44 protein-coding genes and 1 other RNA gene (1 of these 45 running past the window's edge) are annotated in these 57671 nt (G+C 71.0%); 23 read left to right on the forward strand and 22 right to left on the reverse strand.

The features are described from left to right. The 10 genes from ACFYR3_RS35755 to ACFYR3_RS35800 form a co-directional block, all read right to left on the reverse strand. Nucleotides 1-606: hypothetical protein (locus tag ACFYR3_RS35755; RefSeq protein ID WP_389286127.1), on the reverse strand; the 606-nt coding region annotated here is incomplete at its 3' end. A 19-nt stretch (nucleotides 607-625) separates the two neighbouring features. Next, the gene (locus tag ACFYR3_RS35760; protein ID WP_356781053.1) at nucleotides 626-1246 is read right to left on the reverse strand and encodes a hypothetical protein; all 621 of its coding nucleotides are present in this window, start codon (nucleotides 1244-1246) and stop codon (nucleotides 626-628) included. A 93-nt stretch (nucleotides 1247-1339) separates the two neighbouring features. Beyond that, nucleotides 1340-2680 carry a hypothetical protein gene (locus ACFYR3_RS35765; RefSeq protein WP_389286129.1) on the reverse strand — a complete coding sequence of 447 codons (1341 nt, stop codon included), beginning with the start codon at nucleotides 2678-2680 and terminating at the stop codon, nucleotides 1340-1342. Beyond that, nucleotides 2677-2994 (reverse strand): hypothetical protein, encoded by a 318-nt coding sequence (locus tag ACFYR3_RS35770; RefSeq protein ID WP_355848746.1) that lies wholly within the window; start codon nucleotides 2992-2994, stop codon nucleotides 2677-2679. The genes ACFYR3_RS35765 and ACFYR3_RS35770 overlap by 4 nt, the downstream gene beginning before the upstream one ends. A 43-nt stretch (nucleotides 2995-3037) precedes the next feature. After that, nucleotides 3038-4033: a hypothetical protein gene (locus ACFYR3_RS35775; RefSeq protein WP_389286175.1), complete on the reverse strand. Its 996-nt coding sequence runs from the start codon at nucleotides 4031-4033 to the stop codon at nucleotides 3038-3040. A 44-nt stretch (nucleotides 4034-4077) separates the two neighbouring features. Further along, nucleotides 4078-4734: a hypothetical protein gene (locus ACFYR3_RS35780; protein ID WP_389286131.1), complete on the reverse strand. Its 657-nt coding sequence runs from the start codon at nucleotides 4732-4734 to the stop codon at nucleotides 4078-4080. 316 nt (nucleotides 4735-5050) lie between these two features. Further along, complete coding sequence (locus tag ACFYR3_RS35785) at nucleotides 5051-6466, reverse strand: acyltransferase (protein ID WP_355848737.1); 1416 nt, start codon at nucleotides 6464-6466, stop codon at nucleotides 5051-5053. Beyond that, nucleotides 6463-8697: a glycosyltransferase gene (locus ACFYR3_RS35790; protein ID WP_389286177.1), complete on the reverse strand. Its 2235-nt coding sequence runs from the start codon at nucleotides 8695-8697 to the stop codon at nucleotides 6463-6465. The genes ACFYR3_RS35785 and ACFYR3_RS35790 overlap by 4 nt, the downstream gene beginning before the upstream one ends. A 112-nt stretch (nucleotides 8698-8809) precedes the next feature. After that, complete coding sequence (locus tag ACFYR3_RS35795; protein ID WP_355848734.1) at nucleotides 8810-9748, reverse strand: hypothetical protein; 939 nt, start codon at nucleotides 9746-9748, stop codon at nucleotides 8810-8812. Between the two features lie 401 nt (nucleotides 9749-10149). Further along, a complete protein-coding gene (locus tag ACFYR3_RS35800) occupies nucleotides 10150-11142 on the reverse strand; it encodes a LysR family transcriptional regulator (RefSeq protein ID WP_356781059.1) in 993 nt (330 codons plus the stop codon). 83 nt (nucleotides 11143-11225) lie between these two features. Between ACFYR3_RS35800 and ACFYR3_RS35805 the strand changes: the two genes are divergently transcribed. The 6 genes from ACFYR3_RS35805 (at nucleotide 11226) to ACFYR3_RS35830 (ending at nucleotide 19406) form a co-directional block, all read left to right on the forward strand. Beyond that, the gene (locus tag ACFYR3_RS35805) at nucleotides 11226-12599 is read left to right on the forward strand and encodes an MFS transporter (RefSeq protein ID WP_389286134.1); all 1374 of its coding nucleotides are present in this window, start codon (nucleotides 11226-11228) and stop codon (nucleotides 12597-12599) included. 448 nt (nucleotides 12600-13047) lie between these two features. Further along, a complete protein-coding gene (locus ACFYR3_RS35810; RefSeq protein WP_389286136.1) occupies nucleotides 13048-14343 on the forward strand; it encodes an ABC transporter substrate-binding protein in 1296 nt (431 codons plus the stop codon). Further along, nucleotides 14340-15308: a carbohydrate ABC transporter permease gene (locus ACFYR3_RS35815; RefSeq protein ID WP_389286138.1), complete on the forward strand. Its 969-nt coding sequence runs from the start codon at nucleotides 14340-14342 to the stop codon at nucleotides 15306-15308. The genes ACFYR3_RS35810 and ACFYR3_RS35815 overlap by 4 nt, the downstream gene beginning before the upstream one ends. After that, nucleotides 15305-16126: a carbohydrate ABC transporter permease gene (locus ACFYR3_RS35820; RefSeq protein ID WP_356781063.1), complete on the forward strand. Its 822-nt coding sequence runs from the start codon at nucleotides 15305-15307 to the stop codon at nucleotides 16124-16126. The genes ACFYR3_RS35815 and ACFYR3_RS35820 overlap by 4 nt, the downstream gene beginning before the upstream one ends. Before the next feature lie 11 nt (nucleotides 16127-16137). Beyond that, nucleotides 16138-18393 (forward strand): alpha-xylosidase, encoded by a 2256-nt coding sequence (yicI, locus tag ACFYR3_RS35825; RefSeq protein WP_355848716.1) that lies wholly within the window; start codon nucleotides 16138-16140, stop codon nucleotides 18391-18393. Next, nucleotides 18393-19406 (forward strand): LacI family DNA-binding transcriptional regulator, encoded by a 1014-nt coding sequence (locus ACFYR3_RS35830; RefSeq protein WP_355848713.1) that lies wholly within the window; start codon nucleotides 18393-18395, stop codon nucleotides 19404-19406. The genes yicI and ACFYR3_RS35830 overlap by 1 nt, the downstream gene beginning before the upstream one ends. A 96-nt stretch (nucleotides 19407-19502) precedes the next feature. On the opposite strand, the gene ssrA is transcribed toward ACFYR3_RS35830, so the two are convergent. The 5 genes from ssrA to ftsE form a co-directional block, all read right to left on the reverse strand. Next, nucleotides 19503-19891, reverse strand: a transfer-messenger RNA (tmRNA) gene (gene ssrA / locus ACFYR3_RS35835). 154 nt (nucleotides 19892-20045) lie between these two features. Next, nucleotides 20046-20579, reverse strand: coding sequence for an SsrA-binding protein SmpB (gene smpB / locus ACFYR3_RS35840; RefSeq protein WP_389286179.1), 534 nt, complete (start codon nucleotides 20577-20579; stop codon nucleotides 20046-20048). Between the two features lie 81 nt (nucleotides 20580-20660). Next, nucleotides 20661-21827: a S41 family peptidase gene (locus ACFYR3_RS35845; protein WP_355848708.1), complete on the reverse strand. Its 1167-nt coding sequence runs from the start codon at nucleotides 21825-21827 to the stop codon at nucleotides 20661-20663. 67 nt (nucleotides 21828-21894) lie between these two features. After that, nucleotides 21895-22815 carry a permease-like cell division protein FtsX gene (ftsX, locus tag ACFYR3_RS35850; RefSeq protein ID WP_355848705.1) on the reverse strand — a complete coding sequence of 307 codons (921 nt, stop codon included), beginning with the start codon at nucleotides 22813-22815 and terminating at the stop codon, nucleotides 21895-21897. A gap of 33 nt (nucleotides 22816-22848) precedes the next feature. Then, the gene (gene ftsE / locus ACFYR3_RS35855; protein WP_328555238.1) at nucleotides 22849-23538 is read right to left on the reverse strand and encodes a cell division ATP-binding protein FtsE; all 690 of its coding nucleotides are present in this window, start codon (nucleotides 23536-23538) and stop codon (nucleotides 22849-22851) included. A gap of 301 nt (nucleotides 23539-23839) precedes the next feature. On the opposite strand from ftsE, the gene ACFYR3_RS35860 reads away from it, so the two are divergent. Continuing rightward, nucleotides 23840-24031, forward strand: a complete 192-nt coding sequence (locus ACFYR3_RS35860; protein ID WP_095854342.1) for a hypothetical protein — start codon at nucleotides 23840-23842, stop codon at nucleotides 24029-24031. Between the two features lie 96 nt (nucleotides 24032-24127). On the opposite strand, the gene ACFYR3_RS35865 is transcribed toward ACFYR3_RS35860, so the two are convergent. The 4 genes from ACFYR3_RS35865 to ACFYR3_RS35880 form a co-directional block, all read right to left on the reverse strand. Beyond that, the gene (locus tag ACFYR3_RS35865) at nucleotides 24128-24703 is read right to left on the reverse strand and encodes a hypothetical protein (RefSeq protein ID WP_355848701.1); all 576 of its coding nucleotides are present in this window, start codon (nucleotides 24701-24703) and stop codon (nucleotides 24128-24130) included. 336 nt (nucleotides 24704-25039) lie between these two features. Further along, nucleotides 25040-26146: a peptide chain release factor 2 gene (gene prfB, locus ACFYR3_RS35870; RefSeq protein WP_355848698.1), complete on the reverse strand. Its 1107-nt coding sequence runs from the start codon at nucleotides 26144-26146 to the stop codon at nucleotides 25040-25042. Between the two features lie 79 nt (nucleotides 26147-26225). Beyond that, nucleotides 26226-27470: a serine/threonine-protein kinase gene (locus tag ACFYR3_RS35875; RefSeq protein WP_355848696.1), complete on the reverse strand. Its 1245-nt coding sequence runs from the start codon at nucleotides 27468-27470 to the stop codon at nucleotides 26226-26228. Between the two features lie 105 nt (nucleotides 27471-27575). Then, nucleotides 27576-29243 carry a serine/threonine-protein kinase gene (locus ACFYR3_RS35880; protein ID WP_355848693.1) on the reverse strand — a complete coding sequence of 556 codons (1668 nt, stop codon included), beginning with the start codon at nucleotides 29241-29243 and terminating at the stop codon, nucleotides 27576-27578. Between the two features lie 497 nt (nucleotides 29244-29740). On the opposite strand from ACFYR3_RS35880, the gene ACFYR3_RS35885 reads away from it, so the two are divergent. The 9 genes from ACFYR3_RS35885 to ACFYR3_RS35925 all read left to right on the forward strand — a co-directional run bounded on the left by ACFYR3_RS35885 (nucleotide 29741) and on the right by ACFYR3_RS35925 (nucleotide 48192). After that, the gene (locus tag ACFYR3_RS35885; RefSeq protein ID WP_389286143.1) at nucleotides 29741-33685 is read left to right on the forward strand and encodes an FHA domain-containing protein; all 3945 of its coding nucleotides are present in this window, start codon (nucleotides 29741-29743) and stop codon (nucleotides 33683-33685) included. A gap of 609 nt (nucleotides 33686-34294) precedes the next feature. Further along, nucleotides 34295-35710: an extracellular solute-binding protein gene (locus tag ACFYR3_RS35890; protein ID WP_355854934.1), complete on the forward strand. Its 1416-nt coding sequence runs from the start codon at nucleotides 34295-34297 to the stop codon at nucleotides 35708-35710. Nucleotides 35711-35717: 7 nt separating this feature from the next. After that, nucleotides 35718-37058, forward strand: coding sequence for a carbohydrate ABC transporter permease (locus ACFYR3_RS35895; protein WP_389286145.1), 1341 nt, complete (start codon nucleotides 35718-35720; stop codon nucleotides 37056-37058). Between the two features lie 88 nt (nucleotides 37059-37146). Beyond that, a complete protein-coding gene (locus ACFYR3_RS35900) occupies nucleotides 37147-38058 on the forward strand; it encodes a carbohydrate ABC transporter permease (protein ID WP_389286147.1) in 912 nt (303 codons plus the stop codon). A 151-nt stretch (nucleotides 38059-38209) separates the two neighbouring features. Further along, the gene (locus ACFYR3_RS35905) at nucleotides 38210-40516 is read left to right on the forward strand and encodes a CDP-glycerol glycerophosphotransferase family protein (RefSeq protein WP_389286149.1); all 2307 of its coding nucleotides are present in this window, start codon (nucleotides 38210-38212) and stop codon (nucleotides 40514-40516) included. 143 nt (nucleotides 40517-40659) lie between these two features. Then, complete coding sequence (locus ACFYR3_RS35910) at nucleotides 40660-42819, forward strand: bifunctional glycosyltransferase family 2 protein/CDP-glycerol:glycerophosphate glycerophosphotransferase (protein WP_355854922.1); 2160 nt, start codon at nucleotides 40660-40662, stop codon at nucleotides 42817-42819. 1 nt (nucleotide 42820) lies between these two features. Continuing rightward, entirely contained in the window at nucleotides 42821-45043 is a 2223-nt protein-coding gene (locus tag ACFYR3_RS35915; protein ID WP_389286152.1) for a CDP-glycerol glycerophosphotransferase family protein, read from the forward strand. A 56-nt stretch (nucleotides 45044-45099) separates the two neighbouring features. Beyond that, nucleotides 45100-46422 carry a hypothetical protein gene (locus ACFYR3_RS35920; protein ID WP_389286181.1) on the forward strand — a complete coding sequence of 441 codons (1323 nt, stop codon included), beginning with the start codon at nucleotides 45100-45102 and terminating at the stop codon, nucleotides 46420-46422. An 84-nt stretch (nucleotides 46423-46506) separates the two neighbouring features. Next, on the forward strand, nucleotides 46507-48192 hold the full coding sequence (locus ACFYR3_RS35925; protein ID WP_355854916.1) for a hypothetical protein: 1686 nt from the start codon (nucleotides 46507-46509) through the stop codon (nucleotides 48190-48192). A gap of 33 nt (nucleotides 48193-48225) precedes the next feature. On the opposite strand, the gene ACFYR3_RS35930 is transcribed toward ACFYR3_RS35925, so the two are convergent. After that, on the reverse strand, nucleotides 48226-48639 hold the full coding sequence (locus ACFYR3_RS35930; RefSeq protein ID WP_355854913.1) for an organic hydroperoxide resistance protein: 414 nt from the start codon (nucleotides 48637-48639) through the stop codon (nucleotides 48226-48228). Nucleotides 48640-48764: 125 nt separating this feature from the next. On the opposite strand from ACFYR3_RS35930, the gene ACFYR3_RS35935 reads away from it, so the two are divergent. After that, complete coding sequence (locus ACFYR3_RS35935; protein WP_389286154.1) at nucleotides 48765-49262, forward strand: MarR family winged helix-turn-helix transcriptional regulator; 498 nt, start codon at nucleotides 48765-48767, stop codon at nucleotides 49260-49262. Here ACFYR3_RS35935 and ACFYR3_RS35940 read toward each other — a convergent pair. Next, nucleotides 49156-50745 carry a hypothetical protein gene (locus ACFYR3_RS35940; protein ID WP_389286156.1) on the reverse strand — a complete coding sequence of 530 codons (1590 nt, stop codon included), beginning with the start codon at nucleotides 50743-50745 and terminating at the stop codon, nucleotides 49156-49158. The genes ACFYR3_RS35935 and ACFYR3_RS35940 overlap by 107 nt on opposite strands. 93 nt (nucleotides 50746-50838) lie before the next feature. Here ACFYR3_RS35940 and ACFYR3_RS35945 point away from each other — a divergent pair, with 93 nt between their 5' ends. The 5 genes from ACFYR3_RS35945 (at nucleotide 50839) to ACFYR3_RS35965 (ending at nucleotide 56621) form a co-directional block, all read left to right on the forward strand. After that, the gene (locus tag ACFYR3_RS35945; protein ID WP_389286158.1) at nucleotides 50839-52119 is read left to right on the forward strand and encodes a glycosyltransferase 87 family protein; all 1281 of its coding nucleotides are present in this window, start codon (nucleotides 50839-50841) and stop codon (nucleotides 52117-52119) included. Between the two features lie 44 nt (nucleotides 52120-52163). Then, nucleotides 52164-53759: a glycosyltransferase family 2 protein gene (locus ACFYR3_RS35950; protein ID WP_355854943.1), complete on the forward strand. Its 1596-nt coding sequence runs from the start codon at nucleotides 52164-52166 to the stop codon at nucleotides 53757-53759. A 119-nt stretch (nucleotides 53760-53878) separates the two neighbouring features. After that, a complete protein-coding gene (gene galE / locus ACFYR3_RS35955) occupies nucleotides 53879-54871 on the forward strand; it encodes a UDP-glucose 4-epimerase GalE (protein WP_355854901.1) in 993 nt (330 codons plus the stop codon). Between the two features lie 90 nt (nucleotides 54872-54961). Beyond that, a complete protein-coding gene (locus ACFYR3_RS35960; RefSeq protein ID WP_355854898.1) occupies nucleotides 54962-55906 on the forward strand; it encodes an ADP-ribosylglycohydrolase family protein in 945 nt (314 codons plus the stop codon). A gap of 46 nt (nucleotides 55907-55952) precedes the next feature. Next, on the forward strand, nucleotides 55953-56621 hold the full coding sequence (locus ACFYR3_RS35965) for a class I SAM-dependent methyltransferase (RefSeq protein ID WP_389286161.1): 669 nt from the start codon (nucleotides 55953-55955) through the stop codon (nucleotides 56619-56621). 154 nt (nucleotides 56622-56775) lie between these two features. On the opposite strand, the gene ACFYR3_RS35970 is transcribed toward ACFYR3_RS35965, so the two are convergent. Then, entirely contained in the window at nucleotides 56776-57432 is a 657-nt protein-coding gene (locus tag ACFYR3_RS35970; protein WP_389286163.1) for a TetR/AcrR family transcriptional regulator, read from the reverse strand. A gap of 174 nt (nucleotides 57433-57606) precedes the next feature. Between ACFYR3_RS35970 and ACFYR3_RS35975 the strand changes: the two genes are divergently transcribed. Continuing rightward, nucleotides 57607-57671, forward strand: the 5' portion of a protein-coding gene (locus tag ACFYR3_RS35975) for an ABC transporter permease (protein ID WP_355854889.1). The gene runs 856 nt beyond the window's last position; only the first 65 of its 921 coding nucleotides appear in the window; the start codon lies at nucleotides 57607-57609; its stop codon lies off the right edge, out of view.

A 57671-nucleotide genomic window follows, 5' to 3' on the forward strand; every position in this document is an offset into this window, starting at 1 on the left:
GCGGGCGCCGCACACCCTCGAACCCCTGCCCCACACCACCATCAGCCCTCGGCGAGAAATCGGACCTCGGAAACATCGGCCGGTGGATCCGGGCTGAGGGAGACCGCCAGCGGCTCTGGGGGCAAGAACGGTTTCGCTGAACGTGGCCGGCCCACAGGGAAGTTCGACATATTCGATGCAGGCCTGCGGATCGAGTTGGCTCACCGCACGGGCAGCCGTCACGGCTCGCGGTGACACCGCCGTCGCCCGCCAGGAGACGGTGAGGAACGACAGCAGCGGCCGGCCAATACTGCTCGTGGCCGCCTCATCGACGTCATCGCGATGCAATCCGATCGAGCAATGGACAGTTCCGGCTTCCCTCAGAGCACCGAGCAGTTGCTGCCCCTGCGCGAACCGAGCGATGAACTGTTGCCGGGCCACCTCGTCGGGAGCCGCCAGAAGAACGGGCGCGAGGGCGGTGCACAGAGCATCGGCACCTGGGGAGTCGGGTGCTGGGAGCAGCGCGTCGAGGGGCAGAGCGGTGAAGCCCGCAGGTTCCGCGAACCAGACATCGGCGGCGGGGTCTTCGGCGGATTCCGCGACGGTGAAGTGGGGGGCGGTGGTCATCGTGTCCTGCCGAAGCGAGTCAGTACGTACGCGGGTGCGGGTGCACCACGTCGGGAACGTGGGCGCCGGAACGTCGGGCACGTTCGAGGGCGGCCGGGCTTGCGTTCCAGTCGGTCGGCTCGATACCCCGCCGGCCCGTGGCCGTGCGCTGATAGAGCAGATGCAGCCTCTTGGGTGCCTCGCCCTTGCGGCCGGCGGCCGCGATGACGGCGATGAAGCGGGGGTCACCGGCGAACCAGAGCGGTTCGATCTGTGCCTTCAGCTCCGGTTTCGTACGAGCGGTGCCGAAGCGTCGCATCCACCAGAAGGTACGCATGCCGGAAAGGAAGAGCAGAGGGATCTGTTCCTCCGGCTCCTCAGGATTGGGCAACTCCAGCCACATCTCGTCCTCTTGAACCCGCGGATGCTTGTTCCGTCCTCGGGGAACGCCGGTGAGGAGTTGCCAGGGGTACTGCCAGAGAACGCGTTGGATGTAGATGGAGGGGCGGATGTAGGCGAGTTGGAGGACGGCTCGGAAAGTTGCATAGACGAGAAGAAGGAGGAACAGCCAACCGAGCCAAGGTGGTGTTGCCACGATGAGGAAGAGACTCCCAATCCAGACTGCGAGCCAGCCGATCAGACGTCCCGCAGTCGTGGTCATGTGCTGAATCCAGGCCCGCCTGGTCGGCGGATGAGCCCAAGCAGTGGGGTACGAGGTCGGATCCATAGGATGAGTTCTTCTCTCTGCTCCGGCTCAGAAGACGTGGCGAGCAAAACTGACAAGGCCACCAACGTCGAGGCCGAGTCGCGCTCCGTCGATACTCGCCACGGAGCCGTCCTTGATCCCGTCGTCGTCAGTGTCTACGGCGGTCATGACCAAACCGAACCCTGCCGTGCCCACACCAATAGAGGCCGAGGTGACTTCGATCGCCTTAGAAATATGGGCGGCTCGGGCACCCCGGATAGTGAAGCCGAGCACTGCGTTGTCCAGGTCTGCAATGGACTTCGCATGCTCCATGGTTTCACTGCCGAATCGAGCCGCCCGCTGGATGAACGTCAAGGTTTCTCCCGCTTCGCCAGTCGCTCGCACAGCGATTGCGGCTCCCTTGCCTGCCGCTCCGACACCGGGAAGCACGCCTAGCGCGTCGCCACCGACAGTGACGAAATTGCTCCAGAAGTCGGTGTCGAACTCACCCTTGGTGAATCCGTCCCAGAGTGATTCACGCAACGTTGGGTCGCCGAAAACCCGCATCGCCAATGCCGTCCCGCTCAATACTGCAGTGGCGAGCAACAGCACAGCTGCCGCCGTCCCACCCGACACCACGAACAACGCAACCAGGCCGATCACGGCACCCACCGTGCTCAAAATGTCCGGCAGATTCTCGGTCAGCCAGTCGAGTGCTGAGTCGAAGCAGCCCGGCTCGTGTGGGGCCAGTTTCTTCGTGGCGTCGCGGATCTTGGCCGCTCGATGCTGAGCCTGGTGCTCGTGTTCGTCCGCGAGTTCGCGCGCCTTGCCGCGGATCTGGCGGAGGGCGTCCTCGGCGTCCTCCCGCGCCGTGTTCGCCTTGGTCAGTGCCTTCTGCGCCTCGTCGTGTCCGGCACCCTTCCCATGCAGGTCAGGGCTGTCACCCGCCTTCGTGGCGTGGCCCTTCGCCCGGTCCACCGCGGCCTGCGCGTCCTTCGCGTCCTGTTCGAGTCGCTTCGCCCGCCGCTGGAATTCGTCGAGTTCGCCTTCCCAGCGGCCGAGTTGTCCGGCCGCCTTGCGGATGGAGTGGGCGGCGTTCTTCAGATTCAGGGGGAGCGGACCGCCGTCCAGCTGCTCGCGGAAGGCGACTGCCGCGTCGCCCTTCCAGTAGCTGCCGTCCATCAACTTGGTGACGAGCTCATGCGTCTCTTCGAGGACCTTCGCGCACCCCGTGAGCTTCTTGCGCAGGCTGCTCACGGTCTCCGTGCTGCCCGGCACCGGATTGAACCCGAGATGCGGGTAGTCGGGGTTGGGGATGTGCGGGGCCGACTTCAGGCCCTGTGGCTTGTCGCGGTCGGCGAGGGACCGCGGGTCGAGTGCGGCTCCTGTGTCCGCGGGCTGGTACGTCACCTCGCACCGCCGCCCCTGCCGTCCCCGGCCTTCCTCAGGGCTTGTTCCAGGGCCTTGTCCACCTCGCGGTAGCTGTCCCTGCTCTTTCCGATGATCTTGGCCAGGTCCTCGGTCTGCTCACCGATCTGGTCGGCTCCGTACTTCCAGTTGTCCTGGAAGTCCTCGCAGGCACAGTCGAGATCGTCCGTGCCGAGACCGGTGACCGTGGCGTCCTCCAACGCCCTGCGCAGGCCTTTCAACGACTCGGTCGACGCCCTGAGCATTTTCATGAAGTGCGACAGCTCATCGCCGTCGACGGCCAACCGCTCCGCCACGCGCCCTGCCTCTTCCGAACTCAGTGAGTCCGGAGGGCCGGACTCAGCGGTTGATGGACTGGATCTCTTGGACGATGACGTCCTGATCCGCGCCGAAGGTGCCGGCCGGCAGGTCCCGTGCGTCGGTCACGCCGGTACCGGTCCAGTGGATCTTCCAGGTGATGGTCGCCCGTAGCTTGTACGAGCCCTCGCCGGAGGAACGGAGGTACCTCACCCCACAGGGAGGCGTCTGCTTGGCCTTGCCCTTCGCGAACGCCTCACCGATGTGATCGCCGGATATCTCGCAGACGCCCGACGCGGGATACGTCTCCGCATCCGCCGTACCCGGCTCGATCCTCAGCGAGACCGGCTCCGCCGTCGTCGTCGCCGTCACGTTCAGCAGGGGGACCGACGCCGTCACCGACACCGGCCTGAACTTCGCCGTGTCCAGCCACGCCCACGTCGGCAGATTCACCTTCGTCGTACCCGCGGGAGCCAGGTCCACCTTCGTCGACGGCACACGTATCTCCGCATACGCCAACTCCGCCAACATCTCCGGAGTGATCGCCTCCGGAACATCCGCCGGCGGAGCGGCACCCTTGTCGACCCAGAAGATCGGCTTGTCGCACTTGAGCGCAGCCGGGTCGCCTTCACGACCCTCAGTCACGTACGAGTCCCACCAATAACCCTTGTCGGCCTTGGCCTTGTTGAAATCCTTGTACTCACCGCCGTTGACGTACTTGTTCCGCTGCTCCAAGTCCCACTCGGACCCAGTCGACTCGGCATTCCAGATCGGCTCCAAGTACTTCTGCAGCTGATCCGGCGTGTACTTCGGGGCGTAATAACAAGCAGGAGGAGTCCAGTTGCCTGACGCAGCCGTCACCGGACCGACAGAGCCACCCGACCCGTTCTTCGAACGGTCGAACACGACAGCACCCGCCGTGGCGGACAGGGTGCCCGTGCCGTCGGAATCGCCAGACACCTTGCCACTGGAAGGAGGCGTCTGAGCGCCGCCGCCAATCTTGTTGTCGGCCACAGCGGGCGCGGCACTCAGGCAGATCGACCCGATCAGTGCGGAGGAGACCAGAACTCGTGAACCTGCGCTCAGGGCTGGCACTTTGCGCTCCCCCTCTGGGAAATAAGCTTCTCAATGACCCAGACACCCTTGTCGTTCTTGTGCAACTGGGTGTTGTAGAGCACGTAGCTGTTCTTCGTGACGGTAGTTTTGTCGACCTTCTTCGGCTTCAGGTACATGTCGTACCCCTTGGCCTGGTCCTCGCAGTACACGAGCGACGCGCTGTCAGATCCATTCACGTTCACTGCCGCGTCGTAGTAGCGATAGGCCCCAGTCGTACGAGCCTTGGCCTTGACGTATGCCTCGATGAACTTCTGGGTTTCCGCGGCGGCTTCACCCTCGTAGTAGAAGAGATATGCCTTGTCGAGGGCGTCTTGGTTGACGATGGCCAGATCGACGGCCTTGATGGACTGCTCGCTGTCCGCCAGCACCGCATCCTTGTCCTTGTCACCCGTCTTGGGCCACTCGAAGGTGTACGTGAGATCCGACGGCAACTCGATCTTCGGTCGCCCCGCAGATTGCGTCGCGCCGGCGCCCGGCGCAGCCGACGTCGCACCCCCCGTGTCCGCTCCGGCGATCTTGTCGTTGGCCTTCGGCTTGTCGCCACCCCCGCCGCACGCGGTCAGAAGCAGCGCGGCTGTCGCTCCGGCAGCGGCTGTGGCAAGCAGGCGGGGACGGCGGTTCACGGCAGACTCCTGTGTGGCGTGGGGTGCGGAAGGGCAGCAACACGCTATCGGGGGCCCGTGCGACGACACCAGAAAGTATGGCGCCAAGCGGGTAACAGGAGCTGGATATAGAGGTCCATAACGTGACCAACTGGCCGTCGAGAACCTTCGATTGAGTGACATCGAGGGACGGGGGACGAGGCGCAGCGCCAAGGCGACCGCCGAAAGCCACGGACCGGAGGGAGTCCCGGACCAAAGGAGGTCCCCGGGCCGGAAGAGGTCCACGGACCAAAGGAGGGCCCCGCCCCGGGAAGCACCCCCGTCGCTCAGCCTTCGCTCAGGCCTTCCCCCGACGCCCCCGTGCCGAGCGGCCGTTGGGCTTTCGGCTGTCGGCGCCGTTCGGCCAGAGTCGGGGGCTTCGCTTTGCCGCGATGTCCTCGATCCAGCCGAAGGCCATGATGGTCAGACCGATCAACGGCCACACCAGGACGAACATCCAGAGCATGTACGTCGTGTCGAGGGCCGACACCGCGCGGTCGCTCTGCATGAAGGGGAGGTTGTACGCCTGGTCCAGGATCGGGACCGTGGCCATGATGAGCATGTTGTGCCAGAGGTAGATCGTGACCGCGCGGTTGTTGGACAGCGTGATCAGCTTGTCCCACTTGGCGAGGCGGCCCGGCAGTTGCTGCCAGGACGGGCTGTACTGGAGCAGGATCACCACGAAACCGAAGGACCACATCGCGTCGGCCAGCGGGATGTCGTTCAAGTCCCAGCCGTCGGGGCCCAGATGACCCGAGGCCCACCACAGGGCGAAGGCCATCGTCAGGGCCGAGCACGAGACGGCGATGTAGCGCGGGACCTTCGCCAGCATCCCCTCGTGGTGGGCGAAGCCCAGGACCCAGCAGCCGCCGTAGACGGCGAAGTCGGTGATGGCGTTGCCCGCTTCGCCGGGGATGGTGACCAGCCCGGTGCCGACCACCGCCGTCAGGGCGATGGGAGCCAGCAGGGTCGCCCACGGCACGCGGCGGAACGCCCACAGCAGGAGCGGGGACGCGACCACGAACCACAGGTAGGCGCGCAGGTACCAGAGCACGCCCGCGCCCTGAACCGCCCAGGTGTCCTCCAGCAGGCCCGACTGGGAGCCGATGTGCCAGGGGAACGGCGGTGCGCCGATCGGGACGATGTAGTTGAGCAGGTCGATCAGGCCCCAGGTGCCACCGTGGTCGGGGTCCTTCACGGGGTTCCAGCCGCCCGCGAACATCATGGTCAGCGCCACCGCGCTGAAGGCCCAGAGCGGGGGCAGCAGACGCCTCAGGCGTCCCCGGATCACGCTCAGCGGCGGCCGGCTCAGCGAGCGCGCCATCAGGGAGCCCGCCAGCGCGAACATCACGCCCATGGAGGGGAAGAGGACCGTCAGCCACGCCCAGCCGAACAGGTGGTACACGACCACGCGGACCAGGGCGATGGAGCGGAGCAGGTCCAGGTAGCGGTCACGGCCGGGGCGGCGCGGAGCGGACTGCTGTCCGGAATCCGGGCCCGGTGCCGTCTCCGGTACCGGGACCGGGACCGGATCAGGGCGCGAGTCCGGGACCAGGACCGGATCAAGGCGCGAGGCCGAGTCCGGGCCCGCCTCCGGCTGTGGGCGCAGCCAGTCGTCCGACGGCGCTCCCGGGTACGGACGCGGATCCGGGACCGCCGCCTTCGGGGTGCCCAGCGGCGGAGTCGCCCCCACCGGGTACTCGTGCGTGGTCATCCGACCGGCCTCCGTTCGTTCCCGCTGTGTGACACCCGCGGCTGCGGGACCGATCCCGGCGCCCCCACCACGCCCGTGCGGCGCAGCTTCTGCCAGCGCAGCCGGCCGCCGGTGAGGGCGGTGATCCAGGACTGCAGCAGGACGACGTACATCAACTGCCGGTAGAGGATCTGCTGGAGGGGGAGGGAGATCAGATGGGTCATGCGTTCCTTGTCCAGGCGGAACGCGTACGCCGCGCACACCACCTGGATGGCCAGGACGCCGAGCCAGGCGATGACCGTCTTCTGGGTCGGGCCGAAGACGACGCCGTACAGGAGGAAGACGTCGATCAGGGGCGCGAGGAGCGGGGCCAGGACCATGAAGAGTGACACCAGAGGCAGGCCGACCCGGCCGAAGCGGCCCGACGGACCCCGTTCCAGCAGGGCCCCGCGGTGCTTCCAGATCGCCTGCATGGTGCCGTACGACCAGCGGTAGCGCTGGGACCAGAGCTGCTGGACGGACTCCGGGGCCTCGGTCCAGGCCCGCGCCCTCTCCGCGTAGACGACGCGCCAGCCGTCGCGGTGGAGGGCCATCGTGATGTCGGTGTCCTCGGCGAGCGTGTCGTCGCTCATGCCGCCGACGCGCTCCAGGGCCGATCGGCGGAAGGCTCCCACCGCGCCCGGGATCGTCGGCATACAGCGCAGGATGTCGTACATACGACGGTCCAGGTTGAAGCCCATCACGTACTCGATGTGCTGCCAGGCGCCGATGAGGGAGTCGCGGTTGCCGACCTTGGCGTTGCCCGCGACCGCCCCGACCCGCGGGTCGGCGAAGGGCTGGACGAGCTCGCGGACGGTCGCCGGTTCGAAGACGGTGTCGCCGTCCATCATCACGATGATGTCGTGGCTCGCGTTCGCCAGGCCCCTGTTGAGGGCCGCGGGCTTGCCGGCGTTCTGCTGGCGTACCACGCGTACGTTCCGCAGGTGCATGTCCTCGACGATGCGGGCGGTGCCGTCACTCGATCCGTCGTCGATGACGATGATCTCGACGGGGTGCTCGCTCGTCATGAGGGAGTTGACGGTGTTCTCGATGCACTTGGCCTCGTTGTACGCCGGGACCAGCACCGACACCGGGTCGGTGACCGATGCCGGGCCCCAGCGGAAGTCCTTGCGCCGGACCCGGCGGGCGTGTGCGGCCGAGAGCAGGAGCATCATGCCGAAGCGGGTGAACACCAGCACGCCGATGATCGCGATGCAGACGATCAGGACGTCGGTGGTCTTCTCCGCGGCCTGGACCAGGAAGATCCAGGCCTTGCCCTTCCACAGGTCGAGGCCGGTCACCGGGGTGTGCGCGCTCGGCGCGTTGAGTGCCTCGGTGAGGTTCTCGAAGTCGTAGCCCTGCGCCTGGAGTTCGGGCACGAACTTGTCCAGCGCCAGCACGGTCTGGTGGCGGTCGCCGCCCGAGTCGTGCATCAGGACGATGGCGCCCTTGCCGCCCTTGGGCGTCGCCCGGCGGATGATCTCGTCGACGCCCGGCTTCTGCCAGTCCTCACTGTCGGTGTTGTTCACGACGGTGATGTAGCCGCGGGTGCCGACGTACTGCGTCACCGGCCAGGACTTGTCGTCCATGGCGTCGGCGAACGAGGAGTACGGGGGACGGAAGAGCGAGGTGCGGATGCCCGCCGCGCCCTCCAGTGCCAGCTGGCTCTGGGACAGCTCCCAGTCGATCCGGCTCTTGGACTGGTACGACAGGTCGGGGTGGTTGAACGTGTGCAGGCCGACCTCGTGGCCCTCCCGCACCATGCGCGCGACGAGATCCGGGTAGCGCGAGGCCATGGTGCCGGTGACGAAGAAGACCGCGTGGGCGTGGTGCGCCTTGAGGACGTCCAGGACCTTGGGGGTCCAGGTGGGGTCCGGGCCGTCGTCGAAGGTGAGGACCAGACGGTGGTCCGGGACGCTCAGGCTGGTCGTACGGCCGCTGCGGGTGTCGATGACCGGGCCGCCGTCGAGGATCTTCTCCGGCACCTTGTCGGTGGCCGCCTCGGGCCGGATGCGGTGGTCGGCAAGGATCTCGCTGTGCACATAGCCGCGCAGCATCAGCATCGCCATCAGGGCGACCAGGATGGTCGTGGGCAGCAGAAAACGCATGGGCAGGCGTCGGCGCCGGGCGTTGCGGTCCTGCTTCGGGGCGGTACCGGACTCATGACCCGGCGCAGTGGGCGCTGGACCGCGACGGCTGGTGCGGGACATCAGAGGAGGTTCTCCGGGGACGAGGGGGAGAGGGAGTTCGGGGAACCGAGGAGGTGGCTCGGCTGCCCGGACTCCCGACGGTTCTGCCCGGCGGGTGTCCGCCGGAGAGGGCCGCTCATTGGGTGGTTGCCCCCGCTCCGGTGTCCCCTCCGGTGCCCGCGGTCTCCGTGGGAGCCGGCGTGCTGCCGGGGGTGGTCGCCGGGGTGGAGGCCGTGGGCGGGTCGACCACCGGGGAGGACGGCTTGGGGTCGGGGTCCGGGGCCTTGGTGGTGACGCCGGGCTTCGGCTTCTTGGTCGCCGACGTGGTGGGCTTGGGGTCGCTGGACGCGCCCGGGGCGGTGGCGTCGGCCGAAGCGCTGGGGGTGACGGCCGAGCCGGGTGAGGTCGTCGTGCCGTCGCCGGTCGTCGCCACGGCGCCGGGCAACCTGGCGCTGCCCGTGCCGGACGGATTCACCGACTGTGAGGGCAGCGGCGAGGTGTCGACCTGGCCGACGGGCTGGTCCTCCTCCTGGCCCGGCACCGGGAGCCAGGGCGCGTTCGAGTTGCCCGACAGGAGCGTGGCGACGATCACGACGGCGTAGACCGCGCATGCCACGGCGACGAGCATGCCGAGCCGGCGGAAGCGGCGGCTGCGGCGGCCGGACTCGTCGACGAAGACGGGGCCGTCCGAAGCCTCCGGGGTCGTCGGGGCGTCCTTGGCCTGCTGGACGAGCCAGTCGTCCAGTTCGCGGCCCGCGCCGTCGAGTTGGATGGTGACCTCGTGCGGGTCGTGGCTGTTCGCCGGATCGTCGGGGTGCTCCCGGGAAGCGGGCGCCGGACGGTCGAAGTCCGGCGTCGACCCGGGGAGCAGCTCGGTCTCCGGACCGTCGGCGAAGAAGGGCCGCGTCTCCGTGGTACGGGCGAGGGTGGGTGCTGCCTGCGCCGGGCGGTCGAGGCCGAACCACGCCCCGGACTCACGCTCGGACGGCGATCCCGCCTCGGGCCAACGGCCGGAGAACGCGTCGGAACCACGGCCGGAGAACGCGTCGCTCTCCGTCGCGCGACCGACGAGCAACTCGGTCTCCGGCTCCGGGGTTCGCTCGGAACGTCCGCCGACTGCTCGCTCGGCGCGTTTCCCACGCTCAGGACTGATGCCAACTCCCATATTCGGCCACGAAACCGGTTTGCCGGCCTCCCGCCCGGCGATCGGCTCCTCGGCTTCTCGCCCAGGTGACGGTTCGACTGGGCGCCCGTCCCGCTGATCGACGTTTCGTCCAGCTGGTTGGGCGTCTTTCCGCCAGTTCTCCACGCGCACGTGCATCCCCCCACGGGACTGCTCACGGGTGCGCGACGACTCCGGGCAAATACTGTCTATGTCGTCCGGGCCGAGCCCCCACTCGACCCGAGCGCCCCCCAATATCACACTGCGCCCGGACCCAGAATGTAGCGCACAGGTGGGACTCGTGCGGTTACGTCTCATGTATGTCTCATGAAAATGAGAGCATCGGTGGCTGGAATCCACCCTTCCTGGGGACTCAGGAGCCACTTCTCTTCGCTCGCGAGTTCGGCAGCGGCTCGTACGAGCGCATCGATCCCCGGATGAACGAGCCCCTTGCGCCACACGAGTGACACGGGTGACAGGGGAACAGGGTCGATCAGGGGCCTCGACACCGTCCCGGTCATGGCCGGAAACTCCACCACGGCGAGGACGGGATTCCGCCTCTTCGCCATGATCCGCCGGAATTCCTCGGCTCCGACAGCCACCGGTGCGGGTGACGCGAGTCTGATCCCCCGTCCCTCGAACAGGTGATGCGCGAGGTCGGTCCACTCCAGCGTCCTGGGGTTTCCCGCTCCCGCGTACACGGTCTCGCCCGCGAGCGCGGACAGCGGCACCGCGTCCAGCGCGGCGAGGTGATGGTCCTCGGGCAGGACGACGGCCATCGGCTCGTAGCGCACGATCCGCTGCTCCAGCCGGGCCCGCACGGCCGGGTCGAGTCCCGCGAACCGACCGAAGGACGCGTCCAGGCGGCCGGCGAGCAGGTCCGCCGCCGCGCCGGTGAGCCCGCTCTCGTAACGGGCCATCAGTTCGCTGCCGGGGGCGAGGTCGCGGGCCCGGTCGAGGATGCGGCTGGAGACCAGGCCGGGGGAATTGACATCGACGAGCAGCGGTCTCTCCTCGCCGCCGCGCCGTACGAAGGCGTCGAGCAGCGCGTCGTGCGCCTCCAGCACGCGGCGCGCGTACGGCAGCAGCCGCTCGGCTTCCACGGTCGGCGTCACCTGCCGGGTCGTCCGCACGAACAGCTCCGTCCCGAGCTCCCGCTCCAGCCGGCGTATGTCGCGGCTCAGGGACTGCTGGGCGACATACATCCGGGCGGCGGCGCGGGTGAAGTGCAACTCCTCGGCGACGGCGAGGAACGCGCGCAGCAGACGGGGGTCCAGATGACCGGGAAAGGGGCGTTGACCAGGCATCACGCGAACCTACAACCCAGGTGCGTCAATCGCGACCGAGTAAGTGTTGGACCGCTTGCGGGGCGCCGGGCGACGGTTCACCCATGTCGCCGCTCACCCCCTACCGCCGTCTCTTCGCGCATCCCGGCACCCGTGCCTTCACCCTCGGAAACCTCGTCGCACGGCTGCCCATGGGCATGTTCAGCGTCAGCGCGGTCATCATGATCGCGAGTTCGCGGGGCTCGTACGCGCTCGCCGGCGCCGTCACGGCGACGGGTCTCGCGGCGACGGCGGTGGTCGCTCCCTGGACCGCGCGGCTCGTCGACCGGCACGGGCAGGCCCGGGTGGCCGTGCCCGCCACGGCGTTCGCGCTGCTCGGCGGGATCGGACTGGTGGTGTGCGTGCGTCTCGGCGCGCCCGACTGGACCCTCTTCGCCGCGTACGCCGCCACCGCCACGACCCCCAACACGGGCGGGATGTCCCGGGCGCGCTGGGCCCACCTCCTCAAGGGGGACGCGGCGGCGCTGCACACCGCGAACTCGCTCGAGCAGGCCGTGGACGAGCTGTGCTTCATGCTGGGCCCGGTGCTCGCGGCCCTTCTGTGCGGGACGGTCTCCCCGGAGGCGGGCACGCTCGTGGGGTCCGCGCTGCTGATGACGGGCGTGCTGCTCTTCACCGCGCAGCGTTCGACACAGCCGCCGCCCCAGCCGCGCGCGACGTCCGCCTCGCCCGCTCTCGCACCCGGAATGCCCCCGCTGCTCCTCTCCTTCCTCGCCACCGGCGCGGTGTTCGGCGCGATGGAGGTGGTGACGATCGCGTTCGCGGACGAGCGGGGGCACCGGTCCGCCGCGGGCGCGGTACTGGCCCTCCAGGCGGCGGGGTCGTGCGTGGCGGGCCTGCTCTACGGTGCGATGAAGAGGGGCACGCCCTCCGCCTCCCCCGAGCAGTCGACCCCGGGCACCCGGGCAGCGGCCTCCCCCGAGCCCGCGAACCCGCTCGACGACCGCACGGCGTCCGGACACTTGCCGGAGCACTCGGCCCCGCTCGACGCCGACACCGAGGCGCTCTCCGCGCGGCGGTACGCGGTGTGCGTCGGCGCCATGGCGGTGCTGCTGACGCTGCCCCTCCTGGCCGTCCGGCTCACCGGCTCGCTCCCGGTTCTCGCGGGTGCGCTGCTCGTGGCCGGCATGGCGACCGCCCCGACGATGGTCACCGGTATGACGCTGGTCCAGCGGCGCACGCCCGAGGGCCGGCTGAACGAGGGCATGACCCTCGCGGTGACCGGCCTGCTGGGCGGGATCGCCGGCGGCTCGGCGGGCGGCGGATGGGTGGTGGAGCACATGTCACCGGCCGCGGGTTACGCGGTGCCGGTCGCGGCGGCGACGGTCGCGCTCGTCATCGCCGCGCTGGGCGCGAGGACGGATGCGGTACGGCGCCGGGAGCCCCGCCGTGAACTCCGCCCGGCGAACACCCCGTAGTCCGACACCGCAGACACCCCGCGGTCCGACACCGCAGACACCCCGCGGTCCGACCCGCCGAACCCGTCACCGTCGACCCCGGGAAACACACCACCGTCCGACCCGTCACACACCCACCGCCCCACCCGGCAGACATCGCGCACCTCAACCCGCCGGACCCGTCACCGCCGAACCCAGAAACACCCCGCCGCCCGACCCGGCGGGGCCCGCCGGCCCCGGGGCCCCGGCAAAAACTCCACCGCCGGCCCGGCAGACTCCTCACCGCCTGCCCGCGGAGCACCCCCGTCCGGCCCGTCGAACCCCCGCCCCAATTCCGGCTCAGCCCATTGACGCGCTCCCGGCCCGCACATACCTTCCCCCGTCGAAGCGCTTCGACGTCACGCATCGAAACGATTCGACGAGTGTTGCGTGGCGGCCGATACCCATCCAACTCCTCTGGAGGCAGTGGATGTTGACGACACGAAGGCGTGTGGCGGCGGCAGTGGCGGTGGCCTTGGCGGGCGCCCTGATGGCGACGTCCTGCGGCGGCTCGGACAGTGGTTCCTCGGACGGCAAGACACTGAGGCTGTGGCACTACGAAGGGCCGGACAGCGCGATGGGGGTGGCCTGGAAGGAGGCCATCAAGGAATTCGAAGCGCAACACCCGGGCGTGAAGGTGAAGTTCGAGGAGAAGGGCTTCGAGCAGATCCAGAAGACGGCGCCCATGGTCCTCAACTCGAACGACGCCCCCGACATCATGGAGTACAACAAGGGCAACGCGACCGCCGGACTCCTGTCCAAGCAGGGGCTCCTCACCGACCTCACCGCCGAAGTGACCAAGCACGGCTGGGACAAGAAGATCAGCGGCGGGGTGCGGACCATCAGCCAGTACGACACCGACGGGGTCATGGGCTCCGGCAAGTGGTACGGCGTGCCCGACTACGCCGAGTACACGATGGTGTTCTACAACAAGGACCTCTTCAAGAAGTACGGCATCGCCCAGCCCACCACCCTGGCCGAACTCACTTCCGCGATGGACACGTTCGTCGCGAAGGGCATCACCCCGCTCGCCGACGCGGGCGCCGAGTACGTGGCCCAGCAGTACCTCTACCAACTGGCCCTGTCCAAGGCCGACCGCTCCTGGGTCGACACCTACGAGCTCTACAAGGGCAAGGCGGACTTCCACGACGCGGCCTGGACGTACGCCGCGACCACGTTCGCCGACTGGGTGAAGAAGGGCTACATCGGCAAGAAGTCCAGCGGGCTCAAGGCCGAGGACGCGGGCGTCTCCTTCATCCAGGGCAAGAGCCCGATCCTGTTCTCCGGCAGCTGGTGGTACGGCCGCTTCAAGACGGAGAACAAGTTCGACTGGGGCACCTTCCTGTGGCCCGGGAGCAACCTCACCCTCGGCTCCGGCGGCAACATCTGGGTCGTCCCCAAGGGCGCGAAGAACAAGGACCTCGCCTACGACTTCATCGACATCACCCTGTCGAAGAAGATCCAGAACCTGCTGGGCAACCAGGGCGGGGTCCCGCTGGCCGCCGATCCCGCCGCCATCACCGACCCCCGGGCCAAGACGCTGATCGGCGACTTCAACACCCTCTCCGGGAAGGACGGCCTCGCCTTCTATCCGGACTGGCCCGTCGCAGGCTTCTACGACGTCCTCGTCTCGGAGACACAGAAGCTGATCACCGGGAGCGAGAAACCGGACGACTACCTGTCCGCGCTGCAGAAGGCGTACGACAAGGGCGTACCGAAGACATGACGGTCACCGTCGAGCGGGGCGGCCGGGCCGTCCGCGGCCACCACGGCGCCGCGACGCGCCCGCGCCGTCCCCGCACCTCCTACGCCCTCTTCCTGCTTCCGGGGTTCGTCGCCTTCCTCGTGGTCGTCGTCGGCCCCTTCCTGATGAACACCGGTGTGAGCTTCACCGACTGGCAGGGGGTCGGCAGTCCCACCTGGTCGGGTCTCGCCAACTACCGCGAGTTGATGGGCGATTCCGAGTTCTGGGCTTCCTTCCGGCACAGCCTGTTCATGGTCGTCGCGATGGCCGTCGTGCCGACCGCCCTCGGACTCGTCCTCGCCGCCGCCCTGTTCGACTTCGTCGCCAAGCACTTCGGGACGCGGACGGCAACCGTGCTGCGCGCCTGCTTCTACCTTCCCCAGGTGCTGCCGATCGCCGTCGCCGGCATCGTGTGGAGCTGGATCCTCGCGCCGGACAACGGCTCGCTGAACGAACTGCTCAAGGCCGTCGGCCTCGGCTCCTGGCAGCAGGACTGGCTGGGCGACCCCGATCTCGCGCTCTACAGCGTCATGGGCGTGATGGTGTGGGTGCAGATCGGCTTCCCGCTCGTCGTCTTCATGGCGGGGCTGCAACGCGTGGACCCGCAGCTGTACGAGGCCGCCGAGCTGGACGGCGCGGGCTGGTGGAGGCGGTTCCGGCACATCACGCTGCCGCAGATCCGCCCGGAGGTCTCGGTCGTCCTCCTGTGGTGCACGATCGCCGCGCTGAAGGTGTTCGGGGCGGTGTACGTCCTGACGAAGGGCGGTCCGGGCGGCGCCACCGACGTGCCGTCGTACTTCTCGTTCACTACCTTCTTCGAGAAGACGCAGGTCGGCTACGGCGCCGCGATCTCCACCGTTCTGACCTTGATCATCCTGGCCCTGGCGCTGATCGGACTGAGGTTCCAGACGCGCGCCGAGGACGCCGAGGAAGGGGTCCGCGTATGACAGCCCTCCGTCGCTACCCGGTTCTCGTGGCCCTCGTCATCGGCGCGCTGTTCATGGTGCTGCCCTTCGCCGTCGTCGCGGTCAACGCGGTCAAGTCGCCCGCCGAGTACTCCGCGCACGGGCCGCTCAGCCTCCCCCACGGCCTCTATCTGGACGGCCTCAAGGACTTCTGGCAGCGCGTCGACTTCGGGCGGAAGCTCCTCAACTCGGTGCTGATCTCCGGCTCGGTGGCGGTCGGGGCCGCGGTCCTGTCGGTCCTGAACGCGTACGCGATCGGCATCGGCCGGATCAGGGGCCGCACCTGGGTGCTCGCCTTCTTCGTCCTCGCGAACACGCTGCCGCAGGAGGCGCTGGTCTACCCGGTCTACTACCTGAGCAAGCAGGCCGGCCTCTACGACACCAGGCTCAGCGTGATCATCGTGTTCACGGTGATCCAGGCGGCGTTCGGCACCTACCTCCTCTCGTCCGTCCTCGGGCGGTTCCCGCGCGAGATCATCGAGGCAGCGCGGATCGACGGGGCGAACCAGTGGCAGGTGCTGTGGCGGATCGTGGTCCCGGTCAGCCGCCCCACGATCGGTGTGCTCCTCGTCTTCTTCTTCATCTGGACGTGGAACGAGTTCCTGCTGCCGCTGGTCATGCTGATCTCCAACGACAACCAGACGGTGTCGGTGGCCCTCGGTGTCCTCCAGGGCCAGCGCCTGATGGACGCCACGATGACGAACGCGGCCGCCCTGCTGGGTGTCCTGCCCGCCATCGTCTTCTTCCTGCTCTTCCAGCGGACCCTGACCCGCGGCATCGCCGTCGGCGCAGTGAAGTAAGGGGTACGACAGTGAAGTTCACGGACGGCTACTGGCTGCTGCGCGAGGGTGTCACCGCGGCCCATCCGGTCGAGGTCCTCGATGTGACCTCGGGTCCCGGCGGCCTGGAGATCCACGCTCCGACGCAGCCCATCCGGCACCGCGGCGACCTGCTGAAGGGACCCGTCGTGACGATCAGCGCCCATGCGCCGATGCCCGGTGTCATCGGCGTCACGTTCACCCACTTCCAGGGCGAGGAGCCGCGCGGGCCCCGGTTCGAGGTGCGCGGGACCGAGTTCACACCGCTCATGGAGTACGACGACAACCACGCGACCCTGACCGCCGGCGCTCTGTCCGTCCGGGTCTCCCGCACGGCCCCCTGGCACATCGACTTCCTCGCGCACGGCCGCGTCCTCACCAGCAGTGGCCCCAAGGGCATGGGCATCATGCGGGACGCGTCCGGCGCCCACTATCTGCGCGAGCAGCTGACTCTCGGCGTCGGCACGCAGGTCTTCGGCCTCGGCGAGCGGTTCGGGCCGCTCGTCAAGAACGGCCAGGTCGTCGACATGTGGAACGCGGACGGCGGAACGGCCACCGAACAGGCTTACAAGAACGTGCCGTTCTATCTGACGGACGCGGGCTACGGCGTCTTCGTCGACCACCCGGGCCGGGTCTCCTTCGAGGTCGGCTCGGAGGCGGTCTCCCGGGTCCAGTTCAGCGCCGAGACGCAGCAGTTGACGTACTACGTCATCCACGGCCCGACCCCGAAGGACATCCTGCGCACGTACACGGCCCTCACCGGGCGTCCGGCGCTGCCGCCCGCGTGGTCCTTCGGCCTGTGGCTGTCGACGTCCTTCACCACCTCCTACGACGAGGACACCGTCACCTCCTTCATCGACGGCATGCGGGAGCGCGAACTCCCGCTGTCCGTCTTCCACTTCGACTGCTTCTGGATGCGCGAGTTCAGCTGGTGCGACTTCCGGTGGGATCCGCGGGTGTTCCCCGATCCGGAGGGGATGCTGGCGCGGCTGAAGGACAAGGGGCTGCGGATCTGCGTATGGATCAACCCGTACATCGCGCAGCGCTCACCGCTGTTCGCGGAGGGCCGCGCCCTCGGGCATCTGCTGCGGCGGCCGGACGGAAGCGTCTGGCAGTGGGACCTGTGGCAGCCGGGCATGGCGCTGGTCGACTTCACCAGCCCGGCCGCCCGGGACTGGTACGCCGCGAAGCTGGAGGCGCTGCTCGCTCAGGGCGTCGACTGCTTCAAGACCGACTTCGGCGAGCGGGTCCCGGTGGACGTGGCGTACGCCGACGGCGCCGACCCGGAGCGGATGCACAACTACTACACGTACCTCTACAACCAGACCGTGTTCAATGTGCTCCGCAAACACCGGGGGGAGCACGAGGCCGTCGTCTTCGCCCGCTCCGCGACCACGGGGAGCCAGCAGTTCCCGGTGCACTGGGGCGGCGACTGCGAGGCGACGTACGCGTCGATGGCCGAGTCGCTGCGCGGCGGACTCAGCCTCGGCATGTCGGGGTTCGGGTTCTGGAGCCACGACATCGGCGGCTTCGAGGGGACACCGACACCCGCGCTGTTCAAGCGGTGGATCGCCTTCGGGCTGCTGTCCTCGCACAGCAGGCTGCACGGCTCGTCCTCGTACCGCGTGCCCTGGCTGTTCGACGAGGAGGCCGTGGACGTCCTGCGGCTGTTCACCCGGCTGAAGCTCCGCCTCATGCCGTATCTGTACGAGGCCGCCCGCACCGCCCACGCGGAGGGCGTGCCGATGATGCGGGCGATGGTCCTGGAGTTCCCGGACGATCCTGGGTGCGCGCATCTGGAACGGCAGTACATGCTCGGCCCGGATCTGCTGGTCGCGCCCGTCTTCAACGACGAGGGGGACGTCTCCTACTACGTGCCCGAGGGCACCTGGACCCCCTATCTCGGCGGGCCGCCGGTGACCGGACCGCGCTGGGTGCGCGAGCGGCACGGTTTCCTGAGCGTGCCGCTGCTGGTGCGGCCGGGCGCGGTGATCCCGGTGGGCGCGGTGGACGACCGCCCCGACTACGACCACTGCGACGGGGTGACCCTGCGCGCGTACGGCCTGAAGCGGGGTGCCCGGGTGACGGTGCCGGTCGGCGGCGTGACCTTCACCGTCGTACGTGAGGGGGACACCCTGCGCGCGTCCTGCGCCGACCCCTCCGCGCCCTGGGGGCTGGCCGTGGACGGACGCGAGGTACGGGCCCGTGCCGGCACGGGCTTCCTCTCCCTGGACCTGGGGTCCGAGTGATGGTCAAGATCACCGATGTGGCACGGCACGCCGGGGTCTCCCCCAGCACCGTCTCGTACGCGCTGAGCGGCAAGCGGCCGATCTCCGAGGAGACCCGGCAACGTGTCGCGGAGAGCATCCGCCGCCTCGGCTACCGCCCGCACGCGGGGGCCAGGGCCCTCGCGAGCAGCCGGTCGAACGTCCTGGCGCTGGTCGTCCCGCTGCGGGCGGGTATCCATGTGCCGGTGGTGATGCAGTTCGCGGTGTCGGTGGTGACGGCGGCCCGGCTGCACGACCACGACGTCCTGCTGCTGACGCAGGAGGAGGGCGAGGAGGGGCTGCGCCGGGTCGCGGACACGGCGCTGGTGGACGCGCTGATCGTGATGGACGTCCAGCTCCACGATCCCCGGCTGCCGTTGCTGCGCGCGCTGGACCGGCCGTCGGTGCTCATCGGCTTCCCCGCCGCCGCCGACGGGCTCACCTGCATCGACCTGGACTTCAAGGCGGCCGGTGAGCTGTGCGTGGAGCGGCTCGCAGGACTCGGGCACCGGGTCGTCGCGCTGGTCGGGTCGCCGCCGGAGGTGTATGTGCGGGGCACGGCGTTCGCGCAGCGGGTGGTGCAGGGGTTCACGGCCGCCGCGGACCGGGGCGGCCTGGTGTCGTCCGTCCACCCCTGCGAGGCCTCGCCCGCCGCCGCACGCCGGATCGCCGAACAACTGCTGCGCGAACAGCCCGCGTTGACCGGAGTCGTCGTCCACAACGAGCCGGTCCTGGAGCCGTTGATCGACGCCTTCGAACAGCTCGGCCTGCGGGTTCCGGCCGACCTGTCGGTCACCGCGATCTGCCCGGACGAACTCGCCGAGAGCCTGCGCGTCCCGGTCACCTCCATCGCCATCCCGTCGGCGGAAGTGGGTGCGCGGGCGGTCGAGTTGCTCATGAACAAGCTGAACGGCACGCCCGCCGCGGAGGCGACCCTGCTCACCCCCCGGATGACGGAGCGCGCCAGCACCGCACCACGCACGCTGACTTCCTGAGGAGACGGGTCATGGGTACATGACGAAGGCCCCGCTGCCTGAGCAGCGGGGCCTTCGTCATGACATTCAAGACAATATTTAATTGGAACATGGGATGAGTGGAGATGGCGGGAATCGAACCCGCGTCCAACGGTGCAAAATCAGGGCTTCTCCGTGTGCAGTTCGCTGTGATTTTCTCAGCCCCGGCAATCACGCGAACAAGTCGCCGACGGGCTCAGTCACTGTTTGATTTCCCAGCGAACCCCGTGACCGGGCTCGATGGTTTAGTCCCCTAGATTATGCCAGGATCCGGGTCGGGAACACTCCCGGGCTGACACCCATTAAGGGTCCCTCACTCACTGCTTATTAGGCAGCGAGGGCGAAGGACTGGGAATCGCTCTTGGAATTGGCGATTATTTTTTGCGACATATGGTTAACGAGATCATTGCCGCTTCCTCGACACGCTTCCCCTGCTTCAACAGCCGCTGTCGAAACCGATCATCCCCATGTTGATTTTTCAAAGCTCGGCCCCCCCGGGGAGGGACCCCGCACCCGCTGTGAGGTGCAAGTGCCATCGTACGTGACCAACGCACGACGGTGCCAGCCTATTCCAGCAGGCCCGCTCCGGACGGCGCGTCGCCCGGCCTGCCGCTCGGCGCGTTACTCGCCGCGCTGCTTCCGCTTGACCGCCGCGATCGCGCGGTCCGACTCGCGCCGGTCCTGCTTCTCGCGAAGGGTCTGCCGCTTGTCGTACTCCTTCTTGCCGCGGGCGAGCGCGATCTCCGCCTTCGCCCGGCCGTCCTTGAAGTACAGGGCGAGCGGCACGATCGTGTGACCCGTCTCCTGGGTCTTCGCCTCCAGCTTGTCGATCTCCTCGCGGTGCAGGAGGAGCTTGCGCTTGCGGCGCACGGTGTGGTTGGTCCAGGTGCCCTGGCTGTACTCCGGGATGTGGGCGTTGTGCAGCCACGCCTCGTTCCCGTCGATCTGGACGAAGCCGTCGGTCAGCGAGGCGCGCCCCTGGCGCAGCGACTTCACCTCGGTGCCGGTCAGGACGAGCCCGGCCTCGTAGGTGTCGACGATCGCGTAGTCGTGCCGCGCCTTCTTGTTCTGCGCGACGATCTTGCGCTTGCCGTCCTTGGCCTTGCCGGAGCCCTGGCCGCCCTGCTTGGGCTGGGACTCCTTCGGTACGTACATTCCCTTGCTCATAGTGCTGGCCATTTTCGCACTACAGGGGGCCTCGGGGGAAAGCCGATTACCGGGGCATCGCTCCAGAGGTCACGAAGGGTCTCCGAGGCCGCTCAGCACGGTCTCGGCCCGCTTCAGCGACTCCTTGTCCGCCTCCAGGTCGGGGGTGATGCCCCGGCCGTCGACGGAGCGCCCCGCGGGCGTGCGGTAGTGCCCGACGGTCAGCTCGGCCACGGAACCGTCGGGCAGCCGGCTCGGCATCTGGACCGAGCCCTTGCCGAACGTCCTTGACCCCACGACGACCGCGCGCCCGCGGTCCTGGAGGGCACCGGTGAGCAGCTCGGCGGCGCTCATCGTGCCACCGTCGACGAGCGCGACCAGGGGTCTGGTGGTGTCGCCGCCGGAGTCCGCGTGCAGGGCGCGCTGTGCGCCGTTCACGTCGTACGTGGCGACGAGGCCGCCGTCGAGGAAGACGGAGGCGGTGGTGACGGCCTCGGTGACCAGGCCACCCGAGTTGCCGCGCAGGTCGAGGACGATCCCGGCCCGGCCGGGCGCCCGGCCGACCGCGGCCCGTACGGCGTCGCCCACGCCCTTGGTGAAGGCGTCGACCTTGATCAGGGTGACATCGCCGGGAAGCCCGCTGACGGTCACGGAGTCCGTGGAGAGCCTGGCGCGGCGCAGGGTCCGGCTCCACGACTGCGTGCCGCGCTCCAGGCCGAGGGAGACCTTCGTGCCGGCGGTCGCGTCGTCCGCGTCGCCGCGCAGTAACGAGACCACCTCGGTGACCGGCCTGCCGTCCACCTTCGCGCCGTCGACGGTGCGCAGCCGGTCGCCCTTGCGGATGCCCGCGGCGGCGGCGGGCGAGCCGGCGCTGACGCGGGTGACCTCGATCCGTCCGTCGCGTTCACGGCGGGCCCACAGGCCGACGCCGGTGTACTGGCCGTCGAGGGCTTCCTCGAACTCCTCGTACTCGCCCTGGGAGTAGACGGCGCCCCAGCGGTCTCCGCTGCGGCTGACGGCGCGTTCGGCGGCCTCCATGGGGGACTTGCCGTCGGCCATCGCCTCGGCGGCGGCCTCGGCGACCTCGTCGTGGTGGCGTGCCGCTGCCGAACCGGGCGTCCGGGCCGGGGTCTTCCGGGCGGGGTCGCAGAACGATCCGGTCGCCGCACCGGCGACGAGGACACTCGCGAACACCAATGTCAGGGCCGCCCCGCGGCGGATGCGGCGGGGCTCGCAGAACAGGTCACGGCCTGACATGCCGGTGAGTCTAGGACAACGCGAAGGGCCGCACCGCCGGTTGACGGTACGGCCCTCTTGGTATGCGTCACACCTTCAGGTACTTGCGCAACGCGAAGAACGCGGCCACTGCGGGCATCAGCAGGCTCGTCGCGAGGATGAGCGGGAGCTTGGTCAACACGGCGTCCCAGCCGATGAAGTTGATCAGGTTGAGCTTGTGGGACAGGTCCAGCCCGTGGTCGATGATGAAGTACCGGGCGATCAGCAGGAATCCGCAGGCGACACCGCCGCCGATGAGTCCGGCGACCGAGGCCTCCGCGATGAACGGCGCCTGGATGTAGAAGCCGGAGGCGCCGACGAGCCGCATGATGCCCGTCTCACGCCGCCGGCTGAACGCCGATACGCGGACGGTGTTGACGATCAGCATCAGCGCGACGACGAGCATCATCGCCATCACCGCGCGCGCGGCCCAGTTCATGCCGTTCAGGAGCCCGAACAGGTTGTCCAGGATGCCCTTCTGGTCCTGCACGGACTGCACGCCGTCACGGCCGTCGAAGGCGGTCGCGATGACCTGGTACTTCTCCGGGTCCTTCAGCTTGATCCGGTACGACTCCTGCATCTGGTCCGGCGTGAGGGAGCTGGCCAGCGGGGAGTCGCCGAACTGCTCCTTGTAGTGCTTGTACGCCTGGTCCGAGGACTCGTACGTGACTTTCTGGACGACCGTGGACATCTTGTCCAGGTCGGCGACGATCTGCTTCTTCTGGTCGCTGGTCACCGCGCCCTTGGCGCAGTGCGGGTCGGACTCGGCATCGCTCTTGTTGCAGAGGAAGATCGAGACGTTGACCTTGTCGTACCAGTAGCCCTTCATGGTGTTCACCTGGTCGCTCATCAGGAGCGAGCCGCCGAACAGGGCGAGCGAGAGGGCGACCGAGACGACGACCGCGAAGGTCATGGTCAGGTTGCGGCGGAGACCGACACCGATCTCCGACAGAACGAACTGCGCGCGCATGGCGTCTTCCTCAGACCTTTCCGTGGACGATGATCAGTGCTGGTAGCCGTAGACGCCGCGTGCCTGGTCGCGGACGAGACGGCCCTGCTCCAGCTCGATGACGCGCTTGCGCATCTGGTCCACGATGTTCTGGTCGTGCGTCGCCATCAGGACCGTGGTGCCCGTCCGGTTGATCCGGTCGAGCAGTTTCATGATGCCCACGGAGGTCTGCGGGTCGAGGTTTCCGGTCGGTTCGTCGGCGATGAGGAGCTTGGGCCGGTTCACGAAGGCTCTCGCGATGGCCACACGCTGCTGCTCACCGCCGGACAGCTCGCCGGGCATCCGGTCCTCCTTGCCGCCCAGGCCGACGAGGTCGAGCACCTGGGGCACGGACTTGCGGATCTCGCCGCGGGACTTGCCGATGACCTCCTGGGCGAAGGCCACGTTCTCGGCGACCGTCTTGTTGGGCAGCAGACGGAAGTCCTGGAACACGGTCCCCAGCTGGCGGCGCATCTGCGGCACCTTCCAGTTGGAGAGGCGCGCGAGGTCCTTGCCCAGGACGTGCACCTGACCTTGGCTGGTCCGCTCCTCGCGGAGGATCAGCCGCAGGAAGGTGGACTTTCCGGAGCCGGAGGACCCCACGAGGAACACGAATTCTCCGCGCTCGACCTCCAGGGAGACATCCCTGAGAGCGGGGCGGGTCTGCTTGGGGTAGACCTTGGAGACATTGTCGAATCGGATCACGGGTGCACCACGGGTCGCCGGGGGTAGGTGTGCGTGACCATACGCGAACCGGGTGTGCGAGCGCAGTCGGCGTACGGGGTTGCGCGCGGCTTGCACGATTTGTCACGGATCTGAGGCGCGTTTCACACCTGATCCGAGCGGCTGACGGCACTCCGGGCGGGGCAGAATAAGGCGAGCCGCGCCGAATTCCGCGGAACCTGGCACAGTGGTAGGGGAACGGTTGCGTTCGCCGAAGCGTTAAGACAGCGATGTGTACGCGAGAACGTTGCGTACGCGGAGACGTCGCAAGGAGGGTCGGCGCATGACGTACGACCGATTGGTATGCGCTAACTGCGCGGCACCTGTCAGTGAGGGCCGCTGCCCTGTCTGTCGCGCGAACCGGGAGCGCCTCCAGCAGGAGAGCCCCTTCGCGGGACTCAACCCCATGGCACTGATCGCCCTGCTCGCGGTACTGATCGCGGCAGTGGCGCTGTTGGCCCACCAGACGGTGTGAGAGCCGCGCGGACGGCCCCGCACGGCCGCCGACACCCCTGAACACGAGAAGGGCCCGGAGCGAGCTGCTCCGGGCCCTTCGTCGTACGGGTGTGCGTCAGGCGGCGGCACCGCCGCGGCCGCCGGCGAGGCGCGGCAGCAGACGGAAGCCGATACCACCGGCGACCATCGTGGCGGCACCGACGAGCAGGAACACGGTCTGGCCGGCACCCGTCTCGGCCAGCGCGCCGTCCTTGCCCTGGGCCGCGGTGTCCGAGCCGGTGTCGGTGAGGGCCGAGGAGCCCTCTTCCTGGGCGGCGGCTCCACCGTTGGGGTCGTTGTCGTTGCCGGTGCCGGAGTTGCCGTCCGCCGGCACGGTGGACGAGCCGGTGGCGGGCTCCTCCGACGGCTCGGTCGGGTCCTCGGTGGGCGTGGTGGTGGTCGGGGCCTGCGACGTCGGAGGCTCCTCGGTGGGAGGCTGCGACGTCGGAGGCTCCTCGGTGGGAGGCTGTGACGTCGGAGGCGCCTCAGTAGTGGGAGCCTGCGACGTCGGGATACCCGTGCCGGACGGGTCCGGGGTCGGGCCGTCCGTGCCGGTCGCCGAGGCGACTCCCGCCGCGGTCAGTGAAGCACCGGCGGCGATCATCACGCCGGCGGCTATCCGTGCCGCGCGGATCCGCGTCTTCTTGGTCATCTGCCTGCTACCCCCAGTAGCTGATCGTCAATGGAGCAGCGCCCGGAGCCACGGCGTCACAGGAGGTTTCGCTCGACCCCCCGGTTCACATGCGCCCCGGAGATACGCATGCCACACGTCACCCTTCCCAGTTTTCAAAGCAACGTCAAGGTCGTTGCGTACGCGATGTCCGGAACCACATCGTTTGCCTGGCGTGCGGACATCTCACTGTGACGTAAGACCCAGGCAGCCCCTACGACAAAGGCAACTTCCGTCCGGTGGACGGCAGTTGCCTTGTCGACAAAGAGGTTTTGGAGAGGGCGCAAAAGGCCCGCCGACACCGCGCCTCGCGCGTGCCTACTTCTCCTGCTGCTTGCGCCAGCGAATTCCGGCCTCCAGGAAGCCGTCGATCTCGCCACCGAACACGGCCTCGGGGTTGCCGACTTCGAAGTCCGTGCGCAGGTCCTTGACCATCTGGTACGGGTGCAGGACGTACGAACGCATCTGGTTTCCCCAGGAGTTGCCGCCGTCGCCCTTGAGGGCGTCCATCGCGGCCTGCTCCTCCTGCCTGCGCCGCTCGAGGAGCTTGGCCTGCAGAACGTTCATGGCCGAGGCCTTGTTCTGGATCTGCGACCGCTCGTTCTGGCACGAGACGACGATGCCGGTGGCGAGGTGGGTCAGGCGCACCGCGGAGTCGGTGGTGTTGACGCCCTGGCCGCCGGGACCGGACGAGCGGTACACGTCGATCCGCAGCTCGGACTCGTCGATCTCGATGTGGTCGGTCTGCTCGACGACCGGCAGGATCTCGACACCGGCGAAGGAGGTCTGGCGGCGCCCCTGGTTGTCGAACGGCGAGATGCGCACCAGCCGGTGCGTGCCCTGCTCCACGGAGAGCGTGCCGTACGCGTACGGCACCTTGACGGCGAAGGTGGTGGACTTGATGCCCGCCTCTTCCGCGTACGAGGTCTCGTAGAGCTCCGTCTTGTAGCCGTGGCGCTCGGCCCAGCGCAGGTACATGCGCTGGAGCTTCTCGGCGAAGTCGGAGGCGTCGACGCCGCCGGCCTCGGCACGGATGGTGACGACGGCCTCACGGGAGTCGTACTCGCCGGACAGGAGCGTGCGGACCTCCATCTCGTCCAGCGCCTTCTTGACGGCGACGAGCTCGACATCGGCCTCGGCACGGGTGTCCGGGTCGTCCTCCTCCTCGGCCATCTGGAAGAGCACGCTCAGATCGTCGATGCGCCCGCGGAGCGTCTCGGCCTTCCTGACCTCCGCCTGGAGGTGGCTCAGCTTGCTGGTGATCTTCTGCGCCTCGTCCGGGTCGTCCCACAGGGACGGCGCGGCCGCCTGCTCCTCGAGCACGGCGACATCTGCCCTCAGCTTGTCGAGGTCCAGGACGGCCTCGATCGACTCCATGGTCGAGGAGAGGGACTTGAGCTCTTCGGATACATCGACGACTGCCACGCCTCCAGCGTAACGGTTACGACAACCGGGCCTCGCCCTTCGCCCCCGAGGGGCCCCGCCTCGCCCGTACCCAGGGGGGTCAGGGGGAGGCCGGGGCCGAGTTCTTCGTGTCCTGGGGGGTCGCGTCGGCGCCGTCGTCGGAGGTGGCCAGCCAGGTGCCGACGCCCACCGCGGCGACGAGCACGGCCGCCGCCACCCCCAGGGTGATGCGCCGCCGGCGGGCGGAGGCGCGGTGCCGGGCGGACCCGGGACGGGGCGCGCCCGCCGCGCGGGGCGCCCGAGCCGTTCCCCGGGCCCCGCCGGCCAGCTCGTCGGGCGCCGGCACCCGCATCGAGGTGTGGGTGTCCCGGTTCGAGTCGGGCGCGGCCCCCGGCACCAGGGGTACGGCCCCGCGCCGCTCACGCGCCGCGGCGGGCGCGGGCGGCTCCGCGGTCTCCTCGTACTCCTCGTCCCCGTCCGCGGACTCCGCGTCCGGGGAGTCCACGTCCAGGGGCGGCATCCCGGCCAGCAGCGGCAGCTGCTCCCGCAGCCGTGCCCCCATCTCGGACGCCCGCAGCCGGGACGCCGGCGCCTTCGCCAGGCACTGCACGATCAGCTGCCACAGCTCGTCCGGGATGCCCGGGAGCGGGACCACGGTCTCCGTGACATGGCGTCGCAGGACCGCGCCGGGGTGTCCGCCCCCGAAGGGCGTGAACCCGGCGAGCAGTTCGTAGAGCACGGTCGCCAGGGCGTAGATGTCGACGGCGGCGCGCGGCGGCAGGCCCTCGATGATCTCGGGCGCCAGGTAGTCCGGCGTGCCGATGATCTTCGTGACCCGGGTCCGGCGCGGCGAGTCGATGAGCTTGGCCACACCGAAGTCGGTCAGGAGGGCCGGGTGGGAGCCGCCGGGGCCGAGCGGGCCCTGCATGTCGAGCAGGACGTTCTCGGGCTTCACGTCGCGGTGGACGACCCCGGCGGCGTGCGCGGCGGCGAGTCCGTCCGCGACGTCGGCGACGATCGCGACCGCGGCCTCGGGGGCGAGCCGCCGCTCCCGGTCGAGCCGGGTGCGCAGGTCGGTGCCCCGTACGAGGTCCATGACGAGGGCGAGGTCGTTGCCGTCCACCACCAGGTCGCGCACCGCCACCACGTGGGGATCGTCGAGACCGAGCAGTGCGGTGCGCTCCTGCACGAAGCGCCCCACCAGCTCCTGGTCGGACGCGAGGTCCTCGCGCAGCAGCTTGATGGCGACGGGCCCCTCGGGTCCCTCGCCCAGCCACACCGTGCCGGCGCTCCCCCGCCCCAGGATCTGGTGCGCGGTGTACCTGCTGCCGATCTTGCGTGCCAAGACTGCTCCTACAGACGCGTGTTGCCGCTTAAAGTACGCGCCCGCGGAGCCAACCTTCACTCCCGAGACCGAAATCACCCGTCAGTTGTCGACAAATCCCCAGAGTCAGTTGCCTGAGGGGTTCTTCGAGCCGAGATCTCCGACCCAGCTGCTGACCTGGTGGTACGTGTGGGTCAGCTCGCCCCAGAAACTCCTGGTGGATCCGATCCAGTGCTGGAGGGGACTGAATTCCCAGACCAGCCAGCCGGCGACGAACAGGATGATGATCGTGAACAGGCATCCCTTGAGGCAGCCGAGCCCCGGGATCTTCATGGGGTTGGAACTGCGCTGCCGGGGCTCGCGCGGCTGACGCGGCGCGGGCTGCTGGGGCCGCTGCTGCTCGGGCGCGTACCGCTGCGGCTGGGGCTGCTGCTGGGGCGCGGGGGCGTAGCGCTGCGGCTGCTGCTGCCCGTACTGCTGCTGTTGTTGCTGCTGCTGCCCCTGCGGATAGCCGTAGCCCGGCGGCGGCTGCTGGCCGCGCTGCGGACGCTGCTGCTGGGGCTGCTGCTGCGGTCGTGCGACCTGCCGCTGGGGGCGGCGGCGCAGCGGGTCCTCGTTCGGGTCGAGGTACTGGACCTGCGTCTGTTCGTTGCGGTCACGGGCCGCGCGCAGCTGGTTCTGCCAGGGGTGCGGGTCCTCGCCCTGGCCGCCCGGTCCGCCCGGCTGGTGCTGCGGCACGGGCGGCAGCACGGCGGTCGGGTCGGCCGCGCCGGAGGTGTGCGGCAGCACGCTGGTCGCGCCGTACGGGTCGTAGGAGGCCGCACCTTGCGGGAGCACCTGCGTGGGGTCGGCCGCGCCGGGCATGTCCGGGACGGGCGCCGGGGCCGGGTCGGGGGCGAGCAGGGCGCCCACACCGTCGGCGGCGGCGATCTGCGCGGGGGTCGCGTGCACCCCGACACCGGCGGCGACGGCACGCAGTCCGCGCGCGAGGTTCTCGGCGCTGGGCCGCTCGTCCGGGTTCTTGCGCAGGCAGCGCTCTATGACCGTCCACAGCGGGTCCGGGACGGTCGAGGGGCGGCGCGGTTCGGCGCTCAGGTGCTGGTGCAGCACTTCGAGGGCGGACCCGCCGGCGAACGGCGGGCGCCCGGTGACCAGCTCGTACATCAGGATGCCGGCGCCGTAGATGTCGACGGCGGACGTCTGCGGGCGTCCCTCCGCGGACTCCGGGGCGACATACGCGGGCGTGCCGACGAATTCGTGGGTGCGGGTGAGGCCGGGGGAATCGGCGAGCCGCGCGATGCCGAAGTCGGTCAGCATCGGGTGCATCCCGCCGGCGTCCTGCTTGAGCAGGACGTTCGCGGGCTTCAGGTCGCGGTGCACGACGCCGTCGGCGTGGCTGGCGGCGAGCGCGTCGGCGACCTGGGCGGTGAGGAGGGCGGCGGCGACGGGCGAGAACGGCCCGTTCTCGCGCAGGTAGCGGTGCAGATCGGGGCCGTCGACCAGGTCCATGACGAGGGCGAGGAGATCGCCTTCGACGACGAGGTCGCGTACGCGCACGATGTTCGGGTGGGTCAGGCGCAGCAGCACCGACCGCTCGCGGAGGAACCGCATCACGATGTCGGCGTCGCTCGCGAGCTCTTCCTTCAGGACCTTGATCGCCACGGTCTCGCCGGGCTGCCCGGCGACGGCCGCCTCGGCGCCCGCGGTCTCCCGCTGGCGGGCTCGCCAGACCGTGCCTGTGGCGCCGCGCCCCAGCGGCTCCTCAAGGAGGTACTTGCTCCCTACCGGCCGCACGTCATGCGCTCCCTGTTGCTTGCTTGCCTGGTCCGTCCACCGTGATCACCGTGGTACAGGAGTTTCCGACCCACTGTAGTGCCGCCCTGGCCGGCACCGCGCTGTCCTCCTCGTGTGCTTTCCCATAGGTCCCATGCGCACCTGTGGTCCGCATAAGCGCTTACGTATGCGTTCCCGTCCGCGTTCGACGGTCCACGGAAAGTCGCTCGCTCATGTTCGACGGAAAGACGCTCACTCCGGTCACTTGGTTGCCGGGGCCGGGCGTGACCGATCTCAAGCGGACAGCGGCCGGGCACTGGTCAGGCACTTTTACGGGCAGAGCCGACCAATCAAGATCACTTACGGGTGGGGGGCGGGCGTGTTGTCGGTGGCAGGTGCGAGGATGCCTCCAGTACTGGCCGACGTGCCCGTGTGCGGTGGGGGGATCTGCGGTGGGGGACCGCAGCGCAGCCTCGTCCTCGTCGCGGACACCTGCGCGGAAGGGACCCCTGACGGCGATGCAGATCCGGCTGACCGTCGTAGACCCGCTGGGCCCGCCCTCGGAGCCGCGGGGGCGAGCCACCGCCTGCGATGTGCTGGTCACCGCGCCCGCCGGGACGGCGCTGGCCGCGGTCGCGTCGGGGCTGGCCGCGGCGGTCGGGGGAAGCGGGGGTGCCTCCCAGGGCGAGCGGGGCCGTGAGCCGGGCGGGGGCCAGATCGTGCTCTACGCGGGCGCCGAGCGGCTCGACGCCCAGCGCTGCACCCTCGGCGAACCGCCGCTGACCGACGGCGCCGTGCTCTGTCTGGGCGCACCCGCCGAGCCGGGTCCCGACCTGGACGACGTCTCGGCCCAGCTCCACGTGGTCGCGGGACCCGACGCCGGCGGTGTGCACCTGCTGCACGGCGGCCAGATCCGGGTCGGCCGCTCCGCGGACGCCGACGTGCCCCTGGACGACCCGGACGTGTCCCGCCTGCACTGCGCGGTCACCGTCACCCCCGAGGGCCGCGTCTCGGTCGCCGACATCGGCTCCACGAACGGCACGACACTCGACGGCTCCCGCGTCGGCAGCCGCCCGGTCCCCTTCACCGAGGGCGCGCTGCTGCGCGTCGGCGAGTCCGCCCTGCGGCTCGCCCCGCCGGGAGGTCCGGGCGTCGTGGAGACGGCTCCGGACGGCGAAGGCCATGTAAGGGTGCGGGCCGGGTCGGCCGAGGACGGTCGCTCCGGGGTCGACGGGTTCGGCAGACACGGCGACCCGGCGGGCGCCGGCACCGCCGCCCGGCCGGACACGGCCTCCGCGCCCCCGGGCCGCTCCCCCGCGGAGGTCTCGCGGGGCGACTCCGCCACCGGACCGAACACACCCTCCTCCGCTTCGCCGGGTTCCCCGCAGGGCGCGCAGCCCCCGCGCGGTGCCGTGCCCCACGCGCGCGGGGAGAGCGCCTCCCTCGCGCAGGGAGGCGCCCTTCCGCCCGTTGGCGGGACGCATCACGCCTACGGGACCGCGGAGTGGGGGGCCTCCGGTGGCGGCGTCCCCGGAGCGCTGGAGCACGGACGGGCGGTGCCCCTGGCCGTGCCCGAGCATGGCGAGGCACCCCGGATCGAGAGCAGGCCGCGGGGCGCCACGGCGCAGGGCCACGGTTTCGGCCCCGGCGCGTCCACGCGCGGGGCGGGTCGCCCCGGCGGTCCCACGGAGACCTCCGACGCGTCCGGCACCCCCGGGGCGGACATCCCGGGTGCGCGCAAAGGCACGCCACCGCGGGGCACGGACATCCCGCCGGGGGTGCGCAGGCGGGGCGGCATCGGCGCGTGGGCCCGGCGTCTGGCCGGCGGCCGCGGAGGACCGGCCGGGACCGCCCAGGAGGCGTACGACGACGGAACCGTGGCGGTGGACGAACTCCCTCCCGCCGTGCGGCGGTCGCCCGAGAGCTGGCCCGACCCGGCGACCCTGCTGCTCACCGCGCTGGGCCCGGGTCCCCGGCTGTGGGAGCGGGGCCCCGGACACCCCGAGGCGCTGACGGTGCGGCTGGGCACGGCCGACCGGACGGCGCCGGACGGCTCGGGCCTGCTCCCCGCGGTACCGGTGACCGCCGGACTGCGGGAGGCCGGCTCGCTGGGCCTGGCCGGACCGCGCGCGCGTCTCGCGGGGCTGGCCCGCGCGGTCGTCGCGCAGCTCGCCGCGCTGCACTCCCCCGACACCCTGGAAATCGTCCTCATCAGCACCGACCGGGCCCGCACGGTGGAGGAGCGCAGCGCCGAGTGGTCCTGGCTCGGCTGGCTCCCCCATCTGCGCCCCGCCCACGGCCAGGACTGCCGTCTCCTTCTCGCGTACGACCGCGACCAGGCGGCGGCGCGCACCGACGAACTCCTGCGCCGCCTAGAGGACCACCTGGCGGAGGCGGTGGTCGCGCCGGGCGGCGGTGGCCCGCTGTCCAGAAGCGCCGGCGCGACGGTTCCGGCCGCCCGGTCCGGGACGCACGACGACGGCGAGCGCGTCGCCCCGGTCGGCGACGACGGCCCGCGGGGCGCGCTGCGGCGGCCCTCCTGGGCGCGGGAGGACTGCACGGACGACGGCTACGACGGCCCGTACACAGTGGTCGTCGTGGACGGGGACCCCGGGGGCGCCGACCTGCGGGAGGCCGTGATGCGCCTCGCGCACGACGGCTCGCGGGCCGGAATCCATCTGGTGTGCCTCGCCGAGACCGCGGCGGCCTCGCCCGCGTCGCCGGTGACGGAGACGTACGAAGCGGCCTGCGAGGCCTCGCCGGCCTTCCGCGAGTGCGGGGCGGTGGCGCTGCTCAGCGGCGACGTGGCCACGGCACTGCGGCTGATGCGGGTGGCACCGGGCGGTACCGGCGAGCGCTCCCCGGAGGGCGCGCCGCACGCGGGGGCCTTCCACAGCGACTCCCGGTACGGCGGACTCGACAGCGCCGGACCCGACCGCGCCGGACGGGGACCCACCGGGCCCGCGCACTCCGGATCACCGCGCTCCGGGCCCGCGCACACCGCGCCGTCGCATTCCGGTCCCCGACAGGACGGATCCACCCACACGGGCATCCCGCACCCCGGATCCGCAAGGCGAACGGGTCCCGGAGGCACGTCCACACCCGCCGACGCCACCGCGCCGCGCACGGGCCGTACGTCCTCCGGAACGGCCGGACAGCTGCCGCGCGGCCCCGTGGGCCATGGCACCGTCGCCGCCGTGGACGCCGTGTCCCTCGCCTGGGCCGAGCGGTTCGCCCGGTCCCTCGCCCCGCTCCGGACGGACGGAGCGCTCGGGGACCGGCACACGCGCGTGTCCGCGCCCCTGCCCCAGATGGCGCGCCTGCTCGACGAGTTGGGACTGGCGCGGGCAACCCCCGCCTCCCTGATGACGCGTTGGGCGGACGCCGCGGACGACTCCGAGGCGTTCGGCGGCCGGGCGCGGGCCGTGCTCGGCGCGGGCCCGCGCGGCCCCGTCGCCGTCGACCTGCCCGTCGAGGGCCCGCACCTGCTGATCGAGGGGCCGCCCGGCAGCGGCCGTACGGAACTGCTGCGCTCGGTCGCCGCGTCCCTCGCCGCCGCCGAGCGGCCCGACCGGCTCGGAATAGTCCTGATGGACGGACGCGACGGCACGGGAGGCCATGGCGCGGCGAACGGCGGCGAAGGACTTCAGGTCTGCACGGACCTGCCGCACGTCATCACCCACCTCACGGCCAACGACCCTGTGCGGATGCGGGAGTTCGCCCAGTCGCTGAGTGCCGAGCTGAAGCGGCGGTCCGAGCTGCTGGGCCGGCTCGGCTTCGCGGAGTGGCACGCCGGGCGCACGGTGCCCGGCCGGATCGTGGCCCAGCGCTCCGCCGGGACCTCGTCGGGCGGGACCTCGTCCCTGGGCGCCTCGGACCTCGACACACCGCCCAGCTCGACGCTGCGGCTGCGGCCCGCCGCCGCGCGGCAGCGGACGGAGCCGGGGCCGCCGCTGGCCCGCCTGGTCGTGGTCGTCGACGACCTGGACGCCCTGCTTTCACCGCCGCTCGGGTCCCCGGGACGCCCGGCGGCCGGTTCGGTCGTACGGGCGCTGGAGGCCGTCGCCCGGGAAGGGGACCGGCTCGGGGTGCACCTCGTGGCGGCGTCCGGCGTCGGCGGCCGTACGGCGGCGTCCGAACTGGCGCGTTCCGCCGCGCTGCGCGTCACCCTCGACGCACCGCTGCCCGGACCCGAGGAACCCGCCCCCGGGCGGGGCCGGCTGCTCCGTCCGGACGGCCGGGAGACGCCGTTCCAGGGCGGGCGGGTCACCGGCCGCATTCCCCGTACGGCCACACTCCGCCCCACGGTCGTCCCCCTGGAGTGGCACCGCATGGGCGACCCGCCGGCCCGCCGCCCGGTCCGCGAGCTGGGAAACGGACCCACGGACCTGGCCCTGCTCGCCAGCGCCCTGGAGCGAGCCGCACGTTCCGTCTCCGCGGTCGAGGTGCCCTCGCTGCTCTAGGGCCTGTCTGACGATTCGCGTCGGATCAGGCCGCAGCGTCCGGAGCCGTGCGTCGCAAGGTGGAGGGTCGCCCTCGTACTGGGCGTACTCGGGCGTGCCCGACAACGCGGCGTGGGGGTCCCCCCTGCTCGAAGAGCTCGGGGGAGTGCGGTGCCGGGCGCCGCGGGCCCGGCGGGAATCGCCGGACGGGACCTGTCCCACGCGTCACGGGCCCTCGTTGCTCCAGCCCACGCGTCCCGCGGGCCGAAGCAGCGCCGGCCCACGCGTCACGGGGGCCGGCGCTGCTTCGGCCCGCGGGTCACGGGGGCCGGCGCTGCTTCGGCCCGCGGGTCACGTGGTGCGCGCACCTACCGCACGCGTGTCACGGGGCTTCCTCGGGATCCGCGCGTCACCGCGCGGGTCCCGTCGCTGTACGCGGACCGGGGACACGGGGAAGGCCGGCTCACCTCTTTGGTGCGCTTCGGCATAAGTGACCCCACGTCACGACCCAATCACGATCGCCCACTTGACAGCACCGGTGGTCTTGCCGCCCCCGAGCGACCTGGCGTAGACCGGAGCGCACGGGGCAGCCGCTTTGACGTTCAACGAAGAACGAAGAACGGGGCAGTGATGCGCAGCAATCCTCAGATACGCAGGTCGCCCGATCACTCCACGCGCCGCTCGCGCAGAGTCGCACAGGCCGCCGCGGCCGCCGTCGTCGCGGGCGCTCTCACGCTCACGGCGTGCGGTGGCGGCAACGACGACAAGGCCAAGGGAAACGACAAGGGCACGGGCACGGAGAGCAGCGGCGCCGACGCGGGCTCCGTCACCCTCCCCAAGCTCGACGGCGCCACCCTGGAGGTCGCCGCCGTGTGGACCGGGGCGGAACAGGCCAACTTCAAGAAGGTGCTCGCGGAGTTCGAGAAGCGCACGGGCGCGAAGGTCACCTTCGTACCGGCGCAGGACCCGATCATCAACTTCCTCGGTTCGAAGATCGCGGGCGGAGCGCCCCCGGACGTGGCGCTGCTCCCCCAGGTCGGCGCGGTCAAGCAGGCCGTCGAGAAGAAGTGGGCCAAGCCCGTCGGCGCGGACGCGCAGGCGCAGTTGACGAAGAACTACTCGCAGGGCTGGCAGGACCTCGGCAAGGTCGACGGCAAGCAGTACGCCGTGTATTTCAAGGCCGCCAACAAGTCGCTGGTCTGGTACAACGCCAAGGTCTTCGAGAACGCGGGGGCCAAGGAGCCCACGACCTGGAAGGAGTTCCTGACCGCCGCGCAGACGATCTACGACTCCGGGGTCACCCCCCTCTCGGTCGGCGGCGCCGACGGCTGGACGCTCACCGACTGGTTCGAGAACATCTATCTCTCCCAGGCGGGACCCGAGAAGTACGACCAGCTCGCACAGCACAAGATCAAGTGGACGGACCCGTCCGTGAAGGACGCGCTGACCACGCTCGCCCAGGTGTGGGGCGACAAGAACTTCATCGCGGGCGGCGCGGACGGCGCCCTCCAGACGGAGTTCCCGGCCTCGGTGACCCAGACGTTCACCGGCGGCGACCAGCCGAAGGCGGGCATGGTCTTCGAGGGCGACTTCGTGGGCGTCAACATCGCGGAGACCAAGGCGAAGATCGGGACGGACGCGAAGGTGTTCCCGTTCCCGGCCGTGGGCGACAAGGCGCCCGTGGTGAGCGGCGGCGACGCGGCCGTGCTGCTGAAGGAGTCCAAGGCGGGCCAGGCGCTGCTGACCTTCCTCGCCTCGCCCGACGCGGCGACGATCTGGGCGAAGCTCGGCGGCTATCTCTCCCCCAACAAGGCCGTGGCCGACTCCGCGTATCCGAACATGGTCCAGCGGTCCATGGCCAAGGCGCTGATCGCGGCCGGCGACGACTTCCGCTTCGACATGTCCGACCAGGCCCCGCAGGCCTTCGGCGGCACGCCCGGCAAGGGCGAGTGGAAGGATCTGCAGGACTTCCTGAAGAACCCGAAGAACGTGGCGGGGACACAGGCGAAGCTCGAATCGGACGCCGCAGCGGCCTACAAGGGCTGATCCGGCCATGACGTCGGCAACGGCCGGGGGCACCGCACCGGTGCCCCCGGCCCGTACACGCAAGAGCGTGACCGGGACCCGCAGGACGGTGGTGGCGCTGTTCCTGCTGCCCGCCCTCGTCCTGCTCGGCGCGCTCGTGGTCTACCCGATCGGGTACTCGGTCGTCCGCAGTTTCTACGACCAACAGGGCAAGGGGTTCGCCGGGTTCGACAACTACAAGGCGCTGTTCACCGACGACGGCATCCGCACCGCGCTCAAGAACAACATCATCTGGGTGGTGTTCGCCCCGACGGTCGCGACCGCGCTGGGGCTGGTCTTCGCGGTGCTCACCGAACGGGTGCGCTGGGGAACGGCGTTCAAGCTGGTCGTCTTCATGCCGATGGCGATCTCGATGCTCGCGGCGGGGATCATCTTCCGGCTGGTGTACGACCAGGACCCGGGCAAGGGCGTCGCGAACGCGGTGTGGGTGGGGGTGCACGACACCTTCGCCCCGTCGTCGGCGTTCCCGAAGGCCCACCCGGGCCGGCAGTCGCCGCTGGAGGCCGAGAACGGCGGCTTCATCACCCGGGAGGCCGTGCACACCGGGCAGTCCGTCACCGTCCCGCTCGTCGGTGTCGCCCCGGACCAGATGCCAGGGGGCGCCAAGAAGGCCGTCCAAGCCGCGTCCGAGCCCGGCAGGATCACCGGGACGGCCTGGCAGGACTTCACCCGCGGCAAGGGTGTCGGCCGGCTCGGCCAGGTGGACCCGGGCGAGCTGGGCTACTCCAGGATGAGGATCGAGGCGGTCAAGGACGGCAAGGTCGTCGACACCGCGAAGGTCGGTGACGACGGCACGTTCTCGCTCCCGGGCACGGCGGACGGAGCCCGGCTGCGGCTCCCGGCGAGCAACTTCAAGGAGCCGTACAACGGTGTCGACTGGCTCGGCCCGTCCCTGGTCACCCCGGCCATCATCGGCAGTTACGTCTGGATGTGGGCGGGCTTCGCGATGGTGCTGATCGCGGCGGGGCTCGCGGGAGTGCCGCGCGAGCTGCTCGAGGCGGCCCGGGTCGACGGGGCGAACGAGTGGCAGGTGTTCCGCAGGGTCACCGTGCCCCTGCTCGCGCCGGTGCTCGCGGTGGTCGCCGTGACGCTGATGATCAATGTGCTGAAGGTCTTCGACCTGGTCTTCATCATCGCGCCGGGCTCCTCCCAGGACGACGCGAACGTGCTGGCCCTGGAGCTGTACCGCAAGGGTTTCTCGGAGGACCAGCCGGGCATCGCGAGCGCCATCGCGGTGTTCCTGCTCCTGCTGGTGATCCCGGTGATGCTGTTCAACGTTCGCAGGCTTCGGCGGGAGGTGCGGCGGTGAGCCCAAGCCTCATTTCCGGCCGGGGGTCCGGGGGTTGTCCCCCGGGAAGACACAGCAACGTTCGCAGGCTCGGGCGGGAGGTGCGGCGATGACCACGCATGCCGGACGGCTGGCGGAGACCGTGCCCGCCGCGGCCGTGAACAGGGCCGCGCCCTCGCTCGGTTCGCGGATCGCGAGCCGTGTCAGCGGCGGCGTCCTCCGTGTCTTCCTGCTGCTCGTCGGCCTGTTCTGGCTGGTGCCGACGATCGGGCTGCTGCTGTCGTCGCTGCGCAGGCCCGAGGACATGAGCGCGAGCGGCTGGTGGAAGGTGTTCAGCACGCCCTCGCAACTCACCGTGGACAGCTACCAGAAGCTCCTGGAGAACAGCGACATCACCAACTCGCTGCTCAACACGGTGCTGATCACGGTCCCGGCGACCCTCCTGGTCGTCGTCATCGGCTCGCTCGCGGGCTACGCCTTCGCCTGGATGGAGTTCCCGGGCCGCGACTGGTGGTTCCTCGGAGTGGTCGGGCTGCTGGTCGTTCCCGTGCAGGTGGCGCTGATCCCGATCGCCGAACTCTTCGGGAAGATCGGCGTCTTCGGGTCGATCACCGGTGTGGTCCTCTTCCACGTCGGATACGGCCTGCCCTTCGCGGTGTTCCTGCTGCGGAACTTCTTCGCGGAGATCCCGCGGGAGCTCCTGGAGGCGGCCCGGCTGGACGGCGCGGGTGAACTGCGCCTGTTCGTACGGGTCGTGATGCCGCTCGGCGGTCCCGCCATCGCCTCGCTGGGGATCTTCCAGTGCCTGTGGGTGTGGAACGACATGCTGGTCGCGCTGGTGTTCTCCGACTCGGGGAGCCAGCCCATCACGGTCGCGCTCCAGACGCAGGTACGCCAGTTCGGCAACAACATCGACGTGCTGGCGCCCGGCGCCTTCATCTCGATGGTGATCCCGCTGGCCGTGTTCTTCGCGTTCCAGCGGCAGTTCGTCTCGGGAGTGATGGCGGGCGCGGTCAAGTAGGCAGATCCCACCGGCGTTTGAGGGGCGGGCCGGACACCGGCCCGCCCCTCGCCGTTCACCCGGCATCCCCCGGATGCCACATCTGGCGTAACCAAGTCACCCCTTCGGCCGTTTCCGGGCAGGTATGCCCGCGCCGACCCATGGATGTCCCGTGCCCAGGTTCAGTGTCATCGTCCCCGTGTACAAGGTTCAGGCGTACCTGCACGAGTGCCTTGAATCCGTGCTCGAACAGTCCTACCTGGACCTGGAACTCATCGCCGTCGACGACTGTTCGCCCGACGCCTGCGGGGCCGTCATCGACGAGTTCGCGGCCCGCGACGCCCGCGTCCTCGCCGTGCACCTTCCGGAGAACGTGGGGCTCGGGCGCGCCCGCAACGCCGGTCTCGAACGCGCCACCGGCGACTACCTGATCTTCCTGGACAGCGACGACAGTCTCACTCCGGACGCGCTGCGGGCCATCGCCGACCGGCTGAAGGAGACCGGCGAACCGGACGTCCTGGTCTACGACTACGCGCGTACGTTCTGGTCGGGCGAGGTCGTTCGGAACCAGGTCTCGGCGCAGCTGACCGAGGAGGGCCCGGCACCGTTCCGGCTGGACGAGCGGCCCGGACTGCTCCGGCTGCTGATGGTGGTGTGGAACAAGGCGTACCGCCGGGAGTTCGTCGAGCGCACGGGCCTCACCTTCCCGCCCGGGTACTACGAGGACACGCCCTGGACGTATCCGGCGCTGCTGTCCGCCGAGACGATCGCCACCCTCGACCAGGTCTGTGTGCACTACCGCCAGCGGCGGCACGGCAGCATCCTCGGCACCAGCAGCCATAAGCACTTCGACGTCTTCGAGCAGTACGACCGTGTCTTCGCCCATGTCGACGCGCACCCTGAGCTGGACCGGTGGCGCCCGGTGCTGTTCCGGCGCATGGTCGACCACCTCGCCACGGTGTTCGTGAAGCGGGGCCGGCTGCCGCGCGCCGCCCGGGCCGAGTTCCTGCGCAAGGCCCGTACGCACTACCGCCGTTACCGCGTCCCGGGCCCACCGGTCGGTCCGCGCACCCGGCTGCGGCACGCGCTGGTCGGGCTCGGCACGCATCGCACGTACCGGCTGCTCTCCTTCCTGTCGCGGATCCGCAAGAGAGCCGTGCGGCTGACCGCCGGGCTGCTGCGCGCGGTGCGCGGCGCCGCGCTCCAGTTCCACTACCGCGTGCAGCTCCGTCTCCCGCTGCGCGATGACCGTGCCGTCTTCTCCAGCTACTGGGGCCGGGGCCACGGCTGCAATCCGGGGGCCCTGGAGTCCGCGTTCCGCAGTTTCGCACCGCACATCGGCACGGCGTGGATCGCGCACCTCGAACACCACCACACGATCCCGGCCGCGACAGGCCGGCTGCGTCCCGGCACGGCGGGCTACTGGACGGCGCTCGCCCGCTCCAAGTACCTGGTGAACAACGTCAACTTCGACCGGCGGCTGGTCAAGCGGCCCGGCCAGATCATGATCCAGACCCAGCACGGGACGCCGCTCAAGCGGATGGGGCTCGACCTCCAGGACCGCCCGGCCGCCGCGCGCGGCACCGACTTCGCCGAACTGCTGCGCGGCGCCGACACATGGGACTACTGCCTGTCCGCCAACCGCCACTCCACGCTGGTCTGGGAGCGCGCGTTCCCCTCCTCGTACACGACACTGGAGTACGGGCTGCCGCGCAACGACGTGTTCCAGCAGGCGACTTCGGCCGACGTGGAGGGGCTGCGCGAGTCGCTCGGCATCCCCGCGGGCGCGGTCGCCGTGCTGTACGCGCCGACCCACCGCGACTACCGGCGCACCCAGCGCCGCGCCCTGGACCTGGAGCGGGTGCTGCGCCGGCTGGGTCCGCGCTTCATGGTGCTGACCCGCGCCCATCACACGTACGGGGCGCCGCTCACGGACACGGCGGGCGGCCGGATCGTCGACGTGTCGGGGCACCCGAGCGTCGAGTCGCTGTGCCTCGCCGCGGACGTACTGGTCACCGACTACTCGTCCCTGATGTTCGACTACGCGGTCCTGGACCGGCCGATCGTCGTCCTCGCGGACGACTGGGAGGCGTACGAGGCGGCCCGCGGCACCTACTTCGACCTGCGCGCCTTCCCGCCGGGCGCGGTCGCGCGCGGCGAGGACGAGCTGATCGACATCTTCGCGACCGGTCACTGGCGCGGCTCGCGCTCCGCGCAGCTGCGGGCCGCGTTCCGTGAGCGGTTCTGCCCGTACGACGACGGGCTCGCCGCCGAACGCGTGGTACGGCATGTGGTGCTCGGCGAGCCGGCCTCTGTGCCGCCGTTCGTCCCGTTCGCCGAGCGCCGCCCGGTCCCCTCGGCCGCGGCGGCCCTCCCCCGCGTTCCGGGCTCCGTCCTGCCGCCGGATGGACCCGCCGCCCGGCCGCTCGGAACTGTTCCGGCTCCGGGTGCCGCCGTTCCCCTGGCCGAGACCCTCTGAACCCGACCGAATCCCTCTGAACCGGAGTCCGCGTGCCGTCCAGTCCGTCGCGGCCCACGCCCACCCGGCCCTCCACCTGGCGGCCGACCGGGCGCCCCGGGCGATGAATCCCCCGTTCGGCGCCCCTTGAGAGAAAGAGCAGAATGCCCCGCTTCAGCGTCATCGTGCCCACCTTCGGAGTCGCCGGGCGACTGGCCCGCGCGCTGGACTCGGTCCTGGCCCAGTCCTTCGGCGACTTCGAGCTGATCCCGGTCTGCGACGAGCCGGACTCCCCGGCCGCGACGGTCGCCGCCGCGTACGCGGAGCGGGACTCCCGGGTGGCCCCGGTCCATTCGCCGCCGTCGGGGGGGCTGAGCGCGGCGCGCAACGCCGGGATCGCCGCGGCGACCGGCGCGTACCTGCTCTTCCTCGACGGCGACGACGACCTGGTGCCGGGCGCGCTGGCCGCCCTGGACGCGGGGCTCCCGGCCGGTGTGGACGTCCTCTGGTTCGGGCATCAGCGGGTGCACTGGTGGGAGGGCGAGCCGAGCACACCCCCGCTCGACAAGGCCCCTGAGGTGCTGGGCGTGCACGTTCCGGCGTGGAGCGCCGCGTACCGCCGCGGCTTCCTCACCGAGCACGGACTCGCCTTCCCCGAAGGGCATTTCACGGACGCGGGCTGGGGCGGCCTGGTGACGGTGGCGGCCGAACGGTCGGCCCTGCTGCGCACGGTCTGCGTACGCCATCACCTGCGCCGCCAGGGCAGCCGGCTCAACGCGCCGGGCGAGCACCACTTCGAACTCCTCGACCAGGTCGAACGGGTCCTCGTCCGCGCCTCGGAACAGACCTTGCCCGCGGCCCGGTCGAAGGCGCTGTTCGGCCAGCTCTTCTCCCTGGTCCTGAAGACGGCGGCGCACCCCGCCCGGGTGCCCGCGCGCCGCCGCCGTGCCTTCTTCCGCCGGGCGGGCAAGCTCTACCGGCGCCACCGCCCGGCCGGGTTCCGGGTGCCGGCGGGCAGTCTCGGTGTGCAGCACCGGCTGCTCGCGACGGGTGCGTACAGCGCGTTCCGCGCGCTGCGCGGCACGAACCGGGCCGTCTCCGGGGTGGTCCGGCGGGTGCCCCGAGCGAGGACGCTGCGCACCCGCGCGCTCTACGCCGTCCAGTTGCGCCGCCCGCTCGACGAGAACCTCGCGGTGTACTGCGCCTACTGGGGCCGGGGTTACGCCTGCAACCCGGCGGCGATCCACGCCAAGGCCCGCGAACTCGCCCCGCACATCCGCTCGGTGTTCCTCGTGGAGCCGGAGGCGGTGGACGCGCTGCCGAAGGGCATCGAGCACGCGGTGATCGGCAGCCGGCGCGGCTGGGAGGTGCTGGCACGCGCCAAGTACCTGGTCAACAACGCCAACTTCGCGGACGGGGTGGTCAAACGCCCCGGCAGTGTGCACGTCCAGACCCAGCACGGCACACCGCTGAAGAAGATGGGCGTCGACCAGTCGACGTATCCGGTGGTGGCCGCCGCGACCGGCAGCTTCGCCAAACTGCTGTCCCGGGTGGACCGCTGGGACTACAACCTCTCCTCCAACCGGCACTCCACCCAGATGTGGGAACGGGCCTTCCCCGGCAGCTACGAGGCCCTGGAGTACGGCTACCCGCGCAACGACGTCTACTGCACGGCGACCGCCGAGGACGTGGCCGCGGTCCGCGAACGGCTCGGGGTGCCCGAGGGCAGGACGGCGCTGCTGTACGCGCCCACGCACCGCGACTACAGCACCGGCTTCGAGTCCCGGCTCGACCTGGAGGCCTTCTGCGAGGAGATCGGCGATCAGTTCGTCGTCCTGCTGCGCGCCCACTACTTCTACGACGAGGGGCGCGGTCGCGGCTCCGGGCGGATCATCGACGTGACCGGGCACCGGTCCTCCGAGGACGTCTGTCTGGCCGCCGACGCGCTGATCACGGACTACTCGTCGATCATGTTCGACTACGCCAACCTCGACCGCCCGATCGTCGTGTACGCGGACGACTGGGAGGTCTACCGGGAGACGCGGGGCGTCTACTTCGACGTGCTGGAGGAGCCGCCGGGCCGGGTGGCGCGCACCCCGGGCGAGCTGGCCACGCTCTTCACCGACGGCTCCTACGCGGATCCGGCCGCCGCCGCGCTGCGGGCCCGGTTCCGTGAGCGCTTCTGCCAGTTCGACGACGGCAGGGCCGCCGAGCGGGTCGTGCGCAGAGTGCTGCTGGGCGAACCCCCCGAGGCGATCCCGCCCGTCCTGCCGCTCGCCGAACGCGTCCCGGCTCCCGCCGCGTCCACCCTCGTAAGGAGCTGACGTGCCCCGCTTCAGCATCATCGTCCCCGTCTTCAAGGTGCAGGGCTATCTGCGCGAGTGCCTCGACTCGGTCCTGGACCAGTCGTACACGGACCTCGAGGTCATCGCCGTCGACGACTGCTCCCCGGACGGCTGCGGCGCGATCCTCGACGAGTACGCGGCCCGCGATCCGCGCGTACGGGTGCTGCACCTGCCGGAGAACGTGGGGCTCGGCCGCGCCCGCAACGCCGGGATGCCGCTCGCCGGCGGGGACTACCTCTTCTTCCTCGACAGCGACGACACCCTCACGCCGGGCGCGCTGCGCGCCGTCGCCGACCGCCTGGACGAGACCGCCGACCCGGATGTACTGGTCTTCGACTACGCGCGCACCTACTGGTGGGGCGGCACCCGCAGGAACGTGCTCGCGCGGGTGCTCACGGAGGCCGGTGCCGGCACCTTCTCCGCGGCTGAACACCCGGAGATCCTCGACCTGTTGATGGTGGTGTGGAACAAGGTCTACCGCCGCGCGTTCGTCGAACGGGAGGGCTTCGCCTTCCCTCCCGGGTACTACGAGGACACCCCTTGGACGTTCCCGGTGATGCTCAGCGCCGAGCGGATCGCGACGCTGGACCGGATCTGTCTGGCCTACCGCCAGCGCCGCCAGGGCAACATCCTGTCCACCACCAGCCGCAAGCACTTCGACATCCACGACCAGTACGAGCGGGTCTTCGCGTTCGTCGGCTCCCGCCAGGAACTGTCCGACTGGCGTCCGTATCTGCACCACAAGATGGGTGAGCACTGCCTCGACATCCTCTCCAAGGAGGACCGGCTTCCGGAGGAGGACAAGGCCGAGTTCTTCCGGCTGACGTCCGCGCTCTTCCGCAAGCACAAGAGCGGCCCCGTGCCGTCCGAACTGCGTGTCCTGGAGGGCGGTTTCACGCGCTACCGGGTGCGCAGGCAGGCGGACCGCGCGGGCCGGGAGCTCGGCCGACGCGGGCAGCAGGCGCGCCGGATCGTCGCCGCGCGCGTCAAGCACGGCTGGTCCGCGGTCCACGAACACCGGTCACTGGACCCGCACTTGGCGGTGTACTCGGCGTTCTCGCACCGGGGGGTCCTCGGTGATCCCGGGGCGGTGTACGCGGCGGCCCGGGAGCTCGCCCCGCAGCTGCGCGGGGTGTGGGTGGTGCGCGACGCGGAGCAGGCCGCGCTGCTGCCGCCGGGGACCGAGCACGTCCTCCTCGACTCGCTGCGCTACCGCCAGGTCACCGCGCGGGCCACGTACTTCGTGAACAACGTCAACTGGCCCGGCTCCCTGGTCAAGCGCCCCGGCAGCGTCCACATCCACACCCACCAGGGCACCCCGCTGAAGTACATGGCCGCGGACCTGCTGCACAAGCCGGGTGCCCGGCACGGCCTCGACGTGCCGCAGATGCTGCGCCGCGCCGACCGCTGGGACTACAGCCTGGTCGCCAACCGGCACTCGGAGCTGGTCTGGGACCGCGCCTACCCCTGCCACTTCACCTCGCTGCGCACCGGCAGCCCGCGCAACGACGTCCTCGTGCGGGCCCGGCCCGAGGACGGGGCGGCGGTCCGCGCCCGGCTCGGGATCCCGGCCGGCAACCGGGTGGTGCTGTACGCGCCGACGCGTCGCGACCATCTCCGCGGCGGCCATGCCGACCGTCTCGACCTGGCCCGGTTCGCGGACGATCTCGGCGCGGACCACACCCTTGTCGTACGGCTGCATCCCTCGCTCGCGGACGGTCCGGCGCGCGGGATGGGGCTGGCCGAACTGCACCGGCGCGGTGAGGTGGTCGACGCGACCGACGAACCGTGCGTCGAGGACCTGATGCTCGCCTCGGACGCCCTGCTGACCGACTACTCGGCCTTGATGTTCGACTACGCCAACCTGGACCGGCCGATCGTGCTCCTCGCGGACGACTGGGGCGCGTACGCGGCGAGCCGGGGCGCGTACTTCGACGTCACGGCCGACGCGCCGGGCCATGTGGCCCGCTCGCAGCGGGAGTTGACCTGGGTGTTCGCGTCGGGGGCTTGGCGGGACGGTGAGTCGGCACGGCTGCGGGCGGGATTCCGGGCGCGGTTCTGCGAGTTCGACGACGGCCGGGCCGCCGAGCGGGTGGTGCGGACGCTGATGGTCGGCGAGCAGGCCGCAGAACGGGCGGCGGTCGTCCCGGGGCCCGCGCAGGCGGACCACGACGTCCTCACATCCTCATGGGCGGCCCGGTGAAAGGCCCCGTGAAGGTCCACGTGAACGGCACCACGAGCGGCACCGTGAGCGCCTCCATGAGCGCGCGTTCCCGCCGGGTCCGGGCGCGGGTGCTGCGGACACCCCGCTCCGCCCGCGCCCGGGTGATCCTGATCGCCGTCGTCTTCGCCGTCCTCCAGCTCGCCAACCTCACCTCCCGGGACACCCCCGACACCAAGAACTACCTCTCGTACGCGCTGAGCCTGCGCGGCGAGAGCAAGCAGGAGGCCGCCGCGCTGACGATCGACTACGTCTGCGCGGGAAAGGCGTCGGTCGCCCGGCGCAACCAGGCCGTCGACGTGGTGCGCTTCCACCGGGCGAGTCCGACCCGGCGGGTCGTCGAGGAGTGCCGACGCGAGCAGTGGCGGGGGGTGTCCGCGCGGCTCGCGGCCGGGCAGACGGCGGGACACACCGTGCCGTTCATGTCGGACCGCTTCATGCGGATCTTCGAGGCGCGGCCCGGTTATCCGGTGCTGCTCATGCCGTTCATCACGGTTCTGGGAGTGAAGTGGGGCCTGTGGGCGTCGGCTGTCGCCGTCACGGTGGCCGGGGGCGTCCTCCTCTTCCTCGTCCTGCGCACCCTGCGCGTCTCCACCGGCGCGGCGCTGACCGGGCAGGCGCTCTTCTACGTCCTGCCGTGCGGTACGACGGCGATGCGCCCGATGACCGAGGGCCTGATGATGGCCGTGACCCTGGCGGCCCTGTGGGGCTGCGCCCTGGTGCTGGAGGGCCGCGCGCGGGCCGGGACCTGGCTGGTCGGCGGCTCCCTGGCGGTCCTCTTCACGGTGAAGCACTCGCAGGCGCTCTTCCTCGGGCTGTGCCTGGCCACCGCCTGCGCGGTGTTCCTGGCGCGCCGGCGCCGGTGGGACGGACCACTGCGGACCCTCGGGGTGGTGGCGGGCTGCGGCGTGCTGGCCACCGTGCTGCTGGCGAGGGCGCTGCACTACCCGTCCGAGTCGGAGAGCGTTCAGGACCTGCTGACGGGGCATTACGCGCGCCCCGACCGGGCCCGGCCGTGGCCGGAGTTCCTCCATCTGGAGGTCGCCTTCTGGGTGGAGTGGGCGCGCCGCCAGTTCTGGGAGCCGCTGTTCCTGACGGCCGTGGTCGCGGCCGGGTGGGGGGCACTGCGCCGACATCCCGCCTTCGCCGGTTTCCTGCTGGCGGCGGCGGGCACCGGGGTGCTCAACCAGGCCGCGCACCCCGACATCAACGTCTGGGGCGACCGGCTGATCGTGCTGCTGTGGCTGCTGCCCGCGGTGGGCCTTCCGCTGCTGCTCGACACGGTCGTCCGGCCGGGCGCGCGGGCGCTCGGCGGCACTGTTCCGGGGCCGGCGCGCGGGGACACCGAGGTCGCCCGATGAGGTGATCTTGGGGTGGGCGGCCGATCGGGGCGGGCATATACGGCAGATGCCGGAAACCGCCACCCCCGTCTCCCCCGCCGCCCGATGAGCGCCGATGTCGTCGTCCGGCGGGAGACCGTCCGCGGTGCGACCGCGCTGCGCGGCGGAGGCACCTGGCGTCCGACGCCGTACCAGGTCTTCGGCGGCCTGTTCTGGCTGGTAATGACGCTCGCCCACTGGCGGGTCCCGCTGTGCTGCGACGCGGGCCAGCACGCGGCGGTCGTCGAACGCCTGCGGGCGGACCTGCTCCACCCGCGGCACCCGATGGCGGACCTGCCGGGCGCGGGCAGCCCGTACTACTCGCCGTACGCGGTGGCGCAGGGCGCCTTCGCCCGGCTGACGGGTCTCGGCGGCTGGGTGGTGGTGCGGCTGTCGGGGCCCGTCAATCTGCTGGTGCTGCTGACCGGTATCGGCCGCTTCACGCGGGTGCTGACACCCCGCCGCTGGGCGCCGGTCCTCTGTCTGTTCGCGATGGTGCTGCTGTGGGGAACCGAACGGGCCTGGTGGAGCGGCTACCTCGGGCTGATGTCGATGACCGGCAACCTCGGCTATCCCTCGACGTTCGCCATCGGGCTGGCCTTCTGGGCCTGGGCGTTCACGGGCACCCGCGCGGCGGGCACCGGCGGCCTCGTCCGGTACGTCGGCCCGAGCGGCCTCAGGAGCTGGTGGGGGTACGCGGCCCTCGGCGCCCTGTACGGACTGATCCTGCTCGTGCATCCGATCACGTCGATCGCGGCGGTGCTCGGCGCGGTGGCGTTCGTGGCGGGCGGGCAGCGCGGCCGGCGGGCGGCCGTGGCGGGCCGGTGGCTGCTGACGGGCGCGGTGGCGCTCCTCGTCGCGTACGGCTGGCCGTACTTCGACGTCTTCGCGCTGACCGGGGACCGCAGCGTGGACGCCATGCACGAGCGGCTGTACGAGGGGATGCCCGGACACTTCTGGCTGGCGCTGACCGGGGTGCCCGCACTGTGGCTCCGGGCCCGGCGCGCCCGGCGGAACGAGGGGCACGGGTGGCGCGATCCCCTGGTGCTGATGTTCGCGCTGGAGTGCGCGGCGCTGGCGTTCGGCTGGGTGAGCGGGCACTACACGTACGGCAGGATCCTGGGGCTGACGCTGGTGCCGCTCCAGTTCGCGCTCGGGGTGGAGCTGGCGGAGCCGCGGCCGTGGGGTCCGGGGCGGCGGCTGCTGGGCGGCGTCGCGGCCGCCGGCGCGCTGGCCGGGTTCCTCACCGTGCAGGCCGGGGCGGTGGTGCCGCGCTCGCTCGACCCGGTCGGCTTCGACCAGCCGCCGCGCTGGCCGACGTACGACTGGGCGGCGCGGCACATCCGGCCCGGTGAGGCGGTCATCGCGGACGGGTACTACTCCGTCCATCTGATCGCGGGCTACGGCCCGGATCTCACCGCGCCCGCCTGGCCCGACCCCGCCCTCGACGAGGGCGAGCGGCTGCGCAGGCTCGCGGCGGTCCGCGCCTACCTCGACCCGTCCTCGACCCGGGCCGAGCGCACCGCCGTCGCCCGCCGGTACCACGTGCGCTGGCTGCTGCTGACGCGCTGGCGGCGGGTGCCCGAGGAGGCGACGGTGGTGGCGTGGAGCCGGGAGACCGGGGAGGTGCTGGCCCGGATCGGCACGGGGTCCGGCACCCGCACCGGTGCGGCGGCCGGTGCAGGAGCCGACGCGAAGGGTGGTGCGGGTGCCGGGGCGAAGGCCGGTGCGGCGGTCCGTGCCGCTCGATGACGAACCGTCCCGCACCTGCCCGCTCGATGCCGGTTACTCGATGACGAGCTCGACCGGGATGTTGCCGCGGGTGGCGTTCGAGTAGGGGCAGACCTGGTGGGCCTGCTCGACCAGCTTGCGGCCGGTCGCCTCGTCCACGGTGTCGGGCAGCTCGACGCGGAGCGTGACGGCCAGGCCGAAGCCCTCGCCCTGCTTGCCGATGGCGACCTCGCCGGTCACGGCGGCCTGGGTGACGTCGACCTTCGCGGCGCGGCCGACCAGGCCGAGGGCGCTCGCGAAACAGGCGGCGTAGCCGGCGGCGAACAGCTGCTCGGGGTTGGTCCCCTGGCCGCTGCCGCCCATCTCCACCGGAATGCCCAGCTGGAGGTCGAGCGTGCCGTCGGAACTGACGGCGCGGCCCTCGCGGCCGTGGGTGGCGGTGGCGACAGCGGTGTAGAGCGCGTCCATGGGGACCATCCCTCTCAAATCGAAATCCTGGCGGGGGCTGCCGGTCCGGCGGCCCCACGACGAGAATTAGAGCACGCAATTCAGTTGTGCACAACTCAATTGCTCGCAAGAGCTATCCTGGGGTCATGACCGCGACGCCCGCCCCGAGCTCCCAGGCCCCCGCGGCGGGGGACTTCCTCCGCCTCGACGAACAGATCTGCTTCTCGCTGAACGCCGCCTCACGCGCCTTCGGCGGCGTCTACCGCGTACTCCTGAAGGACCTCGGGCTCACCTACCCGCAGTACCTGGTGATGCTGGTGCTCTGGGAGCACGGCGAGCTGCCCGTGAAGAAGGTCGGCGAGCATCTGCGGCTCGACTCGGGGACCCTGTCGCCGCTGCTGAAGCGGCTGGAGGCGGCGGGGCTCGTACGGCGGGAGCGCAGCGCGCGGGACGAGCGGTCCGTGCAGGTGAGGCTCACCGAGGAGGGCGCCGCGCTCCGGGAGCGCGCGCTGTCCGTGCCACGCCGGATCGCGGCCGCTACCGGGGCGGACCTGGAGGAGATCCGAGAGCTCCGGGCCCGGCTCGACCGACTGACGGCCGCGCTGGACGAAGCTGCCCTGTCGGAGGCGCCGGGATGTATGTAGGCCTGCGCACATAGAGGCGCAGCGTCACCCCTCTGCGGACGACCTGCTCGCGGCGCACGAACTCCTCGTCGACCACGGCGAGTTTGGCGCGCTCGGTCGCGCTGCCCGGGTCCCAGGCCCGATGCGTCGCGAAGGGCGCGGCGACCAGCCACACATGGTCGAGCCGGTCCAGCCTGCGGCGCAGTTCACCGGGGTCCGCCTCCTGGCCGTACAGCGTGCCGGAGGCGGGGGCGGGGACGCTCAGCGCGATGTCGCGGATCCCGCGGAAGCCCTTCGGGTACGCCAGTGCCGCGCGCCGCGCGAGCGACGGCAGGAACAGCACCGGGTCGCCGGGGCGCAGTTCGCGGTGGGCGACGGCGGAGACGGCGGCCAGGTTGTCGGGGCGGCGGTCGGGGCTGCGGTCCTGGCGCAGCAGCGGGAGCTGGACGGCGAAGACGAGGGTCACGGCGAGGACCCCGGTGAGGACCGCGTGGGGCAGCGGGCGCGGCAGTCTCGTCGCGAAGTACTCGGCTCCGGCGGCCGCGAGCAGCGGGGCCCCGGCGAGGGCGAAGAGGACGTAACGCTCGTCGTAGAGCGGCCGCCAGTGCGACACCGTCAGCAGCACCGCAGGGGGCACCGCCACCAGGGGCAGCGCGACGGCCTGGAGCGAGAGCGTGCCGGGCCGGGTCCGCGCCGGCCGGAGGGCGAGGAAGATGAGGACCAGGTACGGCACGGTCACGAGCAGGGCCGGTCCGGTGAACATCCCGAGCAGGCGCTCCGCACTCCCGATGCCGGTGCGGGACAGCCAGGCGACCTGCGCGGACTGGCCGCGGGAGACCAGGACCAGGGGCGTCAGCACCAGGGTCACGGCCGCCGCGGCGAGGAGCCAGGCCCGCCACACCCGCGCCGGTACGCGGGCGAGCGCCAGCGTCGTGGCATGGGCGAGGAGCAGGAGCAGGGCCATTTCGTGCAGCAGGCAGGTGGCGGCGGCCGTCGCTCCGTACGCGCACCAGGGCCCCGGCCGGGTGGACCGGGCGGCCCGCACCAGCAGCAGGGTCGCTCCGGCCGCTCCGGCGGCGACGAGCGCGTAGGAGCGGCCCTCCTGGGCGAAGTGACCGGTCATGGGCGTGACGGCGTACAGCAGGCCCGCCCACAGGCCGACGCGCGGGCGGCACAGGCGCACGCCGAGAGCGGCCACGAGCCCGGTGGCCGCGGCGGCGCCGCAGACGGAGGGCAGGCGCAGGGCGATCTCGCCGGGGTGCGGGGCGAGGACGGCGTGCATGAGGAGGTAGTACAGGCCGTGCACGGCGTCCACGGTGTGCAGCAGATGCCAGATCTGGGGCACCGAGCGCCGCGCGACCTGGAAGGTCACCGCCTCGTCGCGCCACATGCCGCCGCGGTCGAGTCCCCAGAGCCCGATCACGAGCATGACCAGCACCGGCAGGAGGACGGCCACCGCCTCCGGACGCCGAGCCGCCGACCGCCTCACCCACGCGTGCACCATGGGAACTATTTTTTGCTATTAAACAACCTTTGACCGGTATTGACGGCGTATCGCACCGTACGACCCATCCATGCGGCTTACGATCCGGGCTTGATGAGCGTCTTCCGGAACCACCGCCCGCTTGCCCTCGCCGCCGCCTGGCTCGCCACCCGCGCCCTGATGCTGTGGCTGCTCGCCCACGACCACCTCGCCCCGCTCGGCGGGGGCGGGGTGTCCACCGAGGTGGGCCATCTGTACTTCCGCTGGTACGGCGTCCTGTCGCGGGGCGCGTTCCCGGTGGGCGACCGGCTGTGGCAGTACCCACCTGGTGCCGGCCCGGTACTGCTGGCGCCCGCGCTGCTGACGTGGCTGACGTACTTCACGGCGTTCGTGACGCTCACGCTCGCCGCCGACGCGGTGATCGCCGTCGTCCTCACGCGCGCGGGGCGGCGGCCGGGCCGCAGTCTGCGCGGCGCGCGGCTGTGGGTGCTGGGCCTGCCCCTCCTGCTGCACGTCCCGCTCGCCCGCTACGACGTGCAGGTCACCGCCTTCGCCGTCGTCTCCCTGCTGGCGCTCTCCCGCCGACCGCGCGTGTGCGGTGCGTTCGCCGCGATGGGCGCCCTGGTGAAGGTCTGGCCCGCGCTGGCACTGATCGGCGCGCCCCCGGGCCGCACCACCCGGGAGGTGCGCACGTCGGCGGCGGTCACCGCGGCGGCGCTGCTCGCGCTGCTCGCGGCCGTCTTCAGGGGCCCGTTCGACTTCCTGCGCCAGCAGAGCGGCCGGGGTGTGCAGATCGAGTCCCTCGGCGGCACGGTGCTGGGCTTCGCGCGCCGCGCCGGCTGGCCGGGGACGGTCCGCTACCAGTACGGCGCGATGGAGTTCGTCGGGCCGTACGTCGGCGTGGTCGCGGCCTGCTCGCTCGCCCTGACGGTCGCCGCGTTCGGGCTCGTGCTGCTGTGGCGGGTACGGGCACGGCGCTGGACGACGGCCACCCCGTACGACGCGGCGCTCACCGCCGTCCTGCTGTTCACCGTGACGAGCCGGGTGATCAGCCCCCAGTACATGGTGTGGCTGCTGGGCCTCGCCGCCGTCTGCCTGACCTCTCGGCACACCACGCAACGCCCGGTCGCCGCGCTGATCGTGGCGGCCACGGCGGTCAGCTCGGTGGTGTACCCGGTGCTCTACGGCGAAGTGGTGCGGAGCACCTGGACGGGTTGCCTGCTGATGCTCGTACGCAATGGCCTGCTGGCGACGGCGGCGGGAGTGTCGCTCCTACGGCTGTGGCGGTCGGGCCGGTCCACGGGCTCCGCGGACCGCACCACGTCGACCGGGGCGGACACGCGGTCCACACCGAATTCCCGCCGCGCTCCGAACAAGACAGTGACTGCCTCTTAACGGAGAATTACCCGCAATCCTTACGATTCCGGCTCGTGGATCATATGAACCGTCACCATGCGAAGGTCAGCGTCGTCGTCATCGGGTACGACGACGCCGCTCATGTCGCGGACGCCGTGCGCTCGGCGCTCGCCCAGGGCCCGGCCGTCCACGAGGTGATCGCCGTGGACGACCGCTCGACGGACGGCAGCGCGGCCCTCCTCGACGCCCTCGCCGACGGGGAGCCGCGTCTGAGGGTGATCCATCGCCCGGCCAACAGCGGCGGCTGCGGCAGCCCGCGCAACGACGGCATCGACGCGGCCACGGCCCCGTACGTGATGTTCCTGGACAGCGACGACGTCCTGCCGCGCGGTGCGGTGGACGCGCTGCTCGGCGCCGCCGAGGAACACGACGTCCAGGTCGCGTCCGGACTGTGCGTGCGCCGTGAACTCCCGTCGGGCCGCGAGGTCCCCTGGGAACGCGCCCTGTACGCACGGCCCGCCCTGATATCCCGCCCCTCGCGCCGCCTCCGTCTCGCCCACGACACGCTCTGCGTCAACAAGCTGTACCGCACCGACTTCCTGCGCGAGCACGGCATCCGCTTCCCCGAGGGCCACTACCCCTACGAGGACTTCGTGTTCACCGCGCGGGTGCTGGCCGCCGCGCCGCGCATCGCGCTGATCCCCGACACGGTGTACATCTGGCACGTCCGGCGCACCGCCGACCGTCTGTCCATCTCGCTCGACCGCGCCGACGTCGACAACTGGCGAGCACGGATCGAGGCGAACCAGGCGGCGTACGAGATCCTCCTGGGCGCCGGGGAGAAGCAGCTCGCGTGGGCCGTGCACGCCAAGTTCCTCGACCACGAGCTACGGATGTACACACGCGAGCTGGAACTGCGCACTCCCGAGTACCGCACTGCCTGGTGGGACCTCACGCGCGCCTATCTGTCGAGGTTCGACGCGGCCGACTTCACCGTCAATCCGGCCGCCCCCGGCCGCCTCGTCGCCCGCGTGCTCCTCGCCTCCCCCGCCCCGCGCGACCTGCCCCGCCTCAAGGAACTGGCGGCCCGCCCGGCACGGCTTCTCCCGCCCTACACCCGCACCTCCGACGGCACCCCCGTCTGGTCCTCCGACCTCCCCCAGGTCACCATGGACCACTTCCTCGGCCGGCCGGCCCACCTCCTGCCCGCCGCCGTCGACGCGGAACTGCGGCCCCGCGTGCGGGGCACCCGGCTGCGGCTGCGCCTGCACGAGCTGTACGGGCGCATGGCGGAGGCGGGTCCCGCCTCGGTGGACGTGGAGTTCGTCCACCGGGAGGAGGGACGGGTGGGCCTGAGCGGCACAGCGCCCCTGGTGGCCGACCGTTACGGCGACACCTGGTCGGCGGAGACACCGGTGGAACTGTCGGCACTGGGCGCGGGCACCTGGGATCTGCGCCTGACCGTGCTCTTTCACGACGGCACGAGCCGGGAGGTGTCGGCGCACGCGCGCGGCGGCCCCGGCCTGCTGAGCCGCCGCGCCGTTCCGGACGTTCACCACGGTGTTCTCCTCGTACAGCCGTACCGGACGCACGCGGGAGCGCTGGGTCTGCGGACGGCGTCCGGTTGGCGAGGGATGACCGAAGTGGTGTCCCGAAGGCTCCGTCGCCTGCTTCACTGATACGCGGACGCGGAGACGCGACGCGCGAACGCGGACACCGCACGCGCCCCCCGCCCCTCCCCGACCACACGGCACACGCGACAGCACCACGAGCTCACTGACGAGGGGAACGGCCGCACATGACCTGGCTGATCACCGGCGGCGCCGGCTACATCGGAGCGCACGTCGTCCGCGCGCTGCGCGAGGCGGGCGAACAGGCCGTGGTGTACGACGACCTGTCCACGGGGATCGCGGAGCGGGTGCCGTCGGACGTTCCCGTGGTGGTCGGCTCGACCCTGGACGGCGAGCTGCTGGCCCGGACGCTCACGGAACACTCCGTCACCGGTGTCGTCCATCTGGCGGCGAAGAAGCAGGTCGGCGAGTCCGTGGACCTGCCCCTGCACTACTACCGGGAGAACATCGAGGGCCTACGCGTCCTCCTGGAGGCCGTGACCGCGCCCTCCGCGTCCGCCTCCGTGTCCTCCTTCGTCTTCTCCTCCTCGGCCGCGGTGTACGGGATGCCGGACGTGGAGCTGGTGACGGAGGAGACACCGTGCGTGCCGCTGAGCCCGTACGGCGAGACGAAGCTGGCGGGCGAGTGGCTGGTGCGCGCGACCGGCCGCGCCACGGGTCTGTCCACGGCCTCCCTGCGCTACTTCAACGTGGCCGGCGCGGCGACACCCGAACTGGCCGACGTGGGCGTCTTCAACCTCGTCCCCATGGTCTTCGAGAAGCTGACCGAGAACGCTCCGCCACGCATCTTCGGCGACGACTACCCGACGCCCGACGGCACTTGCGTCCGCGACTACATCCACGTGGTCGACCTGGCCGAGGCGCACGTGGCCGCGGCGCGCGCCCTCCAGTCCTCCCCCGGCACCGCCCTGACCCTCAACATCGGCCGCGGCGAGGGTGTTTCGGTCCGCGAGATGATCGACCGCATCAACGCCCTCACCGGCTACGACCGGCCCCCGGTCACCACCCCGCGCCGCCCCGGCGACCCGGCCCGCGTCGTCGCCTCCGCCGACCGCATCTCCGTCGAACTGGGCTGGAAGGCCCGTTACGACGTCGAGGACATGATCACCTCGGCCTGGTCGGGCTGGCTCCGCCACCACCCGGGCGCAAGCCGGACCTAGCACCGGACCGGACCCGACCCCCTTGAACTCCGTTCCTCAGCCGCCTCTTTGACGCTCATCCCTTCCTGCCGGCCGCCTTACGCTCACTCCATGACGGCAACCGGCACCATCCTCGGCTCCGCGGTGGGCGACGCGCTAGGCGCGCCGTTCGAGTTCGGCCCGGAAGGCGCGTTCACGCGACGTTTCCCGGCACCCGGGCAGGGCGGGGAGATGTGCGGGGGCGGCGGCTGGGACCCGGGTGAGGCGACCGACGACACGCAGATGGCCGTCCTGGTCGGCGAGTCGCTGGTCCGGCACGGCCGCCTCGAACTCCCGGACATGTTCGACCGGTTCCGGCGGTGGGCGGCGGCCGACCCCAAGGACATCGGCCTGCAGACCGAAGCGGTCCTCACGAGCGGGGACCCCTGGGACATGGCAGCCGCCCTGCACTTCCAGGTCAGCCAACGCGCCGCCGGGAACGGCTCGTTGATGCGGGCGTCGACATCCGCCGTGTTCTTCGCCCGGTACGGCCGGGACGCCACGATGTCCGCCGCCCGCCGCATCGCCGCGCTCACCCACGGCGACCGCGCCGCCTGGGAGGGCACGGCGATCCTCCACGAACTGATCCGTGTCGCCCTGCTCGGGCACGACCCCCTCACCGCGCTCCCGGACACCCTCGACGCCGTCCACCCGGTCCACCGGGCCCGGTACGCCACGGTCCTCGGCGCCGACTGGCACCCCGACAGGGCAACGGAGTTCAACGGCGCCGTGTGGCCCTGTCTCGGCTCGGCCGTATGGGCGCTGCGGACCACGGACTCCTACGAGGACGCCGTACGCGCGGCGATCGATCTCGGCGGCGACACGGACACCGTCGCGGCGGTCACGGGCGCGCTCGCGGGAGCCGTACACGGAGAGGACGCCTTGCCCGAACGCTGGACCGGGGTGCTGCACGTGCCCCTGCCGGGTTCCGGCGGGCGGGTGCTGCGCGCGGCCGAACTCATGGACCTCGCACACCGGTTGGCGGGGGAACGGCCCGCCGGGGAGCGCATGCACTGAGCGAACGGCGCCCATCGCCCGGAGCGCTGTCCCTACCCTCGATGCCATGGGATCCAGGGCGTCGTACGACGCACACGCCGACTGGTACAACGAGTTCATGTCGCCGGGCACGGCCGGGGAGTACATCGAGCGGGTGCACACGGCGATCGGGGAACTGCTGGGCCGCGGCACGGGAATGTGCCTGGACATCTGCTGCGGCACGGGGGCCCACGCTCCGGCCTTCGCGGGACAGGGCTGGACACCCGTGGGCGTAGATCTGTCCGGGGGCCAACTGCGGCATGCGGCAGGACGGTTGCCCGTGGTGCGGGCCGACGCGACCGCGCTGCCGTTCACCGACGGTTCGCTGCCCGCCGCCGTGTGCGTGCTCGCCCACACCGATCTGCCGGACTACGCCGCCGTCCTGAGGGAAGCGGCCCGCGTACTGAGGCCCGGCGGACGATTCGTGCACCTCGGGGTGCACCCGTGCTTCGTCGGCGCGTTCGCCGACTGGAGCGAGCGTCCGAGGATCGTCGTCGACGAACGGTACGCCGACCGCTCCCGCAGCTTCGCCGCGTGGAACCCGGCCGGCGTCCGGGCCCGTGTCGGCGCCTGGCACCTGCCGCTCGCGGACCTCCTCAACGCAACCACCGCGGCCGGCCTCCGGCTGGTGCGCACCACCGAGGCGGGTCCGGGCGGAGTCCCCGACCTGTTCGGCCTCCTGGCCGTGAAGAACTGAAGCCCTGAAGGACCGGAGGCGCGGAGGCGCGGAGGCGCGGAGGCGCGGAGGCGCGGAGGCGCGGAGGCGCGGAGGCGCGGAGGCGCGGAGGCGCGGAGGCGCGGAGGCGCGGAGGAAGGGACGGGCTGCCGGCCGGCGGAGCGACCCGCTCGGCTCAGAGCGCCTTGAGCGCCGCCGCTGTCGCGCGGGCCAGGCTGGCCAGGTAGCCCTTCGGGACCTTGGGACCGCGGACCACCACCGCGCGCCAGTAGAGCGGGCCTGACATCAGGTCCAGCGCGAGTTCGACGTCGACCCCTTCACGGATCTCGCCCCGCGCGACGGCCGACGCGACGATCCCGCTCGACACCGACTGCTGGCCCTCCCGCAGCGCCGCCTGCATCGCGTCCGCGATCTCGGGGTTGCGGGCCGCCTCGGCCTGGAGGTCGGGGATGATCTGGCCGGCAACCGGGTGCCGCAGGGCGCGCGAGGTGACCTCGTACAGCAGCCGCAGGTCGCCCTCCAGGGAGCCGGTGTCCGGAGTGGGAAGCCCCTGGACCGCGACCGCCGAGACCAGGTCGAGCACGAGATGGAGCTTGGAGCGCCAGCGCCGGTACACCGCGGTCTTGCCGACGCCCGCACGGCGGGCGATGCCCTCTATGGACATCCGGGCGTAGCCGACGGACGCGAGTTCCTCGAAGACGGCGGCGCGGATCGCCTCGGTGACATCCTCGCGAAGGACGGCCGCACCGGCGGGAGCCCGGCGGCGCCGGGCCTTCCCGGCGGTAGGCGCGGGCGTGGCGGCACTCGCGGCGGTATCGGCGTTCGTCGTCATACGGACCAGCATAAGGCGTTACGACGAAACGGTTGCGTTCCGACGTCGACTGGGCCTACTCTCGCGTTACGACGATACGGTCCCGTTCCGACGCAAGAAAACGGCAAGAAACGCCGTTGGAAATGTCCGGGACGGACCGCGCGCACCCCCACCCCCCGAGCGAAAGCAACGGATGTGAGCCAGGTTCTCAACACACCGCCCCCGACAGCGACGCCGGCCTCCCCCGCCGACGACGCCGC

Origin of the sequence: Streptomyces sp. NPDC005784 (assembly GCF_042871525.1) — a bacterium.
In the GTDB taxonomy this organism is placed as follows: domain Bacteria; phylum Actinomycetota; class Actinomycetes; order Streptomycetales; family Streptomycetaceae; genus Streptomyces.

Bases quoted from the DNA above. Each gene is read 5' to 3' on its own strand.
- ACFYR3_RS35815 (WP_389286138.1), top strand. From the start codon at position 14,340: ATGACGGTCACCGTCGAGCGGGGCGGCCGGGCCGTCCGCGGCCACCAC.
- ACFYR3_RS35940 (WP_389286156.1), bottom strand. From the start codon at position 50,745: ATGGTGCACGCGTGGGTGAGGCGGTCGGCGGCTCGGCGTCCGGAGGCG.
- smpB (WP_389286179.1), bottom strand. From the start codon at position 20,579: ATGTACGTACCGAAGGAGTCCCAGCCCAAGCAGGGCGGCCAGGGCTCC.
- ACFYR3_RS35960 (WP_355854898.1), top strand. From the start codon at position 54,962: ATGACGGCAACCGGCACCATCCTCGGCTCCGCGGTGGGCGACGCGCTA.
- ACFYR3_RS35970 (WP_389286163.1), bottom strand. From the start codon at position 57,432: ATGACGACGAACGCCGATACCGCCGCGAGTGCCGCCACGCCCGCGCCT.
- ACFYR3_RS35805 (WP_389286134.1), top strand. From the start codon at position 11,226: ATGTCGCCGCTCACCCCCTACCGCCGTCTCTTCGCGCATCCCGGCACC.
- ACFYR3_RS35865 (WP_355848701.1), bottom strand. From the start codon at position 24,703: ATGACCAAGAAGACGCGGATCCGCGCGGCACGGATAGCCGCCGGCGTG.
- ACFYR3_RS35935 (WP_389286154.1), top strand. From the start codon at position 48,765: ATGACCGCGACGCCCGCCCCGAGCTCCCAGGCCCCCGCGGCGGGGGAC.
- ACFYR3_RS35845 (WP_355848708.1), bottom strand. From the start codon at position 21,827: ATGTCAGGCCGTGACCTGTTCTGCGAGCCCCGCCGCATCCGCCGCGGG.
- ACFYR3_RS35760 (WP_356781053.1), bottom strand. From the start codon at position 1,246: ATGACCACGACTGCGGGACGTCTGATCGGCTGGCTCGCAGTCTGGATT.
- ACFYR3_RS35965 (WP_389286161.1), top strand. From the start codon at position 55,953: ATGGGATCCAGGGCGTCGTACGACGCACACGCCGACTGGTACAACGAG.
- ACFYR3_RS35925 (WP_355854916.1), top strand. From the start codon at position 46,507: ATGAGCGCCGATGTCGTCGTCCGGCGGGAGACCGTCCGCGGTGCGACC.
- ACFYR3_RS35900 (WP_389286147.1), top strand. From the start codon at position 37,147: ATGACCACGCATGCCGGACGGCTGGCGGAGACCGTGCCCGCCGCGGCC.
- ACFYR3_RS35785 (WP_355848737.1), bottom strand. From the start codon at position 6,466: ATGACCACGCACGAGTACCCGGTGGGGGCGACTCCGCCGCTGGGCACC.
- ACFYR3_RS35945 (WP_389286158.1), top strand. From the start codon at position 50,839: ATGAGCGTCTTCCGGAACCACCGCCCGCTTGCCCTCGCCGCCGCCTGG.
- ACFYR3_RS35820 (WP_356781063.1), top strand. From the start codon at position 15,305: ATGACAGCCCTCCGTCGCTACCCGGTTCTCGTGGCCCTCGTCATCGGC.
- ACFYR3_RS35950 (WP_355854943.1), top strand. From the start codon at position 52,164: ATGAACCGTCACCATGCGAAGGTCAGCGTCGTCGTCATCGGGTACGAC.
- galE (WP_355854901.1), top strand. From the start codon at position 53,879: ATGACCTGGCTGATCACCGGCGGCGCCGGCTACATCGGAGCGCACGTC.
- ACFYR3_RS35830 (WP_355848713.1), top strand. From the start codon at position 18,393: ATGGTCAAGATCACCGATGTGGCACGGCACGCCGGGGTCTCCCCCAGC.
- ACFYR3_RS35810 (WP_389286136.1), top strand. From the start codon at position 13,048: ATGTTGACGACACGAAGGCGTGTGGCGGCGGCAGTGGCGGTGGCCTTG.
- ACFYR3_RS35930 (WP_355854913.1), bottom strand. From the start codon at position 48,639: ATGGACGCGCTCTACACCGCTGTCGCCACCGCCACCCACGGCCGCGAG.
- ACFYR3_RS35910 (WP_355854922.1), top strand. From the start codon at position 40,660: ATGCCCCGCTTCAGCGTCATCGTGCCCACCTTCGGAGTCGCCGGGCGA.
- ACFYR3_RS35890 (WP_355854934.1), top strand. From the start codon at position 34,295: ATGCGCAGCAATCCTCAGATACGCAGGTCGCCCGATCACTCCACGCGC.
- ACFYR3_RS35800 (WP_356781059.1), bottom strand. From the start codon at position 11,142: ATGCCTGGTCAACGCCCCTTTCCCGGTCATCTGGACCCCCGTCTGCTG.
- ACFYR3_RS35885 (WP_389286143.1), top strand. From the start codon at position 29,741: ATGCAGATCCGGCTGACCGTCGTAGACCCGCTGGGCCCGCCCTCGGAG.
- ACFYR3_RS35920 (WP_389286181.1), top strand. From the start codon at position 45,100: ATGAGCGCGCGTTCCCGCCGGGTCCGGGCGCGGGTGCTGCGGACACCC.
- ACFYR3_RS35895 (WP_389286145.1), top strand. From the start codon at position 35,718: ATGACGTCGGCAACGGCCGGGGGCACCGCACCGGTGCCCCCGGCCCGT.
- ftsX (WP_355848705.1), bottom strand. From the start codon at position 22,815: ATGCGCGCGCAGTTCGTTCTGTCGGAGATCGGTGTCGGTCTCCGCCGC.
- ACFYR3_RS35860 (WP_095854342.1), top strand. From the start codon at position 23,840: ATGACGTACGACCGATTGGTATGCGCTAACTGCGCGGCACCTGTCAGT.